Consider the following 54,406-nt stretch of genomic DNA (forward strand, 5'->3'; position numbering starts at 1 on the left):
CCAGCCTCGTCTACGTGCACCGGCGCTATCACGCCGTGTGAGCGCGCGTGAGCCGCAACAGGGCGCGCAGGCTGCGCCCGAGCGCGTAGGGCGCGAGCGCCGCGGCCAAGGCTCCCGCCAGGATCCCCGCCAGCGCGCCGGTGAAGCCATCTGAAAACAGCAGGAACAGCGCCGGCCCGAGCAGCGCCACGGGCGCCATCAGGAACCAGCGCGTGCGGGCCAGGCCCAGCGCGAAGCACAGCAGCAGGTAGGCCCAGCCGACCGGGGTCATGAAGACGACCATGAGCACCGGGGCGAGCATGTCCAGGTTGGGATCGCCGCTCACGGTCGCGCTCCGGCCTCGCCCAGCACGAAGATCCGGTCGCCCTCCAGGGCGACGCGGCGGCCCGCCAGGGGCGCCTGGTCGGCCGCGGCCAGCCGAAGAGCGGGCGGCGTCGCCCAGCCCATCTCGCGCGCCACCACGACGCCGAGCAGCAGGATGGCGTCCGGCTCGGCCATGAGGATGGCCGCCGGCGCCTTGCCGGCGTGGATCAACTCCAGCAGCACCGCGGAGGCGGAGGACGAGCCGATCGTGCCCGGCAGGGCCAGGACCCGCCCCGCGACGCACTCGCCGCGCTCCGGGTGACGGGCGTCGATGATGATCCCGGTCTTCGGGTCGACCCCGCCCCAGAAGCTGATAGGCGCCGAGAGCGCCAGCACCTCGCCTTCAGCGGGGTCTTCGGATGGAATCAGGATCTCGGCGGTCAGCTCCACAGGCGGTCCTCCCGGACGAGACGGCCGGCCACGGCGCTTTCGACGCAGTCGGCGAGGGCGCCGTATTGCACGGCCAGCCCGGTGTTGCCGGGCGCGTAGTGGGCGAACTTGCCGGAATTAGTCATCAGGACGCCGTCGGTGCGCTCCAGGATCGGGGTCACCACCACGCAGGTGTCGGCCACGAAGGTGATTCCCTGCGCTTCGAGCCGGGCCCGGCGGCCGTCGGCGTCGAGGGCGCTGATGACGTGGCGGCCGGTGCAGGCGTAGAACGGAATCCGCGCGGTGCGGCCGGCCAGCAGGCGGTCGAGCTCGACGACCTCGTCCAGCGACAGATGCGGGCTGCCGATGGCGACGGCGTCCACGGCGTCCCCTTCGGCGGTGGAGAGCCGCGCCGCGGCTGCGCGCAGGGCGGGGCCGTCTACGTGGATGACGTGGGCCGCCGCGAGGCCGTCCGGGCCGCCGCAGGCCGTCGCGAGGTCGGGCGCCTCGGGCGTGACGCCCGCGACGTGGAACAGGCCGACGCCGCCGGACGAGGCCGCGGCTGCGCCGAGCGCCTTGAGGCGGTCCTCCGTGGCGAAGCCCTGGAGGCCCGCCACGACGCCGATGGCGGATCCCAGGGCCAGGCCGTACCAGGTTCCGAAGACGGGCCAGAACGCCTCCGAGCCGCGCAGCCCTGGCGAGAGGCCGGACGCGTCCACCACCACGGTCGCGCGGCGGTTCTCGGGCCGGTGGAGGCCGTAGTCGGGCGCGCGCCCGGCGATCGCGCAGGCGATGTCCAGGAAGTCGCCGTAGCGGTTCGTGCGCGCGCCCAGCACGGAGTTGCAGAACGCGACCGCGTTGGATTCGCCCCAGGCGACGTCGGCGCCCGCGGGCGGACGGTGGCCCGCCTGGTAGGGCGCGCAGGTCCAGGTGGGCGCGCAGCCCATGCGCTCGTAGGCGCGCATCATGCGGCGCGCCATCTCGCGCGCGCGCGCGCCCAGGCGCACGCGCGAGCACCCGACCAGGTCGAGCGCGCCCACGTTGAGCGTGGCGGGCACGCTCACGCGCGCGCCGCCGTCCACGAGCGCCTCCGCGAACAGCGTGCCCGAGTCCCCGTGGTAGAGCGCGCCGTCGATGTGCGCGGACGCGATCGGCAGCAGGCGCGGCGCGCCCATCAGGCGCGCGGCCTCCGCGACCACGCGCATGGCGACCGCGGCTCCGCGCCCCTGCTCGCCGGCGGCGAGCGCGCGTTCCTCCTGCGTAAGCGCGAGCATGGTAGACCTTCGTTTTCCGCCCAGCCTGACGCGTTGCGGAGCCGCGCGCGACATGGTCTGATCCGGCCGACTTTAGCAGGACGGGCCGAGCGGGGCGCAAGCCCCGGCCGAGCGGCCCGCGCATACACCTTTGGAGGAACGACCCATGGCCATGACGATGTCGGGCGAATTCACGCTTCCCGCCGACAAGGCGACCGTCTGGGCCAAGCTGAACGACCCCGACGTGCTGCGCGCCTGCATCCCGGGCTGCCAGAGCCTGGAGCGGACCGGCGACAACGGCTTCGCGGCCGTGGCCAAGGTGAAGGTCGGGCCGGTGAGCGCCACCTTCAAGGGCAAGGTCACCCTGTCGGACATCGACCCGCCGAACGGCTACCGCATCACGGGCGAGGGCGAGGGCGGCGTGGCCGGCTTCGCCAAGGGCGGCGCCGCCGTGAAGCTCGAGGACGCGGAGGGGGGCACGAAGCTCACCTACGATGTCGAGGCTCAGATCGGCGGCAAGCTCGCCCAACTCGGCGGGCGGCTGATCAACGGCGTCGCCAAGAAGATGGCCGACGAGTTCTTCGCCAACTTCGCGAAGGCCGTGGAGCCGCAGGCGGCCTGAGGGGCGTTCCGGGGGAGTCGATCCGCCGAACAGGGCAGGTCCGGGCCGCGACGTGTCGCCGGCGCCAAGCAGCGGCCCAGGGCGGGGGCCTCTGTCTATCGCCCGTTCGCCCTTGGATCCCCTTCCCGCGCCTGCGGCGCGCCGGGGATGATGGCGCACTCACGTCGGGGTCGTCGCTCTGCGGGCCCACGCCCCACGGCCAAGCTCACGCTGCGGCGCGGCGCCCTCGTTATTGCAGAGCGGCGCCCGCTCGCGTCGGCGAATTTGCTTCAAAAGCGGCCAAATCGGGCCTCTTTCTCATTCGTCAATCCGCTTGACCGCGTTTTCAGCCCGTACCAAACTCGAATTCTTCCAAGTTGGATGACAGGCCGCCCGGGCTGGCCAGCCCGGGCTCCCATTGTCCGACGAGCAGTCAGTTTTCGCGTTCGCGGGCCTCAAGCGAGTTCGCCGCGCCAGCGGCCAAGAATCGAGTCGCCTGCCCCGGGCAGCCGGGCGCTCGGCGGCGCACCAGTGGAGGAAGGTATGACCACCATTTCGATGACGGTGAACGGCAAGGCCGTGACCGGGAACGTGGAGCCGCGCACGCTCCTCGTGCAGTTCCTGCGCGAGAACCTGCGGCTCACCGGGACGCATGTCGGGTGCGACACCAGCCAGTGCGGCGCCTGCGTGGTGCATGTCGACGGCGCGGCCGTGAAGAGCTGCACCATGCTGGCCGTGAGCTGCGACGGCTCGAACGTCACCACCATCGAGGGCCTGGCGAACGGCGCCGAGCTGCATCCCATGCAGGCCGCCTTCCGCGAGCACCACGGCCTTCAGTGCGGATTCTGCACGCCGGGCATGATCATGAGCGCGGTGGACATGGTGAACCGGCTCGGCCCGGACCTCGACGAGAAGACCATCCGCGAGGAGCTCGAGGGCAACATCTGCCGTTGCACGGGCTATCACAACATCGTCAAGGCGGTGGAGGCCGGCGCCCAGGCCATGGGCGCGACAGGGCAGCGCGTCGCGGCGGAGTGACGGCGGCGGCCGGATCTGAGCGGCGGCTGGGCATGGCGCCAAGTCTCCTGGATCCCCTTCTCGGCGCTTCGCGCCGCCGGGGATAACGGGGAGGGGAGGCGCCCGAGCCGCCTCCCGGCAGCCGGGCCGCGACCTCAAGCCGACCACCCATCACCTTCGACACCAACCCATTTCTTCGCGCCGAAGCCGACCGGACCCGATCCAAGCAACAAAACGGCCGGCGCGTCCCGAGGAGGAACACCATGGCATCCACCGGCATCGGCGCGCCCGTGCGCCGCAAGGAAGACTTCCGGTTCATCACCGGCAAGGGCCAGTACACGGACGACATCAACCGCCCCGGACAGACCTACGCGGCCTTCGTGCGCTCGCCGCACGCGCACGCGGCCATCAAGCGGATCGACGCATCCGAGGCGCTGGCCTCGCCCGGCGTGCTCGCCGTCCTGACCGGCGCGGACCTGGAGGCCGACAAGATCGGCGGGCTGATCTGCGGCTGGATGATCCACAACAAGGACGGCTCGCCCATGAAGGCCGGCGCCCATCCGGCGCTCGCGGTGGGCAAGGTGCGCTACGTGGGCGACCACGTGGCGGTGGTGATCGCCGAGACGCAGGCGCAGGCGCGCGACGCCGCCGAGAAGGTGGCGGTGGACTACGAGCCGCTTCCCGCCGTGGTCGACATGAACGAGGCTCTCACGGGCAAGACCGTGATCCACGACGTGGCGCCGGACAACCGGGTCTACGACTGGCACCTGGGCGACAAGGCCGCCACGGACGCCGCCTTCGCCAAGGCGAAGCACGTCACCCGGCTCGACCTCGTCAACAACCGCCTGGCGCCCAACCCCATGGAGCCGCGCGCGGCCATTGGGGACTACGACGCCGGCAATGACGCCTTCACGCTCTACACGACGAGCCAGAACCCGCACGTGGCGCGCCTCGTGCTCTCGGCCTTCATCGGCATCGCGCCGGAGCACAAGCTGCGCGTGATCGCGCCGGACGTGGGCGGCGGCTTCGGCTCCAAGATCTTCATCTACGCCGAGGAGACGGTCTGCGTGTGGGCGGCCAAGCGGGTTGGCCGGCCGGTGAAGTGGACGTCGGACCGCACGGAGGCCTTCCTGGCCGACGCGCATGGGCGCGACCACCTCACGCACGCCGAGCTGGCGCTCGACGAGCGCGGCAAGATCCTGGGCCTGCGGGTGCACACCAAGGCGAATCTCGGCGCCTATCTGTCGACCTTCTCGTCGTCGGTGCCGACCTACCTCTACGCCCCCCTGCTGTCGGGCCAGTACGACATCCCGGCGATCTACTGCGAGGTGGAGGGCGTCTACACCACGACGGCCCCGGTGGACGCCTATCGCGGGGCGGGACGGCCGGAGGCGACCTTCGTGGTCGAGCGCCTCGTCGAAGTGGCGGCGCGCGAGCTGGGCCAGGACCCGGCGGCCTTCCGGAAGAAGAACTTCATCCGCAAGTTCCCGCACCAGACGCCGGTGATCATGGCCTATGACACGGGCGACTACACGGCCTCCCTCGAGAAGGCTCTCGAGATGGCCGACGTGAAGGGCTTCGCCAAGCGTCGTCGCGAGAGCGCCCGCAACGGCAAGCTGCGCGGGCTTGGCTACTCGGCCTATATCGAGGCCTGCGGCATCGCCCCGTCCCAGGCGGTGGGCTCTCTGGGCGCCGGCGTGGGCCTTTGGGAGTCGGCCGAGGTGCGGGTGAACCCGGTGGGCACCGTCGAGGTGCTGACCGGCTCGCACTCCCATGGCCAGGGCCACGAAACCACCTTCGCGCAGCTCGTGTCCGACCGGCTGGGCATCCCGATCGACCAGGTCGCGATCGTGCACGGCGACACCGACAAGGTGCAGTTCGGCATGGGCACCTACGGCTCGCGCTCGGGCGCGGTGGGCATGTCCGCCATCTCCAAGGCGCTCGACAAGGTGATCGCCAAAGGCAAGAAGGTCGCCGCCTACGCGATGGAGGCCTCGGAGGGCGACATCGAGTTCAAGGACGGCCGGTTCGGCGTGTCCGGCACGGACAAGTCGCTGGGCTTCGGCGAGGTGGCGCTGCAGGCCTATATCGCCCACAAGTTCTCCGGGCAGGAGCTGGAGCCGGGGCTGAAGGAGGGGGCGTTCTACGATCCCACCAACTTCACGTTCCCGTCGGGCGTGCACATTTGCGAGGTGGAGATCGACCCCGACACGGGCGTCACCACCATCGAGAAGTGGACGGCGGTGGACGACTTCGGCCACGTGATCAACCCGATGATCGTGGAAGGCCAGGTGCATGGCGGCATCGCCCAGGGCGTCGGGCAGGCGCTGCTCGAGGGCGTCCGCTACGACGCCTCCGGGCAGCTCGTGACCGCCTCCTACATGGACTACTGCATGCCGCGTGCGAAGGACCTGCCGAGCTTCCAGGTCGGCACCACGGTGACGCCGTGCCCGTCCAACCCGCTCGGCATCAAGGGCTGCGGCGAGGCCGGCGCCATCGCGGCGCCGCCGGCGGTGATCAACGCCATCACGGACGCGCTCGGCCACGAGGATATCGCCATGCCGGCGACGCCCCAGGCCGTGTGGCAGGCCGTGCAGCGGCGCCTGCCGGCGATCGCGGCGGAGTGAATTCCACGGCGGCGGTTTTCCGCCGCCGTCATTCCCGGCCCGCCGAAGACGCGGGAAGGGGATCCACCGGTTGGGCGCCAGGTCGCCCCAGGATCCTCTTTCCGGCGCTTCGCGCCGCCGGGGATGACACGACGAGACATCGGGCCCGGTCTGCCGGGCCAGCCATCCAGGGGAGACCCAACGCATGTACGCCTTCTCGTATCACCAGCCCAAGACGGTCCGGCAGGCCGCCTCGCTTCTCGCCAAGAACGAGGACGGGAAGATCCTGGCCGGCGGCCAGACCCTTCTGCCGACGATGAAGCAGCGCCTCGCGGCGCCGCCGGCGCTCATCGACCTCGGCAAGGTCGAGGGCCTGTCCGGCATCGAGCTCAAGGGCCGCTCGCTCGTGATTGGCGCGACCACCAAGCACGTGCAGGTGGCGACCTCCGAGATCGTGAAGCAGGCCATCCCGGGCCTCGCCGAGATGGCGGGCATGATCGGCGACCCGGCGGTGCGCAACCGCGGCACCATCGGGGGCTCCGTGGCCAACAACGACCCCGCGGCGGACTACCCGGCCGCCTGCCTGGCGTTGGGCGCGACCATCATCACCAACACGCGCAAGATCCCGGCCGAGCAGTTCTTCACCGGCCTGTTCGAGACGGCGCTGGAGCCCGGCGAGGTGATCGTGAAGATCTCATTCCCGATCGTCTCGAAGGCGGCCTACGCCAAGTTCCGCAACCCGGCCTCGCGCTACGCCATGGTGGGCGTGTTCGTGGCCAAGCGCGGCTCGGACATCCGCGTGGCCGTGACGGGCGCCGGCTCCAACGGCGTGTTCCGCGCCACGGCGCTGGAAGAGGCCTTGAAGAAGCGCTTCTCGCCGAAGTCGCTCGAGGGCGTCTCCGTCTCGGCGGACGGCCTCAACGGCGACATCCACGCCTCGCCGGAATACCGCGCCCACCTGATCGGCGTCATGGCCAAGCGCGCGGTGACGGCGGCCATCGGGAAGTGACCCGTTCTCCCTGGCAAGGGGATGAGGTAGCCGGTCGCGTCGTCGCCGTCCTGGCGAGGAGCGCAGCGACGAAGCAATCCAGGACGACGGCGCAGACTCCAGCGACGTCATGGCCGGGCTTGTCCCGGCCATCCACGGGGGCCAGCCGCGTGGATCCCCGGGACTAGCCCGGGGATGACGGAAAGGGTAGCCGTGGCGTATGCCGCCAAAGGCCTGGATTGCTTCGCTTCGCTCGCAATGACGGGGAGAACCGCGATCTGTCATCGCGAGGAGCGGAGCGACGCGGCGATCCAGGGGCGCGTTGGCGCTGGATTGCTTCGCTGCGCTCGCAATGACGGTGGAGGGGCCTGCTCCGGCGCCGCCGGGCTCGTCCCGGCCATCCGCGGGGTCCAGCCGCGTGGATCCCCGGGACTAGCCCGGGGATGACGGACATATTGGTCGTGGCGTGCGCCGCCAGAGGCCTGGATTGCTTCGCTTCGCTCGCAATGACGGTGGAGGGGCCTGCTCCGCTTCCGCCATGCGCTCCGGGCAAGCGGCTTCCCTCTTTGCGACAGTGGCGCTTCGCGCGAGGCGCGCTACCTTTCGGGGGCGCCCCGATGCGCGCCGGAGATCAGGACCCGCATGGCCCCACTGCCCACATCCATCGACGACACCCTCAAGCTGCTTTCGGCCGGCTCCTATGTGGCCGACCGGTCGCTTGCGACAGTGGTGTTTCTGGCCCTGCGGATGGGACGGCCCATCCTGCTGGAGGGCGAGGCGGGCGTCGGCAAGACGGAGATCGCCAAGGTTCTTTCCAAGGTGCTTGGCCGCACGCTGATCCGCCTGCAGTGCTACGAGGGGCTGGACGTCTCCTCGGCCGTCTACGAGTGGAACTACGCCGGCCAGATGATGGCGATCCGCCTCGCGGAGGCCGAGGGCGCGGTGGACCGGGCGCGGCTGGAGGACGACGTGTTCTCCGAGCATTACCTCGTGAAGCGGCCGTTGCTGCAGGCGCTGGCGCCGGACGTGGCCGGCCCGCCGGTGCTGCTGATTGACGAGCTCGACCGGACGGACGAGGCGTTCGAGGCCTTCCTGCTGGAGGTGCTGAGCGACTTTCAGGTGACGATCCCGGAACTCGGCGTGATCAAGGCGGAGCATCCGCCCATCGTGATCGTGACCTCCAACCGCACGCGCGAGATCCACGACGCGCTGAAGCGGCGCTGCCTCTACCACTGGGTGGGCTACCCGAACGCCGAGCGCGAGCTGCAGATCCTGAAGGCCAAGGCCCCCAGGGCGCCGGCGCGGCTGTCGCGCGAGATCGTCGGCTTCGTGCAGGCGATCCGCTCCCAGGACCTGTTCAAGGCGCCGGGCGTGGCCGAGACGCTGGACTGGGCCTCCGCCCTCGTCGAGCTCGACGCGGTGGCGCTCGACCCGGCCATCGTGTCCGACACGCTGGGCGTGCTGCTGAAGTACCAGGACGACATCCAGCGCATGCAGGGCTCGCGGGTGAAGGCCATCCTGGACGAGGTGAAGGCCGGGGCGACCGCCAAGGCGTGAGGCGGGAACCCGTCCCGCGCAGCGGGGGGCAGTTGCGCGTCTTTATGGCGCCAGGAGTGACGATGGACGCACCATCTCCGACGGCGAACGACGGCGGCAAGCTCGCCGAGAACATCGCCTATTTCGCCCGGGCGCTGCGCGAGGCGGGGCTGCCGGTGGGGCCGGGCTCGGTGCTCGACGCCCTGGCGGCGGTGGAGGCCGCGAGGGTCGGCACGCGCGAGGACTTCTACTGGACGCTGCACGCCGTGTTCGTGAAGAAGCACGAGCACTCGGACGTGTTCGCCCAGGCGTTCCGCATCTTCTGGCGGCGCAAGGCGCTGATCGAGAAGATCATCTCCACCATGTCGCCGGCGACGCCGCCCTCCCGGAACGAGAAGGAGCGCAAGCCCGACGCGGGCTCGCTGCGGGCCGCGCAGGCGCTTCTGAAGCAGGACAAGCCGCCGGAGCCGCAGGAGGAGCAGAAGGAGGAGTTCTCGGCGCGGCTGACCGTGTCGGAGCGCGAGATCCTGCAGGGCAAGGACTTCGCCCAGATGACCGCGGAGGAGATCGCCCGGGCGCAGCGCGCCATCGCGGCGCTCACGCTGCCGGACGACCGGGTGCTGACGCGGCGCATGACGCCCTCCGTGCAGGGGCTGCGGATCGACCTGCGGCGCTCGCTGCGCAAGTCGCTGCGGGCGGGCGGGGCGGTGATCGAGCTCGCCCGCATGGAGCGGGCGACGCGGCGGCCGCCGGTGGTGGCGCTGTGCGACATCTCGGGCTCCATGGCCGAGTACACGCGGCTGTTCCTCCATTTCCTCCATACGCTGACCGACGCGCGGCGGCGGGTGCACACGTTCCTGTTCGGGACGCGGCTCACCAACGTGACCCGGGCGCTGAAGAGTCGCGACCCGGACGAGGCGCTGGCGCTGTGCTCGGCGCAGGTGCAGGACTGGTCTGGCGGCACGCGGATCGCCACATGCCTGCACGAGTTCAACCGCGAGTGGTCGCGGCGGGTGCTGGGGCAGGGCGCGGTGGTGCTGCTGTTCACGGATGGGCTGGAGCGTGACGGGGCCGCGGACCTCGCCGTCGAGATGGACCGGCTGCACCGGTCCTGCCGGCGGCTGGTGTGGCTCAACCCGCTGTTGCGCTACGATGGGTTCGAGGCGAAGGCGCAGGGCATCCGCGCCATGCTGCCGCACGTGGACGAGTTCCGGCCGATCCATAATCTCCAGTCCATGGAGACGCTGGTGAAGGCGCTCGCCGCCGAGGGCAGCGTGGAGGCCGACCCGCGGCGCTGGCTGCGGCGCGTGGCTTGAGGAGACGGGACATGCTGGCGACCGACAACGACATCATGAACAGGGCCGAGGCCTGGCGGCGCGAAGGCAAGGGCGTCGCCATCGCCACGGTGGTGGAGACCTGGGGCTCGGCGCCCCGGCCCGTGGGCAGCCACCTCGTGATCGACGACGACGGCAACTTCCTGGGCTCGGTCTCCGGCGGCTGCGTCGAGGGGGCGGTGGTGACGGAGGCGGTCGACGTGATCACGTCCGGGGCGCCGAAGATGCTGGAGTTCGGCGTAGCCGACGAGACCGCCTGGAAGGTCGGCCTCTCCTGCGGCGGGCGCATCCGGGTCTACGTGGAAAGGGTCGACTGAGATGAAGCTGGAGATTCTCGCGGCCCTGAACGCCGAGCGCGAGGCGCGGCGCGCCGCGGTGCTGGTCACCGAGATCGCGACGGGCAAGCAGCGGCTGGTGCGGGAGGCGGACCTGGCGTCGGACCCGCTGGCGGAGACGCTGGCCGAGCGCCTGCGCATGGGCAAGAGCGGCATGGCGGAGACGCCGGCCGGCGACGTGTTCCTGACGGTCCAGGCCCCGCCCGTGCGCATCGTGGTGACGGGCGCGGTGCACATCAGCCAGGCGCTGGCGCCCATGGCCAGGCTGCTGGGCCACGACCTCACCATCGTGGACCCCCGCACAGCCTTCGCGACGCCGGAGCGCTTCCCGGACGCGCCGGTCCACGCCGAGTGGCCGGACGACGTGCTGCCCAAGCTCGGGGTCGACCGCTACACCGCCTTCGTGGCGCTGACACACGACCCCAAGATCGACGACCCGGGCCTCATCCACGCCCTCAGGTCGCGCTGCTTCTACATCGGGGCGCTCGGGTCCCGGAAGACGCATGCGAAGCGGGTGGAGCGGCTCACGGCGGCGGGATTCACGGACAAGGACATCGCGCGCATCCACGCGCCGATCGGGCTGCCCATCGGGGCGATCAGCCCGGCCGAGATCGCCCTCTCCATCATGGGCGAGATCACGGCCGCGCTGCGGCTGAAGCCCGCCTCGGCCGCCCAGGCGGCGGCCTGAGGCGCGCCATGCTGTTCGGCTCCGTCCCGATCGAGGAGGCGCCTGGCGCGGTCTGCGTCCACGCCGTGCGGACGCCGGAGGGCGTGATCAAGAAGGGCGCGCTCATCGAGCAAGCCCAGGTCGCGCAGATGCGCGCCGCGGGGGTGGAGCGGGTCGTGGTGGCGCGGCTCGAGCCCGGCGACGTCGGCGAGGACGAAGCCGCGCGCCGGCTCGCGGACGCGGTGGCCGGGGAGGGCGTTCGGGTCGAGAAGCCTTTCACAGGCCGCTCCAACCTCTTTTCGGAATCCGCGGGCGTGCTGGTGATCGACGCGCCAGCCGTCGACCGGCTGAACGGCGTCGACGAGGCGATCACCTTCGCCACCCTCCCGGCCTACAAGCCAGTGGAGCAGGGCGAGATGATCGGCACCGTGAAGATCATCCCCTTCGCCGTCCCGGAGGGCGCCCTTTCGGCCGCGCTCGCCGAGATCGGCTCCACGCCGCTCCTGCGCGTCGCTCCCTTCAGGCCCCTCAAGGTCGGCGTGGTCTCGACGCTGCTGCCCACCTTGAAGGCCAGCACCGTCCGCAAGACCCTGAAGGCGCTGGAGACGCGCCTGGCGCCCGCGGGCGCGACCGTGGCGGCCGACCTGGAGACGCCGCATGAGACGGCGGCCCTCGCCGACAAACTGGCCACGTTGGCGGCCGGGAATGCGGACCTGCTGATCGTGTTCGGCGCCTCCGCCATCACGGACAGGCGCGACGTCATCCCGGCCGCCATCGAGGCGGCGGGAGGGCGAGTCGAGCATTTCGGCATGCCGGTCGATCCCGGGAACCTCCTCCTTGTCGGAAGCCTTTCCGGCAAGCCGGTGGTCGGGGCTCCTGGCTGCGCCCGCAGCCCGGCCGAGAACGGGTTCGACTGGATGCTGCAGCGGCTGCTGGCCGGGCTCCCGGTGGGACGCAAGGAGGTCACGTCGCTCGGGGTCGGCGGCCTCCTCATGGAGATCGTGCAGCGCGGCCAGCCCCGGGCCGCCGGGCCGGAGGAGAACGGATGACCCCGACGCTGGACCACATCGCCGCCATCGTGCTGGCCGCCGGAAGCTCCACCCGCATGGGCGGGCCTAACAAGCTGCTGCTTGAGCACCAGGGCAAGGCGCTTGTCCGGCACGCGGCCGAGGCGGCCTGCCAGTCTGGCGCGTCCCCGGTCGTGGTCGTGACAGGCCATCAGGCGGACATGGTCGAGGCGGCGCTGGCCGGGCTGGATGTCCAGGTCGTGCGCAATCCCAATTTCGCCCAAGGGCTTTCCACGTCCCTGAAGGCGGGCGTGACAGCATTGCCGGACAGCGCCGACGGGGTGGTGGTGGCCCTGGGCGACATGCCGCTCGTCGATTATCGGCTCATCCGCCGCATGGCCGCGGCGTTCGACGCCGCGCCGGGCTGCCTGGCCGCCGTGCCGTTGCACGAGGGCGAGTGGCACAACCCGGTCGTGATCGCGCGGGCGCTGTTCCCCGCCATCGAGGACCTGACCGGCGACGCGGGCGCCAAAAAGCTTTTGGAGAAGCATCGGGACCAGGTGATTGAAGTGCCGGTGTCCGACGACGCCGTGGCGCTGGACGTGGACACGCCGGAGGCGCTTGCCCGGCTTGGAGAATAGGGGAGGGTAGACGCCCCCTCCGTCATGGCTGGGCTTGTCCCGGCCGTGCACGGCTTCGGCGGTCCTCGCGATCGAGCCTGGGCTGTCATCGCCGGCGCGCCGAAGGCGCGGGAAGGGGATCCAGGGGCGGCACGCGTCGGCCTCGGTTTGCGGCGCTCCAATCCGTTGCACCCAGTCTCCTGGATCCCCTTCCCCCCGCCGCTGCGCGGCTCCTGCCGGGGATGACGGGGAGATCTACGACTGGCGCTGCGATGTGCGGCAGCGGTGCGAGCAGAATTTCACCTGGTCCCAGTCGCGCTGCCACTTCTTGCGCCAGGCGAAGGGCCGGCGGCAGGCCGGGCACAGCTTGGTCGGCAGATCGGCTTTCTTGCGCATTCGCGGCATGGATCGGTGTCTCGGCATTAGACCTGCAGCGGACGCGCGCTTACCCCTGCCGCTATCCGGCAGGCGGGAAAGGGCGCGCAGGATCCACCTCGCATACGCCCGACGGCGCCGCGCGGATTTCCTGTCAGCACTCTTTCGTGTTTGCTGCTAAGCTTTTGTTCTTGCACAAACAATTTACGAACTGGCGCGAATCTTGAACCATCGGCTTGTCCGTTTGTTCTCCGATTGGCCCGGGGAATGGTCCCCGGCCCGCTTCTGGAGAGAAGGAGGCGCCATGGGATCCACGTCGCGACAGTCTGATGCGGACTTCCTCAAGCAGCTGCAGGGCTATGGGCTGACGACGGCCCATATCCTCTACGCCATGCCGGACCATCCCTCCCTGCTGCAAAGCTACATCTGGCAGGACTACGATGTGGCGCCGAAGTTCCCGGTGCTGAACAAGTTCCTGACCTTCTGGCGCACGCAGCTCGAAGGTCCGCTCCATTCCGTCCGGGTGGCCCATGCCAAGCTGATCAAGCCCGCGGAGCTGCGCCTGGCGCGCGGGGAATTCCTGCTGCACTGAGGCGGGCCGGTCCAGGGCGCGCCGGGGCTGGATTGCTTCGCTTCGCTCGCAAGGACTGGGAGAGAGCCGATCCGTCATCGCGAGGAGCGGAGCGACGCGGCGATCCAGGGGCGCGTTGGGGCTGGATTGCTTCGCTTCGCTCGCAATGACGGGGAGAGAGTCGATCCGTCATCGCGAGGAGCGGAGCGACGTGGCGATCCAGGGCGCGCCGGGGCTGGACTGCTTCGCTTCGCTCGCAAGGACTGGGAGAACCGCGATCCGTCATCGCGAGGAGCGGAGCGACGCGGCGATCCAGGGAGGCGCCGGGGCTGGATTGCTTCGCTTTGCTCGCAAGGACTGGGAGAGAGCCGATCCGTCATCGCGAGGAGCGGAGCGACGTGGCGATCCAGGGCGCGCCGGGGCTGGACTGCTTCGCTTCACTCGCAATGACGGGAAGGGCCGCGATCCGTCATCGCGAGGAGCGGAGCGACGCGGCGATCCATGGAGGCGCCGGGGCTGGATTGCTTCGCCTTCGGCTCGCAATGACGGGGAGAACCGCGATCCGTCATCGCGAGGAGCGGAGCGACGTGGCGATCCAGGGCGCGCCGGGGCTGGACTGCTTCGCTTCACTCGCAATGACGGGAAGGGCCGCGATCCGTCATCGCGAGGAGCGGAGCGACGCGGCGATCCATGGAGGCGCCGGGGCTGGATTGCTTCGCCTTCGGCTCGCGATGACGGGGAGAGCCGCGATCCGTCATCGCGAGGAGCGGAGCGACGTGGCGATCCAGGGCGCGCCGGGGCTGGATTGCTTCGCCTTCGGCTCGCAATGACGGGGAGAGCTGCGATCCGTCATCGCGAGGCGCGGCGTGTTGGCCGGGAACCTGGCTTGCGCCGCTGGCATTGGGAACCAGCCGCCGGCCGCGCGCTCTAATTTACGTCTAAATTTGTGAAATAAATTAATTCACGTTCATTCGCTTGTTTTGCTGGAGCGGGGGCGTTACATCAGCCGGCGATCGCCCATGCGCAACGCCGAGGAGCTTCCATGATCAGCCGCCGCACGTTCGTGACCACCGCCGGCGCCGTGCTGGCCATGCCGGCGATCGCTCGTTTCGGAACGGGCCGGGCCCTGGCCGCCGCGCCGATCCGGGTCGGCATCATCCCGATCCTGGGAGCCGCGCCCGCCATCGTGATGAACGGCGAGGGCTGGGGGAAAAAGGCGGGCTTGGAGCTCAGCTTCGTCACCTTCGAGTCCGGCCCCAACATGATCCAGGCGCTCGCCTCCGGCACGCTGGACGTCTACGTCGCCGGCGTCGCGCCCCTCGCGGTAGCCCGCGCCAAGGGCGTGGACGTGAAGGTCGCGACCGCGACCGCCATCGAGGAGATGTGCATGGTGGCGGGGCCCAAGCTCGCCGCTGAGTTCAAGGATGGAGTGTCGGCGGCCCAGGCGCTCGCCAACTATCGCAAGGCCAACGGCAAGCCCGCGCGGCTCGCCACGCAGCCGGCCGGCTCGGTGCCGAACACAACCCTGCAGCACTGGCTGTGGGAGGTCGCCAAGGCCGAGAAGAGCGACGCCGAGATCGTCCCCATGGGCATCGACGCCACCCAGCAGGCGCTGCTGACGGGCGCGGTCGAGGGCGCCACCATCCGCGAGCCGGCCGTGACCATCGTGACCAAGCGCGACCCACGCAACAAGATCGTGGCGCTGGGCGGGGTGATGTTCCCGAACCAGCCCGGCACGGTGGTGGCCTTCTCGGGCAACTTCCTCGCGCGCGACGCCGGGGCGGCTCAGACCATCGTCAATGGGGTGGTGAAGGCGGTCGACCTCATCAAGACCAACCCGGACAAGGCCGCCCCGCACATCGAGGCCATGCTGGGCAAGGGCATCGTGGACACCGCGACCATCAAGGCCGCCCTGATGTCGCCGGCCTCCAAGTTCGTCGCCGATCCCGAGACGATCGTGGACGCCACGCGGCAGATGCAGGCCTACCAGGTGAAGCTCGGCTCCCTCGACAAGGAATATCCGCTCGAGGGGCTGTTTGACCGCAGCTTCTACGCGAAGGCGATCCAGGGCTGACGAAGCGGCTCGGCCCATAACCGGACGGGACTCATGAAGACCCGCACTTCAGCCGGCCTCGGGGCGATCGGCCTCGGGGCCTTTCTGCTGGTCTGGGAAGCGCTAGTGCGCTCCGGCGCGCTGCCGCCGACGCTGCTGCCGGCCCCCAGCCAGCTGCCCGAGGCCTTCCTGCGCGAGGTGCGGTCCGGGTTCTGGCTCGCGTCGGTGCAGTCGAGCCTGGGGCATTACCTGCTCGGCCTCGTGCTGGGCGCGGCGCTCGGCGTCGGCTTCGGGGTGGTCACGGGACTGAGCCGGACGGCGGAAGCGCTGGTCGGCTGGATCGTGCGGCTGCTGCGGCCGATCCCGGGCCTCGCCTGGGTGCCGTTCGCGATCCTGTGGTTCGGGGTGTCCACGGCCGGGGCCGTGTTCATCGTCGGCGTGGGCGTGTTCTGGATCTGCTATTTCGCGACGCTCGCGGCGGTGAGGGCCGTGGATCGCGACCTCATGGAGCTGGCCGACGCGTACGGCTACCGGTCCGCGCCGGCGAAGCTGGTCAAGATCGTGCTGCCGGCGGCGGCGCCGGGCATCCTGGCGGGGTTGCGCACCGCGCTGGGGCAGGCCTGGATGGCGGTGGTGGCGGCCGAGCTGTTCGGCGTCACCGGCCTGGGGCAGCGCATGATGCAGGCCTCCAGCCTGCTCGCGACCGACATCGTGGTCGTCTACATGATCACGATGGCGGCGCTTTACGGCCTGATCGACACCGTGTTCGTCCTCGTGCAAGGCCGGGTGCTCGCATGGAAAGCGTGATCGAGCTCTCCGGAATCGGGCTCACCTTCGAGCGGAACGGGCAGCGCACCGAGGTGCTGCGCGGGCTCGATCTCAGCGTGCGGAACGGGGAATTCCTGGCCATCGTGGGTCCGTCCGGCGTGGGCAAGTCGACCCTGTTGCGTGTGATCGCGGGTCTCGCCAAGCCGAGCTCGGGGACCGTGCGGGTCGCCCCGGCCGCGCCGGGCGCGGTCCTGCCGGTCGCGCTGATGTTCCAGGACGGCAGGCTCCTGCCGTGGCGGCGGGTGCTGGCCAACGTGGCCTTCGGGCTGGAGCGCTCGCGCCTGCCGCGGGCGGAGCGGCTGCAGCGGGCGCGGGACGCGCTGGCGCTTGTGGGGCTCGCGAACTACGCCGACCGGTTCCCGCACGAGCTTTCAGGCGGGCAGCGCCAGCGCGTGTCGCTGGCGCGGGCGCTGGCCGTGGATCCCGAGGTGCTGCTGATGGACGAGCCGTTCAGCGCGCTCGACGCGATGACGCGCGAAAACCTGCAGGACGAACTGCTGAGGGTGCGGGACAGGACGGGCAAGACGGTGCTGTTCGTGACCCATGACATCGACGAGGCGGTGTACCTCGCCGACCGCGTCGTCGCGCTCGGGGGATCTCCCGGCACGGTGCGGGTGTCCCAGGACATCGGCGCCGCTTGGCCGAGGCGGCGTGACGATCCGGCGCTGCGCGATGCTGCGCACAGCGTGAGACAGGATCTCGCCACGGCCTCCGCCGCGCTGTAAGAGAGCGCGGCGGCCGCGACCCTTGCTCTCGCCGCATTTCAGGCGTTGTGAAGCGGCGAGGGGGCCTGGCCCCGGGAGAAGCTGGAGCCGTGCGTATCCGTGAGTCGCGTTCGTCCAGCCGGATCCGGAGCAAGGCCCCGTGAGCGAGGTCTTATGAGTACTTGGGCCGATCGCGCGCGCCGGATCGTGCGCCGCGTCGATTTCCGGGAGCGCGTCATGCGCCATCGTCGGGCGCTTGGCCCGGCGTCGGGGCTGCGCTATGGAGACGCCCGGCCTGACCCTGGCCCATCCTCCCTCGACGGCGCCATGCGGCAAGGCACCACCCGGACATCGGACATTCTCGTGCGTCTCGTCGAAGACGCGACGACGGACCGCGTCCCCGTGCGCGCCATCGTGGACGTGCTCGGCGAGCGCGCCTACGCGCTGCTCGTCGTGGTGCTCGGGCTGCCGAACTGCCTGCCGATGCCGCCGCCGATCCCGCTGCTGTGCGGCCTGCTGCTGCTGTTTGTCGCCGGGCAGATCATCGTCGGTCTGCCGTCGCCCTGGCTGCCGAAGCGGCTGCTGGCGCGCACCATCGCGCTGGAGGATTTGCGCAAGGCGGTGGACCGCGCCGTTCCCTGGCTGCGGCGCCTGGAGCGCGTGGCGCGCCCGCGGCTCTCGATCTTCGAGCAGGCGCTCGCGTTCCGGGGCGTCGGCGCGGCGCTGCTGATCTTCTCCCTGGCGCTGGTCTTCGCCGCGCCCATCATCGGGCAGATCCCACTCGGCGTGGCTGTGGTGCTGGTCGGCCTCGGCCTGGTCGAGCGGGACGGGATCGTGGTGATCGCGGGCCTGTGCTTCGGAGCGGTCGGCACCGTGCTCAGCCTCGGCTTCCTGTTCGCCATCATCGCCAGCGCGGCGGCGATCTTCTGATTCCGCAACGCGGGCTCAGGCCCGCTTGCGCTCGACCGAGCCGTCCTCGCCGACGAGGCCGAGGAGCTCGTCGATCTTCTCGGCGGCGACGGGCCGGCAGAACAGGAAGCCCTGCACCTGGTGGCAGCCGATGGCCTGCAGGAAGCGCTGCTGCTCCGTGGTCTCGACGCCCTCCGCCGTGACGGTGAGGCCCAGCGCGCGGCCGAGGTGGACTACCGAGTGCACCAGGATGGCGCTTTCGCCGGTGGTCTCCATCGACTCGAGGAACGAGCGGTCGATCTTGATCTTGTCGAAGGCGAAGCGGCGCAGGTAGATCAGCGACGAGTAGCCGGTGCCGAAGTCGTCCAGGGCGAAGCGAAGGCCCAGCGCCCGCAGCTCCATCATGGCGTTCTCGGCGCCGTCGGCGTCGTCCACCAGCACGCCTTCCGTGAGCTCCAGCTCGACGCGGGCTGGCTCCATGTCCTCTTCCTGGACGATCCGGGCGACGGTGGAGACGAAGTCCTTCTGGCGGAACTGCACAGGCGAGACGTTCACGGCGACGCTGATCCCCTTCCAGCGCTTGCCGTCGCGGCAGGCGCGCCGGAGGACATATTCGCCCAGCAGCGGGATGAGGCCGCGCTGCTCGGCGACGGGGATGAAGTCCGCGGGTGAGATGGGGCCGTGCACCGGGTGGGTCCAGCGGACGAGAGCCTCGACGCCGAGCACCTTGCGGCCGTCTGCGGAGAACTGCGGCTGGTAGACGACGCCGATCTCGTCGCGCGTGATGGCCTGGCGCAGGTCCTCCTCGACGATCTTGCGCATGCGCAGGGTCTCGTCCATGCCGATCTCGAAGAACGAGTAGCGGTTGCGGCCCTCGCGCTTGGCCCGGTAGAGGGCCACGTCGGCGAGGCGCATCAGGAGGTCGCGCTCGTTGGCGTTGTCGGGCGCCATGGCGATGCCGATGGAGATGCCGATATAGGCCAGGGTGCCGTGGAGCTCGATGGGCTCGCGGATGGCGTCCAGGACGCGGTGGGCCAGGGAGGCGCAGTCGTGGGCGCTGCGCACGCCGGTCTGGATGATGGCGAACTCGTCGCCGCCGAAGCGGGACAGGGTGTCCGCCCCGCGCAGCACGCCCGTCAGGCGACGCGCCACGATGCGGATCAGTGCGTCGCCGGCGCTGTGGCCGTGGCTGTCGTTGATCTCCTTGAAGCGGTCGAGGTCTAGGAACAGCACGGCGATGCCGTCGCCGCCGGGCGCGAGCCTGGCCAGCTCGGCGTCGAGCCGATCGGTGAAGAAGGCGCGGTTGGGCAGGCCGGAGAGGCGGTCATGGTTGGCGAGGTGGGTGGCCTCCGCCTCGCGGGTCACGAGGTCGGTGGTGACGCGCCGCACGTGGGCGAACATGAAGGCGGAGAACAGGCCGATGGCCAGCAGGGCCGCGGCCACGGCGGGCAGCACGCGCTCCAACACCACGTCGCCGGGCCGCTCCGGCGTCCAGGCCAGGGCTGCCTTGATGTAGCCCTGCTCGTCGGTGACCGGGACGCCGCCGGCCTCGAGGCCGGCTTCGCCCTGCACGAGGCGGAGATCCTCGTGACCGGTGGAGCGGGCAATGCGCGTCAGGGCCTCGGGACCCAGCGGCATGGATCCCACTGCGACGAGACCCCCGAAAGCGCCGCCGTTGTCGTCCGTCGCCACCGGCATGGCGGCGATGACGCGCAGCGCGGAGCCGTCGTGCAGCAGGCGCGCTTCGCCGCTGCGGATCAGCTCGACCTCGGGGGCGTCAGGGAGGGCGTTGGGATCCCGGCGCAGAGCCCGCTGGGCGACGCGGTCGCGGACGGCCTGGACGGCGCCGATCAGGTAGGGCCGCAGCCAGGAAAAACGGCGCTGGTCGGCTGACTCGCCGGCGACGCGGCCGGTGACCACCGTGTCCTCCGGCGTCAGCACGAAGGACTGGTCGAAGCCGAAGGCGCTCTCGAGGGTGCCGCCGATGAAGCGCTGGGCGCGCTCCGGCGACATGGGATGGCGCAGGGAGGCGATGGCGTCAGGGGTGGCGAGCGTGAGGGCGAGGTCGCGCAGCACCGCGTCGCGCTGCTGGTCGAGGACGGCGGTCAGGGTGGCGCGCTGCCGATCGCGCGCGATCTCGTTGGCGCGCTGGCTGGCCAGCATCACGCCGCCCACGGCGAGGGCCAGCAACGACACGAGCACCGCGGCGACGGGCCACACAATGCGGGCCGTCACCGACGTCGACGCTCGTCGGGCGAAACTCCAGGCCATGACGCAACTCCGGCCACCTTGGCGGCCGTTATCGCATCAAGATCTTACCAATCCTCTCAGGACCGCGGGGCGGGCCGGTAGGGCGGCTTGGGGATGGCGATGTGGGCCGCCCGCAAGGCGGCCGACCAGCGTTCGCGCAGGTCGTGGAAATAGGGCTCGCCCGCCTCGATGCGGTGGACCAGCTCCGGCGCCAGCGCGTCGCGCCGCATGGTCACGATGTCGATCGGCAGGCCGACGCCGAGGTTCGATCGCATCGTCGAGTCCATGCTGATCAGGCCGAGCTTCAGCGCGTCGTCGAGGCTCGTGTCGAAGGTGATGGCGCGATCGAGGATCGGCTTGCCGTATTTGTGCTCGCCGATCTGGAGATAGGGCGTCTCCACCCCGCACTCGATGAAATTACCGGCCGCGTAGAGCATGAACAGGCGCGGCGCGCCGCCCTTGATCTGGCCGCCGACCAGGATCGAGACATCGAACTTGACGCCCGCCTCGTCCAGGCTCTTGCCGTTCACCACGCGGACCTTGTGCACGGCCCGGCCAACCAACTGAGCGGCCCTGAACATCGTAGGCGCCTGCAGCAGCGTTTCGACCTCGCCCGTCTCGGGGTTCTCGACCCCTTCGTGCAGGAAGCTGATCACGGACTGGGAGATCGAGAGATTGCCGGCCGTGGCGAGGGCGATGCTCCGCTCGCCGGGACACTCGAACAGGTGCAGCTTGCGAAAGGTGGAGATGTTGTCCAGGCCCGCATTGGTGCGGGTGTCGGCGATCATCACGAGGCCGTCTCGAACGAGGATGCCGGCGCAGTAAGTCATGGGCTTGAGGTCCGCTTCAGGCTTCGTGTCCACGGCCGGAACGGCGCCGAGCCTTCACGGGAGGCGGTCGCCGGCCCTGCGATCGCTTATACGCGGATGCAGCCGCGGCGCGGAAGGGCGTCGAAATGCGGAGAGGATGACGGCGTGCTGCTCCGGCTCTCCTGCTGAGGGGCCCTTCCGCCGTGATCGCGAGCGTAGCGAAGCGATCGAGGGGGCGCGCCCACGACCTGGATCGCTTCCTCGCCGCGCTCCTCACAAGGACGGCTTTGGCGACTGCGCGACGGAGCGCGCCGGACATTCAGGACTGGGACTGTTCCTGGGCGTCGATGCGCAGCCGAAAGGCCGGCGACGCCCCGGAGGCCGTGTGAGAACTGCGGATCGGAGCGGCGCCGAGTTCGTCGAGCCCCACGGCGATTCGAATATAGGAAGCTGTCGGGCACAGCTTGTTGAGCGTGTCGAAGCCGACCCAGCCCAGGCCGGGAACATGGGCCTCCGCCCACCGGTGGCCGCCCTGGGCGACCACCTGGGTTTCGGGCGACCAGAGATAGCCGCTCACGACTCGCGCAGGCGCGCCGAGGAACCGGGCGCAAGAGACGAAGAGGTGGCTCAACGCCGCGGAGTCGCCGGTTCCGGCCGCCAGCGCCTCGGCCGCCGAGGTCGCCACCGCGGTCGCGGGCGTCCGCTCGACGCCTTCGTGAATCGCGCCCATGAGCTGGTGAAGGACGTCAAGGCGATCTGTGCCGCAGCCCTGGACGGCCTCTTCGGCGAAAGCCTGGACGTCCTCGTCCGCCACGGTGAGCGGCGTTTCCCGCAGGTAGAGCGCAGGCGGAAAGCGCTCCACGGCGCCGCGCACCAATCCGGCCGCGTCCTGGGTCTGCACGACGCCGTCGACGCTCACCGTGAGCTGCTCGATCGGGCCGGCGGCCGAGAGCACGTGGGTGGCGTTGCCGAAGGCGTCCTCGCCTGGCCGCAGGCGCCCATCGACGTCCGCGTCGAGCCGCCAGTTCACGACGAACTGCGTTTCGTGGTTGCGGGGCGTCAGGCGCAGGGTCTGGATCAGCGACTTGGCCGGCGGGTCGAAACGGTAGGTGGCATGGTGGGAAACGCGGATGCGCATGGGCGTGGTCCGGCGGCTGTCGCCCGGCCTTGCGGCCGGGCCGCCGTTCAGAGGAGATACTGGTCCGCGATGACGGACCCGAGCTTGGTGTTGTCGGCGATGAAGCCCGAGATGAACTCGTGCAGCCCGCTGCGGAACACGTCCTCAATGCGGGTGTTCTCCAGCCTGGTCAGGACGTTGCGGCTGAACCGCTGGGACACGCCCTGCCGTCCGTAGGCGGAGCCGATGTCGTCCAGGAAGCGCACGATGTTCTCGTAGGACGACGCCAGGGAGCGGGGCATCTGCCGGTTCAGGATCAGCAGGTCGGCCACGAGCCACGGCTGGAGACTCTGCCGGTAGACCCAGTGGTAGGCCGTCAGGGCGGAGACCTCACGCAGGACGGTGGACCACTGAAAGTAGTCCAGGCTGCCGCCGATGCGTTCGTTCTCCGGCAGGAGGACGTGGTATTTCACGTCCAGGATGCGGGCCGTGTTGTCGGCGCGCTCGATGTAGACGCCGAGCCGCGAAAACCAGTACGCGTCGTTGCGCAGCATGGTGCGGTAGGCGGATCCGTCGAAGGCGAGCGAGGCGGATTTCACCCACTCCAGGAAGCGGGCGAACTCCTCGCGGGTCATGTTTTTCGGCTCGTAGCGCCCCAACTCCAGATATGCGCCGTTGATGGCCTCCCACATCTCGCCGGTGAGGGCGGTGCGCACGGCGCGGGCGTTGGAGCGCGCCCGCTCGAAGCAGGTGCGGATGGAGGAGGGGTTCTCCGGGCTGAAGGCCAGGAACTCCGTGACGTTGCGCTCCGTGGGCTTGTCATAGAGGGCCGCGAAGCCCTCGGCGGCCCCGGCGGTGAGCAGCACGCTCTCCCACTCGTTGCCCGCGCCGCCATAGGCCGCCGGCAGGGTGGCGAGGCGGGCGGTCGCGTCCAGGATGCGGGCCAGGAACTCGGCCCGCTCCATGTAGCGCGAGATCCAGTAGAGGTTGTCGGCGGTCCGGCTAAGCATCGAGCACCCAGGTATCTTTCGTTCCGCCGCCCTGGCTGGAATTGACCACCAGGGACCCGTCCTTCAGCGCCACGCGGGTCAGGCCGCCGGGGACGATCCGGATCCGGTCGGAGCCGGTGAGCACGAACGGGCGCAGGTCGACGTGCCGGGGCGCCACTCCCGAGGCCACGAAGGTGGGGCAGGTCGAGAGCGCCAAAGTGGGCTGGGCGATGAACCCGTCGGGCGCCGTTTTCAGCTTGCGGCGGAAGTCTTCGATCTGCTGCCTCGTGGCGTGCGGGCCCACAAGCATGCCGTAGCCGCCGGAGCCGTTGACCTCCTTGACCACCAGTTCAGGCAAGTGGTCGAGCACGTAGGACAGGGCGTCCTTCTCGCGGCAGCGCCAGGTGGGGACGTTGTTGAGGATAGGGTCCTTGCCGCTGAAAAAGCGGACGATCTCCGGCATGTAGCTATAGACCGCCTTGTCGTCGGCCACGCCCGTCCCGATGGCGTTGCACAGGGTGACGTTGCCGGCCTGGTAGGCGCTGACGACGCCGGGGACGCCGAGCACCGAATCGGGCCGGAAGGCAAGGGGATCGAGGAAGTCGTCGTCGATGCGCCGGTAGATCACGTCGACGCGCTTCGGTCCTTCCGTGGTGCGCATGTAGACGACGTCGTCGCGCACGAAGAGGTCCGAGCCCTCGACCAGCTCGATGCCGAGCTTGTCCGCCAGGAAGGAGTGCTCGTAGAACGCCGAGTTGTACTGGCCCGGGGTGAGGAGCACGCAGACGGGATCGCTCCCGGCCGTCCTGGGCGCCACGGAGCGCAGGGTGGCGAGCAACGAGTCGGGATAGTTTTCGACGGGGGCGACCCGGTTGTCGGAGAACAGCTCCGGGAACAGCCGCATCATCACCTCCCGGTTCTCCAGCATGTAGGAGACCCCGGACGGGGTGCGGCAGTTGTCCTCCAGCACGTGGAAGTCGTCGGGTCCGGTGCGGACGATGTCGATTCCGGCGATGTGGCAATAGATGCCGTGCGGCACGGCGCGGCCGGCCATTTCCGGCCGGAAGCCGGCGTTCCGGTAGATGAGATCCTCCGGGATGACGCCCGCCTTCAGGCATTCGCGCGGGCCGTAGAGATCGGCCAGGAAGGCGTTCAGCGCGCTGACGCGCTGGACGAGGCCCTCTTCGAGGCGCGTCCACTCTGGCTTCGTGAGCACCCTGGGGATGATGTCGAACGGAATGAGGCGCTCGGTCGACTCCGCGTCCCCGTAGACGGCGAAGGTGATCCCGATGCGGCGAAAGAAGAGCTCCGCCTGGCTGCGCCGAAGCGCCAGATGGTCCGCCGGGGCGGTGTCGAGCCAGCGCTTCAGCGCGGCGTAGGCCTCCCGGATTTCGCCTTCCGCGCCGTTCATCTCATCGAACGCCGACGCCATGTGCATCCCTCTCCAGGCCGCGTCCCATGACGCTGACACAACGTGCGATCAACCGCAAAGGTCATGCCAGCGCTGCTTTAGAAGCACGCGCGGGAATGGGCGATGCTTGTGCCTGCTTCTTGGGCAGAACAGGTCATTTTGGGTGAAATGTGAGCTGACAGCGGGGGCTTATGGCGCCAGTTGGCCTGGCGACTGAATCGTCGCGGCAAGCGCGGCGCGTCCGTTGGCCTTCATGCTTGTGGCCGGGATCCACGCCCTGCACGCCGCCGTGGATGGCCGGGACGAGCCCGGCCATGACGGCGGGGCCGCTTCAGCCCTGCGCGCCTGGATTGCTTCGCTGCGCTCGCCATGACGGAGAGGTCAGATCAGCCGGAGCCCACGCAGGCTCGAGTGGCCGTTGCGGCCGACGATGATGTGGTCGTGCACGACGACGCCAAGGGGCTTGGCGATGTCGGCGATCTCGCGGGTCATGCGGACGTCTGCTTCGGAGGGCGTGGGGTCGCCGCTGGGATGATTGTGGACCAGGATGATGGCGGAGGCGGAAAGCTCCAGGGCGCGCTTCATGACCTCACGCGGGTAGACGGGCGTGTGGTCGACCGTGCCGGTCTGCTGCACCTCGTCGGCCAGGAGGCCGTTGCGCTTGTCGAGGAACAGGATGCGGAACTGCTCTTTCTCGGCGAAGGCCATGGCGGCGCGGCAATAGTCGATCACCGCTGACCACGAGCCCAGCTGTACGCGCTTGCCGACGGCGCCCTTGGCGAGCTCGTGGCCTGCGGCCTCCACGATCTTGAAATCCAGGGCGGTTGACTCGCCCACGCCCTCGACCTCGCGCAGGCGCGCGATGGGGGCGCCCAGCACTTCGGCCACCGAGCCGAAGCGGGCGATCAGATCCTTGGCGAGCGGCTTCACGTCCCGCTGGGGAATCGAGCGGAAGAGGATGAGCTCCAGGAATTCGTAGTCCGCGAGACCCGCGCGGCCTGCGCGCGCGAAGCGGTCCTTCAACCTAGAGCGGTGGCCGCGGCGATGATCCTCCCCGGAAGCGTCCTTGCCGGGGAGATCATCGCTGCTCATGGGGGCCTCAGGCGATCTTGTGGGGCGGCTGATCCCAGCCCTTGGGCGAGAGCGTGAAGATCTCGCAGCCGGTCTCGGTGACGCCGACCGTGTGCTCGAACTGGGCCGAAAGCGAACGGTCGCGGGTGACGGCCGTCCAGCCGTCGCCGAGAACCTTCACGTGGGGCCTGCCGAGATTGATCATGGGCTCAATGGTGAAGAACATGCCGGCCTTCAGCGGCACGCCTTCGCCGCGGCGGCCATAGTGCAGAATGTTCGGCTCGTCGTGGAAGAGGCGGCCGAGGCCGTGCCCACAGAAATCGCGCACCACGGAGCAGCGCTCCGCCTCGGCGAACTCCTGGATGGCGGCGCCAATGTCGCCGGTGGTGGCGCCAGGCTTCACCTGGGCGACGCCGATCATCAGCGCCTCATAGGTGACCTCGACGAGGCGAGCGGCGCGGCGGGGCGTCTCGCCCACGCAGTACATGCGGCTCGAATCGCCGTGCCAGCCGTCGACCACCAGGGTGACGTCGATGTTGACGATGTCGCCCTCGCGCAGCGGCTTCTCGTTGGGGATGCCGTGGCAGACCACGTGGTTGATGGAGGTGCAGATGCCCTTGCGGAAGCCGCGGTAGAACAGCGGGGCCGGATAGGCGCCGTTGTCCATGGCGAACTCGAAAATGAGCTTGTCCAGGCTCTCGGTGGTGACGCCCGGCTGGACAGCGGGGACCAGAAGGTCGAGCGCCTCGGCGGTGAGCCGGCCGGCCTTGCGCATGCCCTCGAAGGCCTCGGGGCCGTGGATCTTGATTTCGCCGGTCTTTCGGCCGGCCGCGACGGACGCGTCGACGAATGTCATGTCGGACTCGGGATGGCGGGCGCGGGCGCCCAGCGGTACGGGATGAGTTGCTCTTCACATGGGCCAAAGCGGGGCGCGGCGCAAGATCCGCCCCCAGCTTTGGTAGCCTGCGGACTTCCTTTCCGGATCGTAAACCGGTAGTCCTCTCCGCCACGATGAAGGACACCCGAACCCTTTCGCCGTCCGAGGCGGGCGCCTATGGCGCCTTCGACCCGGCGGGCGTGCCCAAGCGGCTGATCGACATGACGCGGCGCATGCCGCGCAACTGGGCCGGCCGGCGCGCCGCCTTCGCGCTGCGGCAGATCGCGATCTGGATGCTGCGCGGGCGGCCCGTGGACGTGCAGTCGCTCGGCGCGCGCATGCGGCTCTATCCCTATAACAACGTCTGCGAAAAGCGGCTGCTGTTCACGCCGCAGTTCTTCGATCCGGACGAGCGCGCCTACCTGGCGGAGCGGATCCACGAGGGCTTCACCTTCGTGGACGTGGGCTCCAACGTGGGCGGCTACGCGCTGTTCGTGGCCGGGCTCGCCGGCCCGACCGGGCGCGTGCTGGCCGTGGAGCCGCAGCCGAACGTGTTCGAGCGGCTCGTGTACAACATCCGCCAGAATCCGTTCGGCACCGTGAAGGCGGTGGACTGCGCCGTCGCCGACAAGGCGGGCGAGGTGACGCTGTTCGTGGACCCGAACAACCACGGCGAATCGAGCGTCAAGATCGTCGGCTTCGGCGAGGGCAACGCCATCAAGGTGCCGGCCGTGACGCTACAGCAGCTGCTGGGCGACCAGCGGCTCGACCATGTGGACGCCATCAAGCTGGACGTGGAAGGCGCCGAGGACCTGATCCTGGAGCCCTTCCTGCGCACGGCGCCGGAAAGCCTGTGGCCCCAGACCTTCATCATCGAGAACGGCGTGGGCCGATGGCAGATCGACCTGCCGGCCCTGCTGGCCTCGAAGGGCTACAAGCTGGTGAAGCGGACGCGGGTGAACCTGATCTTCGACCGGGAGTGAGGGAGCAGCCGAATTGCGGCAAGCGCCGCAAGCGGCCGTGAATTGCTTCGCTGCGCTCGCAATGACGGCAGGGCCGTTCAGCCCCGGATCGCCACCGGGCGGTCCAGGACGATCTCCTCCGGCGTGATGCGGCAGGCGTAGGCCAGGGCCTCGACGCCGCGCTCGCGGGCGCGCAGGAAGGCGGCGGCGTAGGTTGGGTCGATGTCGCGGGCGAGGTCGAACCGGTCGGCGGCCATCTGGACCACGAACAGCATCACGGCCCGGCTGCCGGCCTCGGCCATGTCGCCCAGCTCCTCCAGGTGCTTCGCGCCGCGGGCCGTGACGCAGTCCGGGAACTCGGCCAGGCCGGGCTCGCGCATGAGGTGGACGTTCTTCACCTCCACGTAGCAGGGCGGGCGGCCGTCGCCGTTCAGCAGCAGGTCGATGCGGCTGTTGCGGCCGTATTTCACCTCGCGGGTGAGGCGCCCGTAGCCGGCCAGTTCAGGGACGAGCCCGGCGGCGACCGCCTCGGCGGCGATCAGGTTGGGGTGGCTCGTGTTGATGCCGACCAGCTCCGGCCCACGGCCGAATTCCGCCTCCACCAGCTCCCACGAATGGCTCAGCTTGCGGGCGGGGTTGCCCGACCGCGACAGCCACACGCGTGAGCCTGGGGCGGCCAGGCCCAGCATGGCGCCCGGATTGGCGCAGTGGACGGTCATCTCCGTCCCGTCTTCCAGGATCACGTCGGCCAGGAAGCGCTTGTAGCGGCGGACGAGGCGGGCGGGGATGAGCGGGGCAGGGAAGCGCATGCGCGGTGATTACAGGCCCCTCATGTCGTGTTGCAAGGCAGGGTTCCCTTGAGCCTTGGCCCGTGGCGCGATACATGCGCTCAACGCCGGAGCGCCCGCCATGTCCGAGACCGATGCCCCCGTCACAGCCGCCGTCCTGGTGATCGGCGACGAGATCCTGTCCGGGCGGACCAAGGACAAGAACATCGGCTACATCGCCGACTACCTCACCGCCATGGGCATCGACCTGCGCGAGGTGCGCATCGTGCCGGACGAGGAGGACGAGATCGTCGCGGCGGTGAACGCGCTTCGCGCCCGCTACACCTACCTGTTCACCACGGGCGGCATCGGCCCGACCCACGACGACATCACGGCGGATTGCGTCGCCAAGGCCTTCGAGGTCGGCATCTCGCATGACGAGCGCGCCGTCGCGATGCTGCGCACCCGCTACGAGAACCCGGCCGACCTGAACGAGGCGCGGCTGCGGATGGCGCGGATTCCGCACGGGGCGGACCTGATCGAGAACCCCATCTCCAAGGCTCCGGGCTTCCGCATCGGCAACGTCCACGTGATGGCCGGCGTGCCTTCCATCATGCAGGCCATGATGGACAATATCGGCCCCACGCTGAAAGGCGGGAGGACCATGCTGTCCGTCTCCATCGACGCACAGGGGACGCCCGAGGGCGCCTATGCGTCCGGACTCGGGGCCATCCAGAAGGCGCACCCGGGCGTGATCATCGGGTCCTACCCGAACTTCACCGGCAAGACCTTCAACAACCAGATCGTGGTGCGCTCGCGGGACGAGGCGCTCCTCGCCGCCGCAAAGGCGGCCGTCGAGGCGTTGATCGCGGAGCTCGTGGCCGCGCGCCCCGCGCCCGTTCCGTGAGCAGGACGCTCAAGCCCGCCGTCATCCCCGGCCGGAGCCGCGCAGCGGCGAAGGGGAAGGGGATCCAGGGGGCTCGGCAGCAGCCTCCTGGATCCCCTTCCCGCGCCTTCGGCGCGCCGGGGATGACGGCGGAGAATGTCGCTACGGCTCGCTTGGTCGAGCCGCGTTGATCAGCACAAAGGGCCCCCCATGTCGCAGCCGCAGCCGAAAGCCTTTCCGGTCTCCTGGGACCAGTTCCATCGCGACGCCCGGGCGCTGGCGTGGCGCCTCGCGGGCGCCGGGACGTTCGAGGCCATCGTGTGCATCACCCGTGGCGGACTGGTGCCGGCGGCGATCGTGTCGCGCGAGCTCGGCATCCGGGTGATCGAATCGGTGTGCGTGGCGAGCTACCACGACTATACCTCCCAGGGTGAGCTGCGGGTGCTCAAGGGCATCGCGCCGGAAGTCGCGCGCCTCGGCGGCGAGGGCGGCAAGGGCGTGCTGGTGGTCGACGACCTGGTCGACACGGGCAAGACCGCGAAGGTGGTGCGCGAGATGCTGCCCGACGCGCATTTCGCCACCGTGTACGCCAAGCCGCTGGGACGCCCGCTGGTCGACACCTTCGTGACGGAGGTGTCCCAGGATACCTGGATCTACTTCCCGTGGGACATGGGCCTCGCCTACCAGGCGCCCATCGCGGAGAACCACCGCGGCTGACCCGGCGCCTGCGCGGCTCCCCACAGGCTTGTGCGGGAGTTCGTTCAGATCCGACTTTCGTCCAATCCAGAAAGTGCTAGCGTGGCCTCATCCGAAAACGGATCGGCCCCCGCGTGACGTCTTTCAATCCGGCTTCCACCCGCGTGACGCTTTTCCGCGCGTTCCTGGACGCGGCCGACCTGATTGGCCGCGACAAGCTGATCCTGGAGGATCCGGAGCGGAGCCCGCTCTCCTACGCCCGGCTGACCCTGGCCGCCTTCGTGATCGGGCAGCGCCTGGCGTCGGAGACGCGCCGGGGCGAGGCGGTAGGGGTGCTCCTGCCGAACGTGAACGCGGCCGCCATCACGCTGCTGGGCCTCAACGCCTATGGACGCGTGGCCGCGCTGCTCAACTTCACGGCGGGGCTCGCGAACCTGCGTTCCGCTGTGAGCACGGTCGAGATCGAGACGGTTGTGACATCGCGGCGCTTCGTCGAGAGCGGCCGCCTGGAGGAGATCGTCGCCGGCCTGGCCGAGCCGGAGGAGGGCGGCAGGGCCGTTCGGTTTCTCTACCTCGAGGACCTGCGCGAGCAGGTGAATTCCCTCGACAAGTTCAAGGCCGTCCTGCGCTCCTGGGCGCCGCGCGTGGCCCATGCGCGCCATGCGCTCTCGCCGGACGAGGCCGCGGTCGTGCTGTTCACGTCCGGCTCCGAGGGCAAGCCCAAGGCGGTGATGCTCACGAGCGCCAACCTGATCGCGAACGTGCGCCAGGTGGAGGCGCATATCGGCTCGCCGCCGCTCATCCCCTCGCAGGTGATGCTGAACCCGCTCCCGATCTTTCACAGCTACGGGCTGACCGCGGGGCTCCTCCTGCCGCTGCTCACCGGCATGCGCGCGGTTCTCTACCCGAGCCCGCTGCACTACCGGCAGGTGCCCAAGATGGCCAAGGCGACCGGCGCGACCATCCTGGTCGGCACGGATACCTTCCTGCAGGGCTGGGCGAAGGCGGCGGAGCCCGGGGACCTCGACAGCATCGACATCGTGGTCGCGGGGGCCGAGCGCGTCCGGGATGCGACCAGGGAGATGTGGCGCAGGTCGTCCACGATCATCCTGGAAGGCTATGGCGCCACCGAGTGCTCGCCCGTGATCGCCGTGAACCAGACATTCGACAATCGCGACGGCACCGTGGGGCGCTTCCTGCCCGGCATCGAGCACCGCCTCGAGCCGGTCGAGGGCCTGCACGAGGGCGGCCGCCTCGTGGTGCGCGGTCCCAACGTGATGGCGGGCTACATCCTGCCGGACCGGCCTGGCGTGCTGGTCCCGCCCGAAGGCGGCTGGCACGACACTGGCGACATCGTCACCGTGGACGCGGACGGCTTCGTGCGGATCCAGGGCCGGGCCCGGCGCTTCGCCAAGATCGGCGGCGAAATGGTGTCGCTGGCGGCCATTGAGACGCTGGCCTCGGCGCTGTGGCCGGGGGCCACCCATGTCGCCGTCAGCCTGCCTGACCCGCGCAAGGGCGAGCAGATCGTGCTCGTCACTGACCGGCCTGAGGCGGACCGGGGCGAGCTGCTGGCCTATGCGCAGGCGCAGCACTATCCGGAGCTGTGGGTTCCCAGGGCCGTGCTGGTGACCGGTGCGATCCCGGTGCTGGGGTCCGGCAAGATCGACTTCGCCGGCACCCTGGAGATGGCGAAGCGGCTGCGGCCCATGTTGTAAAGGTTTCGGCCGTCTTTGCGAGGAGCGGAGCGACGAAGCGATCCAGGAATGGCGGCCAGTCCCCCTGGATTGCTCCGCTACGCTCGCAATGACGGGTTGAGGTTGTTTGCGAGACTGACCTCCGTCACGCCCGCGCCAGAACATCCTCCACCCAGGCAGGCACGACCTCGCGTCGGCGATTTCGGCCGATGGCGCGGAAGCGCTGGCGCGCTGGTGGCCCCGGTCGGACTCGAACCGACACTGTAGCGATTTTAAGTCGCCTGTCTCTGCCGTTGGACTACGGGGCCAGCCGCGCGGCGCCGCTTGTTTGCCGGGCGGCGCGGCGGAATGCAATGGGCGTCAGTCGGCCTCCGGCTTCCAGCCGTAGAGCCAGTCGTAGCGGTCGATCAGGCGCGTACCGGAGAGACGGCCCAGGACGACGTTGCGGACCAACCCGAAGGGGCCGGACAGGTGATAGTTCGTGGCGTTGGCGCGCGATGCGGCCTGGACGCGCTTCGCCCGGGGGCGGCGCCTGGCCTCGTAGGCGCGCAGGGCGCCGGGGACGTCGCCCGGCGTGCGCGCCAGTTCCCGGGAAAGAACGGCGACGTCCTCGATGGCGAGCGCGCCGCCTTGCGCCAAGAGCGGCAGCACGGGGTGGGCGGCGTCGCCCAGCAGCACGACGCGGCCGCTGGTCCAGGTTTCGCGCGGCCCGCGGTCGAACAGTGACCAGACGAGCCATTGGTCCATGCGCGACAGCAGGCCGCTGAGCTCGGGCGCCCAGTTGCGGAAGCGGCGGCGCTGGGTCTCGGCGTCGCCGGGACGCGACCAGCCGCGCTCGGCCTCGCGGTCCTTCATGATCGCGACCACGTTGACCACCTGGCCGCCGCGGATCGGGTAGTGGACGATGTGGGCGCCCGGGCCGAGCCAGAGACCGGTCTCGGGCTTCTGGAAGAGGGGCGGGACATCGCCGACCGGGATCGTGGCACGCCAGGCGACGTAGCCGGTGAAGTCCGCCTCCGTGTGGTCGCCGATGGCGGCGGCGACACGCGACCAGAGGCCGTCGGCGCCGATCAGCAGGGCGCCGCGCGCGGTCTCGGGGCCGCTGGCCGTCTCGACCGCCACGGTGACGCCATCGCCCTCCGTGTCGACGCTGGAGACGGTGCGGCCGAACTGCAGCCGCACGTTGGGCAGGCCGCGCACGGCGTCCAGGAGGATGGTCTGCAGGTCGGCGCGGTGCACGACATAATATGGAGCGCCGTAACGCTGGCGCATGGCGTCGGCGAGGGGCATCTCGGCCAGCGTGCGGCCGCTTTCGCCATTGCGGATGACGAGGCGCTTAGGCTCGCCGGCGGCGCGGGAGAGGGCAGGGCCGAGGCCGAGATCGATCAGCAGGCGCGACGCGTTCGGCGAGAGCTGGATGCCGGCGCCCACCTCTTCGACCTTCGTTCGCCGTTCCAGGACGGTCACGGGACGCCCGGTCCGGCCCAGCGCGAGCGCCGCCGTCAGGCCGCCGATGCCGGCGCCGGCGATCAGCACGGTCTGGTCGCCGCTGTCAGGTGAGGTCATGGGCGCGGGTCCGTGGGGGACCTTGGGGATGCGGAGCCGGCGGGGGCCGGCGCGCGATCAGGCGGCCTTGGGGGTTTCGTAGGCGCAGCCAGGCGGGACAGTCTCGGAGCCGTGCAGGCTCGGGTCGTACTTGAACAGGGTCGAGCAGTAGCCGCAGATGATCTCGTTGTCGTCGCCCATGTCCAGGAACACGTGCGGATGGTCGAAGGGCGGGTTGGCGCCGATGCACATGAGTTCCTTCGCGCCGATGCGGATCGACGGCGCGCCGATGTCATTCTGGAAATGAGGAACGCCGACGTCGGCCATGGTGCTGCTCCAAACCTGCGCCGCCCAGCCGGGGCGGGTGGAATTGCGGCGCACCATAATGAGTTGGGGCGGCGTTCGCTAGTGGCCTAAGGTCGCCGCCGCGCGCCCGCGCGGGTTGCGACCGCGCTGCGTGTTCGCCTAATGTCCCGGCCCAGCCAAGACCCGGAGCCTCCATGCAGTTCTTCGATTCCGCCGGCGTGCGCATCGCCTACCTGGATTCCCCGCCGGAGGAGGGCGCGGCCGAGCCGATCGTGCTGGTGCACGGCTTCGCCTCCAACCACGCGGTGAACTGGGTCAACACGCTCTGGGTGAAGAGCCTGAACCGGGCCGGGCGGCGGGTGATTGCGCTGGACAACCGCGGGCACGGCCAGAGCGAGAAGCTGTACGACCCAGAGGCCTACAGCTCCGACACGATGGCGGAGGACGTGCGCCGGCTCATGGATCACCTCGGGATCGAGCGCGCCGACGTGATGGGCTACTCCATGGGCGCCAGGATCACGGCGCATCTCGCCCTTGCGCATCCGCACCGGGTGCGCTCGGCCCTGCTGGGCGGGCTCGGCATCCACCTGGTGGAGGGCGTGGGCCTGCCGCTCGGCATCGCGGACGCCATGGAGGCGCCGTCGGTGGACGGGCTCACCGATCCCATGCAGCGCATGTTCCGCGCCTTCGCGGAGCAGACGAAGAGCGACCTCAAGGCGCTGGCCGCCTGCATCCGCGGCTCGCGCCAGACGCTGACGCCGGCGCAGGTTGGGGCGATCCGGCTGCCGGTGCTGGTGTCGGTCGGCACCAAGGACGACGTGGCGGGCGACCCGCACGGGCTCGCGGACCTTATCCCGGGCGCGGAGGCTTTCGACATTCCCGGGCGCGACCACAACCTCGCTGTCGGGGACCGGCATCACAAGGAGAAGGTGATCGCCTTCCTGGAGCGCCGGCCCTGATGGGCGAGCGGCGGATCCTCACCGGCGCGGACGACAACGCCCTGGTGGCGACCGCGTTCGTGGGCGGGCGGACGCCCGTGCTGCTGCTGCACGGCGGCGGGCAGACGCGCCACGCCTTCGAGGACGCGGCCGAACGGATCGGCGAGGCCGGATTCGCGGCCTTCGCGGTGGACCAGCGGGGCCACGGCGAGAGCGCGTGGCCGGCCAACGGCGGCTACGCCTTCGCGGACTACGCCCGCGACGTGGCGCGACTGTCCGACCAGCTCGAGGCGGAGTTCGGCCGCCGCCCCGTGGCCGTGGGCGCCTCCCTGGGGGGAATCGCGTCGCTCTACGCGCTGGGCGTGGAGCCGCACGTGCTGGAAGGCCTCGTGCTGGTCGACGTGACGCCGCGCATGGATCCGGGCGGCGTGAAGGCCGTGATCGGGTTCATGGCGGAACGGGCGGAGGAGGGCTTCGCCACGATCGAGGAGGCGGCGGACGCCATCGCGGCCTACCTGCCGCACCGGCAACGGCCCTCGTCGCTGGCCGGGCTGCGGAAGAACCTGCGGCAGGGCGAGGACGGACGCTGGCGCTGGCATTGGGACCCCCGCTTCATCACCGGCCCGCGCTCGGTCAACGCGGACGAGCAGGCGACGGAGCGCGCGCTTCTCGCGGCGTCGTCGCGCCTCGCCATCCCCACGCTACTGGTGCGCGGGCGCTCGAGCGAGCTCGTCACGGAAGAGCACGCGCGCGAATTCATGGCCCTGGCGCCGCAGGCCGAATACGTCGATATCGCTGGCGCGCGGCACATGGTGGCGGGCGATCGCAACGACGTGTTCACCGACGCGATCATCGCGTTCTTGCGCCGAAGGTTCGGCGGCGGCGCGGCTGCGGCCTAGGAAGCACAGACACTTACGCGCGTTCGCTGAGACGGCGAGTGGGGCCGCTCACATTCTGATTCAAGGCCACGTCGCAGCATGGCTGCTGCGCGGCGCTTGGCGAGACGCACGCGCGTCCCTAGGTGTGTGCTATGGTCGGTGCAAGCCGCGGCGCACGGGCGCGCCCGCGGCTCCCTTTTTGGCGGAGGCCGCATGTCCGCGCATGGATTTTCTCAGGGCGTAGTCCGCAGCCCGCGCATCGACCGGGTCGATCCCGTGTGGAGCCGCATCCGCGAGGAGGCGGACGAGATCGTGCGGCGCGAGCCGACGCTGGCGAGCTTCGTCGTCAGCACGGTCGTGAACCACGACACGCTCGAATCGGCGGTCGTCCACCGCATCGCCGCCCGGCTGCATCATTCGGCCGTGTCCAGCGAGCTGATCGCGCAGACCTACATGGACGTGATCCACCACGACCCGTCGATCGCGGAGGCGTTTCGGGCCGACATCATGGCGGTGGCGGACCGCGATCCCGCCTGCCAGCGCTTCATCGAGCCGGTGCTCTACTTCAAGGGCTTCCACGCCATCCAGACGCACCGCCTGGCGCACGCCCTGTGGGAGGCGGGCCGCAAGGACCTGGCGCTTTATCTCCAGAGCCGCGCCTCGGAGGTGTTCCAGACGGACGTGCACCCGGCCGCGCGCATGGGGCGCGGCATCTTCCTGGACCACGCGACCGGGCTCGTGGTCGGCATGACGGCGCTGATCGAGGACAACGTCTCGATGCTGCAGGACGTCACGCTCGGCGGCACCGGGAAGGAGCGGGGCGACCGGCATCCCAAGGTGCGCCAGGGCGTCCTGATCGGCGCTGGCGCCAAGATCCTGGGCAACATCGAGATCGGCCAGTGCGCCCGCGTGGCGGCGGGCTCCGTGGTGCTGAAGCCGGTGCCGCGCAACACCACCGTGGCCGGCATTCCGGCCCAGGTGGTCGGCAGCGCCGGCTGCGCCGAGCCCGCGCGCAGCATGGACCAGCTGCTCGCCGACAAGATGTCGGCGGACAAGCCGGAGGCCTGACGCACCCTGCACCGCCCTGGCGGGGTTGCGGATGCGGACGGAGCATGGCAAGTCCGTGCCCTCGCCAGGCGGCCTCGCGCCGCTTCGTTCGCGCCGCCGCTGGCGGCGCATTGAACTTTTTGGATGTCGCAGCGTCTTGTTCCGGGTCGGCCCGGAGTCGCGCCGGCGCCGTCACTCAGAGGTTGGATCCATGGACAAAACCGAGCTGGCCAAGCTGCAGGACTATTTCCGCCGGCTATTCAACAACAACAGCATCAAGGTGGTCGCCCGTCCGCGGAAGACCGACTCGGCCGAGGTCATGATCGGCGACGAGTTCGTGGGCATCATCTCCCTGGACGATGAGGACGGCGACCGTTCCTACGCGTTCAACATGTCCATCCTGGACGTGGACCTGGAAGGCTGAGGCTTCCGGGCCGGGCTCCTCTTCAGCCCAGCATCTTGTCGACGAGGTGGCGCAGGCGTTCGTCGATCGCCTCCCACTGGTCCAGCAGGCGCGCATCCATCCGCAACTGCACATCGAGGCCATCCCGGCGGAACTGGGCGATGCACATGTGCGGCAGGCTATCCGGGGAAGGCCGGGCCAATTCGCATCGCGCCGCAAAGCGGCGGCCGTCCGGCGGCGCGATGAACAGCACCTCGCCTTCGTAAGGCGATCGCGCGCGGAAACTGCGCCGAATCAGGCCCGCGGGCCCGTCTTCGACTCCGCTTTCCAGGTAACGCCCGTAAAGCTGGGCGGGCAGGGCGCTGGGGTCGAGGCCGTCGTCGGCGGCCAGGATCGTCACCAGCAGCACGTCCTTCAGCGCGAAAGCGTCCGCGCCTGCATCGGACGGAGACGGGGGCTTGGACGCCTCCAGGCCTGGCCATGAGAGCGCCAGGTCCAAACGTCCGGCCTGCCCGTCCCGGCGCTGCGCCGGATTGCGCACCAGCGTCGAGTTCACGCTCAGGGTGGCGGGGCCGATGCCGACGCTGAGCAACCGGGGCGGCTCCGGCTTGGCTGACGAGATGAGGAACGCGGCTGAACCCGCCAGCAAGCCGCCTGCCAGCACCAGGGCTGCGGCCCGAAGGCTGTGCCCGGGGGCGACCTGGGGCGCCGCAACAGCCTGCGGGGCTGCGGCCTTGCGTCCGAAGGCGACGGTTTCAGCGATCGAACTCGAGGCTGGCATGGAACGCGCGATCTCCCGCTCATCCTTAACCAAACCTGAAGGAAGATCTTTAACCGACCCTTAAGGCTCGGATACTAGCGCGGCCGGCCCACGTTGGGCCCTGGAGGTCGCGCGTGTCGAATCTGCTGTCCCCTGAATCCGTGGAAGCCTTCCAGGCCCTGGCGCTCGGGCTCGCCTTCGCCGGCATGGTCGCGACCGGGTTCGAGGCTCTCACAGAGCGCCGGGCCAGCTTCACCATGCTGGAGACGGGCGGCGCCCGGGCGATCGCCTCGGTGCCCTTCGTGGTGGCGACGGCGCCTTTCATCATCCTGCGCAACACGGTGCGCGGCCGCCGCACCCAGCGCCGCCGGGTGACCTTCGTGGCGCTGGCCACGATCATCGCCTGCCTGTGGGGCCTCGCCTGCGGACGGGTGATCATGGACCTCACCATGATCCTGGGATCTTGACGCGCCCCTCGCCGCGGCTTCTGTTCGGCTGACTTCAGCCTTCCGGAGCCTGCCGATGCCGCTTTATTCGCTCGACGGTCGCGAGCCGACGCTTCCCGCACCCGGCGCCTACTGGATCGCCCCCGACGCCCACGTCATAGGGGCCGTCGCTCTCGCCGAAGACGTGAGCATCTGGTTCGGCTCCGTGCTCCGCGGCGACAACGAACTGATCCGGATCGGCGCCCGCAGCAACATCCAGGAGACCTCGATGCTCCACACCGACATGGGATTCCCCATGACGCTCGGGGAGGACGTCACGGTTGGTCACCACGCCATCCTGCACGGTTGCATCATCGGGGATGGCTCCCTGATCGGCATGGGCGCGACGGTTCTGAACGGGGCCCGCATCGGCAAGGGATGTCTGGTGGGCGCGAACGCGCTCGTGACCGAGGGCAAAGAGTTCGAGGACTATTCCCTCATCGTCGGCTCGCCGGCGCGCGCCATCCGCACCCTCGACGAGAAGGCCGTGGCGCGCCTGCGGGCCACGGCGCAGCACTATGTCGACAACTGGAAGCGCTACGCGCGCGGGCTCAAGCGGATCGACGGCTGAGCAGAAGCAAAAATGGAAAAGGCGGCCCGAGGGCCGCCTTTTTGGTTTCTTGGGAGCGTCGCGTTCAGTGCCCGGCGACGATCAGGCTGGACGGAGCGGGCTCGCCGAGTTTCACCCACAGGTTCGGGTGCTCCTGCGACTGGCGCTTGATGAACCCGTAGCCGGTGGCTTCCCAGCCCATGATGCGGGAGGTCTTGCTGTCCAGCACGAAGTCGCCCCTGTCGGTGACGACGGTCAGAATCGCATGGCCGGCGCCGGTTTCGTCTCGCACGACCGTCATCAGCAGCGCCTGGCGGGGCAGGCCGTCATGCATCAGCATGCGGCGCTTGAGGAGCGCGATGTCCTCGCAATCGCCCTTGCCCTCGTCCGGGTAGGTCCACTTCTCGGACACGCCGTAGAGCGCGATGTCCTCGACCTGCTCGATATCGTTGTTGACCTGCTGGTTGACGCGGACCAACTCGGCCCAGGTCGCCGCGTTGAGGGTGATCTTCTTCGCCGGAAGGGTCTGGCCCTCACAGTCGTCGGCGTGAGTCGGGCAGAAGTCGATCCAGCCGATCGGCGGCTTGGCCTCTTCGAGAACCGGGGCGGCCGTTACGGCGGCCGGAATGACGCGCGCCTGGTTCGATGCCTCAGCGGTCACGCTCGCGACCAACCCGAGCCCGAGAAGCCCGCTAAGAACGCCCCCAAAAAGCCGCATCTGCCCCAGTCCCGCCTTCAACAAGGTTAATGAAGGGTAAAAGGCGGCGTCCGGCAGCGCAACCTTTTGGTTACGGCATCGTTAACGCGATCGGGGTTTTTCCCCCGTGTCACGAAATCGCAGGCAAAAATACGTAGAAACAAGAAGAGCCGGCTCTCGGGACAAGAGCCGGCTCGAAGAGCCCGGCGGTGGGATGTGGGGATTCGCCGGGAGCGGGCCTTGGCCCGGCGCGTGGGGCCGCGCCGTCACGTGCTCGTGACTGCTGAAACCTGTCTCATCTCAGGTTGCGGCGAGCCGAATGCGATCGGTCCAATTTTAGGAGATGCGCTCGACGCCCCAGCGCAGGTCAGAGTTGGACGTTCTCGTCGAAGGCGCAATCGTTCAGGGATCGCGAGAACTCGATGGCGATTCCGCCCTCGAAGTGTCGGACGACCTTGCCGTGGGTAGCCCCGATGGTGACAGGGGAGCCCAGCGCCGGCCTGACGGTGGTGGAGATCGCCGCACCGGACAGCGACACGTCGATGATGCGGACGCCGAATTCCTGTCCGTCCCCCAGGCGCATGATGGCGCCGGTGAGTCGAGGGGTGATGCGTTCGTGCCGCCGATCCTCCGGCAGCCCGAGTTCGTGCCGGTTGGCCAGCCAGGTCAGCTGCGAGGCGAGCTTGTCCTGCTTGCGCTTCGTGGCGGAGAGCGACACGGCGAAGCCCCGCTCGAAATCACGGACGACAACGCCTTCCACGCGCCCGAGGTGCTCCAGGTAGATCACCACCCGTTCGCCGACCCGGCCGCGCACGGGCGCGTAGAGGGCCAGGCCGCCGGGCGACATGTCCACCGTCTGGCAGGGATATTCCTGGCGGTTCTCGAGCATGAAACGGCCAAGCAGGGCGACCTTCACGCGCTGGTGGCGGCGGCGCTCGAGCGCGCGTGGCTTGACCTGGATCGCTTGCATGGCGCTCGCCAAAATCGATGGGTTGCGAAAATCCCCATCATTGTCGCGCGGCGAGGTTAATGGCCCTTTAGCGCCTCGGGCTGGTCTTCCGAGCGCCCGCCCCGGAACACGAACAAGTGGCCGCGACGCTCCGGCCGGCCGAATGGCAGCCGCTCCCGCGGGGGCGGCACGATTTCCCCGAGTTCGATCCGGTCGCTCGAACGGATCACGCGGCGAGAGCGCACCTCGCATCGCGTCACCGGGTCCAGGCCCAGGCGGGGAGGGGCGGAGAGTGGAGACAGCGATCCCAGCATGCGCGCGTGGGTCTTGCCGCGGTGGCGCAACGGCAGGAGCAAGAGTTCGAGGTCGAGCAATGCTCCATCACGGGTTTCCCCCATGGCCGAGGCGACCAGCGGGGCGACCTCGTTGGCGACGATGTCCACCATGGCGTCGCCGTCCTCGGTCCACAGGCCGGTGAAGCTCGCCCCCTTGAGCTCCTTGCCGACCAGGGCGGAAACGCGCGTGCCGGCCAGCCTGAAGGGACAGCGCCGGTCGTCATCGACCTCGATGATGAAAGTGTCCGCCAGGATGCCCCTGATGGCGGACGGATCGATTTCGGCGCGCTCCGGGGCGCTCCGCGCCTTCCGGAGGGAGTCCCAGTACGCAAACAAGGCGCGCGTCACCGCGTGTTTCATCTCGTGTCCCCTGACCCCGGAGAGGGTCCGTATTTTCGTCCCGCTTCGGCACGGAACAGGACCGCGATCCTGCGGCCTGCGCCGGGCCGGAGCCCCTGGGCCATCGGGGTGCAGCGGATGTGCCACGCCCGGTTTTAAGGTTAATAAAGGGTTGACGTTGCCGGCCGAGCGCGCGGCGGGCATGGTCCGCCTGCATCCTTTGCAGTTGGCCTGTTGCTCCTGTGTCGACTGCATCAACTGAATGGGAGGCGGGCAGCGACAGGAGCCGCCGCAAGGCGGATCATGATCCGGCGCGGGAAGCCGCGCCACCACGCCACGGGGAGAGCTTCGCGCTCTCCCCATTTTTTTTGCGCGCAGGTCGGCTTGAACCGGACGGTCGGGCGGACGATTTTGGCGGAGGCGCCTGTGCGCCGGTCAACAGAGAGAGCCGTGTGAGATCGCTTCGCCACGACGCCGCCGTCCGGGAGCCCTTCTTCAACGTCCCGCTGGTCGTGGTCGCGTCCATCGCAGTGCTGGCGGGCCTGCACGCAATTCGGGTTTGGGGGGACGACCTGCCGGTGCTGCGCGGGCTGGGCCTTGGCCCGGAGGACATCATCTACCAGCTGGCGTTTATCCCGGCCCGCTTCGCGCTGCTGCTCGGCGCGGATCCCGTTCCGGCGCTGGCGCACCGGCTCTCGGCGGACCCGGGCAATGTCGACCTGATCCAGCGGCTGGGCATCGCACGCGAGATCGTGGCCGACGGCTCGAGCAAGCCCTGGACGCTGGTCACCTACGCGCTGCTCCATGGCAGCTGGGCGCACCTGATCCTGAATTCGGTGTGGCTGCTCGCCTTCGGCACGGCCGTGGCGCGCCGTTTCGGCACGGCCCGATTCGTCCTGTTCCTGGTGGTCACCGCCATTGGCGGGGCCCTCGGGCACTTGGCGACCCACACGGCCGACGTCGCGCCCATGGTGGGCGCCTCGGCCTCCATTTCGGGCTGCATGGCGGCAGCGATGCGCTTCGTGTTCCAGCCGGGAGCGCCGCTCGGCGCGTTCCGGCTGCCGGAGGAGATGAGCTACCGGCTGCCGGCCCTGCCTTTGTCGCGGGTGCTCAGCGACAGCAGGGCGGTGACCTTCCTTGTGGTCTGGTTCGTGCTCAACCTGGCCACCGGTCTGGGGGCGGACGGGCTCGGCTTCACCGACGCCGCCATCGCCTGGGAGGCGCATGTCGGCGGCTTCCTGGTCGGCCTGCTGGCCTTCCGGTTCTTCGACCCGCCCTACCGGGACAGCTTCGCCGACGACCTCTGAGCGGCGTTGCGCCCCCAAGGCTTTGAGAGCATGCTTGCTCGACGGACGGAGTTGGCCAGGCGACCTACGAACCTCCACCCGTCCGTTCGCCGCGGCCGAACCCGGCCGCACAGGGATGGACGCGAAAGGAGGGACGCAATGACCGTCTCCCGCATTCTCACGACCAAGGGCCGCGACGTCGTCACGATCCAGCCGCACCGGACCCTGTCCGAGGCCTCACGGCTTCTCGGCGAGCGCAGGATCGGCGCCGTGGTGGTGACCGGCGCGGACGGGGATGTGCTTGGGATCCTTTCGGAGCGCGACATCGTCCGCGCCCTCGGCAAGAGGGGCGCGGAGGCGCTCAACGACGCCGTATCGGCGCACATGACCGCCGAGGTGATCACCTGCGCACCCGACATGGTGATCGTCGACATCATGGAAGAGATGACGGCGCGCCGGTTCCGCCACATGCCGGTGGTTGAGAACGGGCGACTGGCCGGAATCATCTCCATCGGCGATGTGGTGAAGTTCCGCCTCAACGAGATGCAGTACGAAACCGAGGCGCTGCGCGAGTACATCAGCGCCGGGTGACGCGCGCCTGCTCCGGGCCGGAACGGCGACGCGCCAGAGGCGAGGTCGCCCGGCGCGGTGTCAGTAACCGCCCGGCAGTGATTCGATCGTCATCTCCAGGTCGGCCAGGCACTGGTTCATGGCGTCTTCGCCCAGTGTGATGGCTTCCTCGGCGCGATGGAAGTCGAACAGGCCGACACGGCCCAGGCGAGGCTTGACGTGGATGTCCGGCGGGTCGCCAGCCAGGCGCGAGCGGGCGATGCGGTCCTGGGTGATGTTGAAGGCGTCCACCATCACGGTGGCGAGGCCCGGGGCGCCAGCCGAGCGGCGCACGATGCGCTTCAGGCGGCTCGCGGCGCCCATCACCGGCGAGAAGAGCCCTTCGGCGATTGTTTCGGCCATCTCCTCTTCCGCCTGCGGCTCCGCGCCGCCGCCATGGTCTGGAATGAGCGCGCCGCGCCCGACGAGGTCCGCATTGAGGTTGACGGCGATCACCAACTCGGCGGAGAGGGCGCGTGTCGTGGTGACCGGAACGGGGTTCACCAGCGCGCCGTCGAACAGCCAGCGGCCGCCGAGGCGCACCGGGTCGAAGATGCCGGGCAGGGCGTAGGAGGCCTGGAGCGCCTCGACGAGGCGGCCGCGCGTGAGCCAGATCTCGTGGCCGGTGCGCAGCTCCGTCGCGACGGCGGCGAAGCGGGGCGAGACATCCTCGATGAGGAGATCGCCGATATCGCGCTCGAGAAGCCGCTTGAGGCGGTCGCCGCTGATCAGGCCCGAGCCGATGTGAAAATCCATCAGCCACAGCACGCGGCTCTTCGTCAGGGAGCGGGCGAACTTCTCCAACTCGTCCAGCTTGCCGGCGGCGTAGCAGCCGCCCACCACGGCGCCGATCGAGGTGCCCACGACCACTTCCGGGGCGTAGCCTGCGCGCTCCAGGGCGCGAATCGCGCCGATATGGGCCCAACCGCGCGCCGCGCCGCCGCCGAGCGCGAGGCCGATGCGCGGGCGCTTCCGCTTGAGGGTGGGCACGGGAACCATGGCGGTTTCGGCCGGAAGCGGATCAGTCGCCGCGGCCGAGGCTGCGCCTTCCGCACGCGCCGGCGTCCTGATGCCGAGTAGTTCTTGGAGCATGGCCCGATCCTCGTCCGCTCCCCCCGGCCTTGAGCTTGGATGGCGGACGTTACCGTTGACTGAAGACCCGACTCGTAACGGCCGAGCCCCCGTCAGGGTTCAGCGGGATCGTGGCCCTTCCGTGAACGATAGCGTGACCGGACCATCCGTCTTTCGGTCGACCCGCCGATAGAAGCAGGAGCGGCGGCCCGTGTGGCAGCAGCCGCCATCTCCCGCCACGGTGACCTTCAGGATGAGGCAATCCTGGTCGCAGTCCACCAGGATCTCATGGACGGTCTGGATCTGGCCGGAGGTGTCGCCCTTGCGCCAGAGCTCGTTGCGTGAGCGGGACCAGTACCAGGCCTCGCCGGAGGCGAGCGACTTTTCCAGCGCCTGCTGGTTCATGTGCGCGACCATGAGGATCTGGCCGTCGTTGGCGTCCACCGCGATCGCGGTGATGAGGCCCGCCCCGTCGAACTTCGGCATGAAGAGCGCGCCTTCCTCCACGGCCTGCTTGTCGCCGCGCGGGCTCAGGGTGACGCAGTGCTCGCACATGGGAGGCTCCGAAACGCAAAACGGCCGGCGTGGCCGGCCGTGTCATGACTCATGGGGCGGCGCTTTGGAAGGCGCCAAGTGCGGGGCGGCCCTCAGCGCAGTCCACGGACCATGGTGAGGAAGCGGGCCTGTTCGGCGGGATCGTCGCGAAACACGCCGGTGAACTGGGTCGTGACCGTCCTTGCGCCCTGCTTCTGGACGCCGCGCATCGACATGCACATGTGCTCGGCTTCGATAATCACGGCGACCCCGCGGGGCTTGAGCGCCTCGTCGATGGCGCCGACGATCTCGGCCGTCATGGTCTCCTGCGTCTGCAGGCGGCGGGCGAAGACATCCACGACGCGGGCGAGCTTGGACAAGCCGACGACGCCCTCCGAGGGGTAGTAGCCGATGTGAGCCGCGCCTACGAAGGGCACCATGTGGTGCTCGCAGTGCGAGTGGAAGGGAATGTCGCGCACGACGACCATGTCGTCGTAGCCGCCAACCTCCTCGAACACCTTGGACATGATGTCCTGGGCGTCCTCGCGATATCCGCGGAAGAGCTCCTCGTAGGCCTTCACCACGCGCTTGGGGGTGTCGAGAAGCCCTTCGCGGGCCGGGTCGTCGCCCGCCCAGCGGATCAGGGTGCGCACGGCCGCTTCAGCCTCTTCGCGCGTGGGGCGCGGCGCCGACTCCGACGGCTTGAGGGCGGTGCGAGGAGAGAATGACTTGACCACGGCGTCCATTCGAGGAGCCTCCAACCTGGTGCAATGCACCCTATACGCCTCGAGCTTCGGCGTGGACCACCAAACACGACGCGGGCTTTGCGATTTCGCCCGAAAGCCGGCGACCCTCGCGCGCCGCAACCGCGGGCCCTATATTGGGAGCCGAAGGACGGTGCGCCATGCTGAACGACATCTACAACGCAAAGATTCTCGACCTTGCCGCGAACATCCCGCGGCTGGGACGCCTGCCTCACCCGCAGGCCAGCGCGACCGCCCATTCCAAGCTCTGCGGCTCGACGGTCACCGTCGACCTGGCGATGGACGGCGATGTCGTCACCGACTTCGCGCACGAGGTCAAGGCCTGCGCGCTGGGCCAGGCCTCTTCCTCGATCATGGCGCGGCACGTGGTGGGCTCGACGGCGTCCGAATTGCGGGCGCTTCGCGAGACCGTGCGCAAGATGCTGAAGGAGAACGGCCCGCCGCCCTCCGGCAAATGGGAGGACGCCGCGGTGCTCGAGCCCGTGCGCGACTTCAAGGCGCGGCACGCCTCCACGCTGCTGACCTTCGACGCGGTGGTGGACGCCATCGGGCAGATCGAGGCCGCGAGGGCGAAGCAGACGGCGGCGGCGGAATAGGCCGGCTCCGTCAGCGAGGCCATGCCAGGGCTAGTAGCGGCGTCGCCACGTGGATGGCCGGGACGAGCCCGGCCATGACGGCTCGGTGAATTGCAGTGCGTTCAGCGCTTCCAGCCGTTGCCGCCAAGCTGGAACGAGTAGCTGGCGCTGGCCCCGATGGAGAACTGGTCGCGGGAGCCCAGGTTGCGGGTGATGGGGCTCTCGGCGGCGGACCCGGTGAGGCGGTCGTAGCCGCCGCGCACCGTGGTGGCCCACTGGTCGTTCCATTGGTAGGTGGCGGAGGCGGCCAGGCCGACGGACTTCACGCCCGCCTCGGCCTTGTAGGGCGCGACCTTCGTGTTGAAGATCGCATCCTGCTCGGTGACGCCGAAATAGGTGTTCATGTACTCGGAGCCGGCGACCGCGATCCGCGGGCCCACTGCGAGAGTGAAGTTGCCGACGCGCTGGACGTAGTCGAGAGCCAGGTTGCCGACGAGGCCGTTGTAACCGTTGATGCCGTAGCGCAGCTCGCCGCGGACGCGCAGCGTGTCCGCCAGAGGCCAGAATTCGCCGAAGAGGCCCGGCTCCAGCGCCCACTTGGCGTCGTGAATGCCGTAGAGCGTCCCGCGGTCGTTGTCGCGATAGCGCCCCTGCTGGTAGCGGCCCACGACGCCGACGTTCCAGCGGCTGTCGCCGAACAGGGCGAAGCTGATGCCGTCGTCCGGGGCCTGCCACTGCTCGGGCTCGTCCGTGCGGCGCAGGCTGAGAGAGGGATAAGCGATGAAGCCGTAGTCCTTCGCCCCCGGGAAGTTGGGGGTGACGATGACGTTGCCGCGGACTGTGAGCAGCCAGCCAGAGGGCGCGGAGCCAACCGGGACAACCTCGTCGCTTGCGACAGCGTCCGCCGCCAGGGCGGCTGCGGGGGACAGCAGCACGATCGATGCGGCCACGCGAAGCGCGCGTGCGGCGGCGAATCGAACGCGGTAAACCATGATACGCAAAGCTCCGTGGATGGCCGCCGTTCAGCGGCTACGAACGGACGACCGAGGGATAGCCCACCCGGCAGCCGGCATGCAAGCAAACATGAAGGATCAGCAAACGCCCACCCAGGGTCGGCCGACATGGTTAACAAAACCTTACCGGCCTGGCGCCGCGGCCGCCCATGGGCTCATTCGGGCCTATCAGCTCACGCTTTCGGGGCTGATCGGCCGGCAATGCCGCCATTGGCCGAGCTGCTCCAGCTATACCGATGAGGCGATCGGCCGCTATGGGCTGTGGACAGGCGGATGGATCGGGCTCGCCCGCATCTGCCGTTGCAACCCGCTGGGAACGTCCGGAATCGACCTCGTGCCGACCACGTTGCCGCCCGAGTCCGCGTGGTATAGACCGTGGCGCTACGGGCGCTGGCGCGGCGTGAACGCCCCCGGCCCGATCCAATGCGAGGCCGTCGAACCGGGCGACGGCGCGGCCCCGCCCCGAACCTGAACCGTCCGCCCCTTTCGCTTACCTGCACGTGTTTGCAGGAGTGAGCAGGAGAGATCGCATGATCCACGTGACCTTCCCCGACGGCGCCGTGCGCGAGTTCGCCCCGGGAACCACCGGCCTCGACATCGCCAAGGGCATCTCGCCCTCGCTCGCCAAGCGCACCGTCGCCATGGCGCTGGACGGCGTGCTGGCCGACCTGAACGACCCCATCACCCGCGACGCCAAGCTCGAGTTCGTGTCCCGCGACGACCCGCGGGCGCTGGAGCTCATCCGCCACGACGCCGCGCACGTGCTGGCTGAGGCCGTGCAGACCCTGTGGCCGGGGACCCAGGTCACCATCGGGCCGGTGATCGAGAACGGGTTCTACTACGACTTCGCCCGGAACGAGCCGTTCACGCCGGAGGACTTCCCGGCGATCGAAGCCGAGATGCGCAAGATCATCGCGCGCGACAGGCCCTTCACGAAGGAGCTCTGGAGCCGCGACGAGGCCAAGCGCGTGTTCTCCGAGAAGGGCGAGAACTTCAAGGTGGAACTAGTGGACGCGATCCCGCCGGGTGAGGATCTCAAGATCTACCGCCAGGGCGACTGGTTCGACCTGTGCCGCGGCCCGCACATGACCTCCACGGGCAAGATCGGGGACGCCTTCAAGCTCATGAAGGTGGCCGGCGCGTATTGGCGCGGCGATTCGAACAACCCCATGCTGACCCGCATCTACGCCACCGCCTTCGCCAAGAAGGAGGACCTCGACGGCTACCTGAAGCAGCTCGAGGAGGCGGAGAAGCGCGACCACCGACGCCTGGGCCGCGAGATGGACCTCTTCCACTTCCAGGAGGAGGGGCCCGGCACCGTGTTCTGGCATCCGAAGGGCTGGACACTGTTCCAAACCATGATCGCCTATATGCGCCGGCGGCTGCGGGCGGACTACGACGAGGTGAACGCCCCGCAGGTGCTCGACAAGAGCCTGTGGGAGACCTCCGGCCACTGGGGCTGGTACCAGGAGAACATGTTCGCCGTGAAGTCGGCGCACGCCTTCACGCACCCGAACGATCCCGAGGCGGACCAGCGCATCTTCGCGCTGAAGCCGATGAACTGCCCGGGGCACGTGCAGATCTTCAAGCACGGGCTGAAGAGCTACCGCGACCTGCCGATCCGGCTGGCCGAGTTCGGCGCGGTGCACCGCTACGAGGCGTCGGGCGCGCTGCACGGGCTGATGCGCGTGCGCGCCTTCACGCAGGACGACGCCCACATCTTCTGCACCGAGGACCAGCTCGAGGCCGAGTGCCTGAAGATCAACGACCTGATGCTGTCTGTGTATCGCGACTTCGGCTTCGAGGAAGTGGTGGTGAAGCTCGCCACCCGGCCGGAAAAGCGCGTCGGCACGGACGCCATGTGGGACCACGCCGAGGGCATCCTCAAGAAGGTGCTGGCCAAGATGGCGGCCGAATCCGGGGGGCGCATCAAGACGGGCGTGAACGAGGGCGAGGGCACCTTCTACGGGCCCAAGTTCGAGTACACCCTGCGCGACGCGATCGGCCGCGAATGGCAGTGCGGCACCACCCAGGTTGACTTCAACCTGCCGGAGCGGTTTGGCGCGTTCTATATCGGCGCGGACGGCGAGAAGAAGCAGCCGGTGATGGTGCACCGCGCCATCTGCGGCTCCATGGAGCGCTTCCTCGGCATCCTGATCGAGAGCTACGCCGGGCACTTCCCGCTGTGGCTCGCGCCCGAGCAGATCGTCGTCTGCCCGATCACCAGCGACGTGGATGACTACGCGCTCGACGTGGTGGCGGCCGCCCGCCAGGCGGGCCTGCGCGCGCGCGCAGACCTGCGCAACGAGAAGATCAGCTACAAGGTGCGCGAGCACTCGCTGGCCAAGGTTCCGGTCATCCTCGCCGTCGGCAAGAAGGAGGCGGCCGAGCGCACCGTCACGGTGCGCCGCCTCGGCTCGCAGGCGCAGGAGGTGCTGAGCCTCGACTCCGCGGTGGCGACCTTCGTTGAGGAGGCGACGCCACCGGACCTGAAGCGGGCGGAGGCTTTGCGGCTTGCGGCGGAGTAGCTTGCAGAATATCCGCGTGAGCGCGGCAAAGCCGTTCGGCTAAAGCCAGTTTCCGTCATCCCCGGGCTTGGCCCGGGGATCCACGCCATGCCCGATCATCGTGGATGGCCGGGACAAGCCCGGCCATGACTGCCTGGTTCCGCTCCTGCGAGTGAAGCGAAGCAATCCTGATAGGGGGGGCGGGCGGAAGACCGGAGCGACCCGCGCGCCGCCCCTGGATTGCTTCGTCGCTACGCTCCTCGCAAGGACGCCGGGAGCGCGTCGCCGCCTGAGCGAGTTGAGATCGCCCGCTTACTTCTTCAGCGTGGCGATATAGGCGACGATATCCGCTACCTCGCCCCGGCTGAGTTGCATGTCCGGCATCTTCGGATGCGGATTCAGCAGGAACTTGTCCAGCGGCACGCTCGTGCCGTTGCGCGCCGCGATGGTGGCGAACGGCGGGGCGTCGGCTTTCGCGCTGGTTTGGCCCGGCGCCACGACATGGCATTCGGCGCACCAGCGCTTGGCGATGCGCTCGCCGTTGGCGGCGTCGGCCGCCAACGCGGGGCTGGCGGCCAGCGCCGTTGCGAGCAGAAGGGGGAAGGTCGCGCGAAGTGAGGGCATGCCGGTCACCTGAATCGAGTCTGCTCTAGGCTGACGCAAATTCAGGCGTCCGTCGACGATCTCGATCAACCCCGGCGTGCGCGGCCAGCGGGCTACTTGGTGATGATGTCGATGTCGCGGTCCAGGCCCGACTTCACCGAGAATTCCTGCGTGTAGACCTTCCCGGCGTTGCGGGCGATGGCGACGTATTCGCCCTCGGCGAGCGTCATCGACGGGAAAGCGCCGATCGCCTCCCGGATGGTGTCGCCGCCGGGCGTCAGCACGCTGAACGTCGTGTTCGCCAGGGCCTCGCTGCCCGGCGCCGTCACCAGCTTGAGCGTCACGGTCGCGGCCTTGTGGCGAAGGGTCGCGGCGGTGACCTTGCCGGCCTCGACCTTCAGGTCGGCGCTCATGATGGCGTTGCTGTCGCCGTAGGTGGACACCACGCGGTAGGCGCCCTCGGGCAGACGGATGAGTGTTCCGGCATGGGCGCTCTCGACCACGAGGCGGCCTTCCGGGTCGTTGCCCAGCGGCACGTAGACGTTGAACTTCAGCTTGTCCGGCGGGATGGGGCTGTCGCCGATCACGCCGCCCAGCACCAGGCCGCCCGCATTCAGGGTGATGCTGGCGCTGGTCGGGGCGCCGCCCATGACAACCCGCTGGGTCGCGCTGGCGAGGCCGTAGGCCGCGTGCACGATGTAGACGCCGGGGTCGAGCGGGATGCTGGGCGAGGCGGACTTGGATTCCTGGACGAGCGTCGCGGCGCCGCCGTCCTGCGGTTCGGCGTAGATGCGCCAGGTGATCCCAGACCGGATGGGGCCGCCCCCGCCGCCGAGCATGGCGCTGAGGAACAGCACGCCCCCCTCGCGCTGGACGGCGCTGGACGGGCCGCGAGGCTGCGGAGCCGGAGCGGGCTGGGGAGGTTCGGTCGTTGGCGTCTGCAACGGCAGCGTCGTCGCCGGGGACGCCGGCGGGAGCGTCGGGGCGGGAGCATCCTGCGCCAGCGTTGGCGACGTGCTCAGGACCGCCAAGGCCGCGGCGAGGATGAACGTCGATCGAACCATGAATCTCCGACCCCGATGGGGCGCAGCGCTACCGCTCGCGTTGTGCCTTGCCGCGGATGCGAAGACAAGCCGGCGAGGCGGCTTGCGAGAGCGCCTCAGCGGGTCACGGTCTCCGAGCCGTTCTCGTGGGTGACGAGGTCCGTCGCGGCGGTCAGGAGATTGTCCGTGGAAAGAGGCCGGAATGTGAACTCGACCTGGTGTTCGCCCGCCGGGACCTCGACCCCGCGGAACAGCAGGTTGGCCTTCACGACGGTCTTTTCCTCCCCGTCCACCGTCACGTCCCAGCCGGGATAGTAAAGGTCGTGCAACACCAGGACGCCGGGGCGGTCGGTGGTCACCGACAGCTTCACGCTGTTGCGCTTGTAGGACAGGATCTGGACCTTCGACGTGGGCTGAGCCTGATCCGTCGCGCTCGCATCCGCAGTGTAGTCGCGGTCCAGCAGCTCGACGTCGGCCTTGTCGATCAGGGCCTCGGTGCCGCGGTCGAACTCGGGCAGCTCTTCGTCGGAGAGGACCTCCTCCGTCTCCACCGGCTTGAGGCGGGTCGCCACATAGGCGCGCGGCGCCGCCGGCGCGAGCCGGTAGATCCACATCGTGTCGGATGAGTAGAGCAGGGTGGCGCCGTTCAGGCGCGGGAAGTGGCGGGGCAACTTGTCGGCAGGGCGATCGAGCACGAGGTACTCGAGGCCCAGCAGGCGCGCCAGGTTGCACTTGTAGCCGCGGAAGGTGCCCGGGAACTGGCGCAGGCGCAGCTCGACGGCGTTCTCGCCGGGGCCCACGGCCTTCTCGTACTCGGCGATGCGCAGGGCGTTGTAGCCGACCGTGTCCTCGATGCCGAGCACCATGGAGGCGTTCTGCCAGGCGCCCGTCAGGCCGAGGATCTCGACGCGCGGGCGTTCGCCTTTGGCGTGGCGCTCGTCGAGCTCGCGCTTGAGCACGTTGAGGCCGGCGTAGTCGGCGGGCTTGAGCTTGTCGTAGACGGCGTAGCGGCTGGCGGGCTCGGCGTTCAGCGCAGAGGCGGCGTTGCGCCAGACGAGCTCGCCGCCCGTGGCGGCGACCAGGATGGCCGCAGCGGTGACGCGCGCAGCCCGGTTGGTCTGCTGGATCGCCAGGGCGAGGCCGATGGAGGCGATCGCGGCGAACAGCGCGACCTGGACGCTCGCCTCGGTGAGGTGGCCGACCCGGCTGGAGAACACGAGGCCGGAGGCGACGAGCCCGGCCGGTATCACGACCGCAGCCGCGGTCCGCACGCGGGCCGCCCAGGGGCGCACGCGAGCGGCCAGGGCCGCGCCGCTATCCACCACATAACGGTGGATGCAATAGCCGGCGCAGAAGGCGAGCGAGACGTTGATCAGGAAGGTGGCGTCCGCCGGCCGGCGATAGAGGGCGATTCCGGGGACGTGGTCGAAAAGCCGTACGAAGATGGGCGTGTAGCGGCCCAGCGCGTAAATGACGGCGAACACGCCGACCAGGGCGAAGAAGCGCAGCTCACGCGTGAACAGGCGACCCTTGGCGACCCCCTGCCAGAGGATCAGCACGACCGGGATGGTGCCGGCGAAGATGTAGTTCACGGCGCGGTCGGTGTAGGTGCCCTCCGGGATCGTGTCCCACATCGGGCCCCAGTAATCGTAGGTGTGGTTGAGCGTGCCGAAGATGTTCGGCGCCAGCATCGTCACCAGGCTCGACGGCGGCATCGAGTTCATGGCGGCGACGCCGTAGCTGATGGCGGGCCGGTTCGAATCCGCCAGCAGCTGCATGGTGAGCAGCGCGGGGATGGCCAGCATGGCGACGATAATCAGCGCCGCGAGCCCGAGCAGGGGAAGTCGGCTCAGCGCGAAACGCAGCGGCTTCTCGGCCGAGATCGCCTGGCCGACGACCGCGGCGGCGATCACCATGCAGCACAGGAACGCGACCTGGTCGCGGCCAAGCGCCATGAGCCCGGCGAACAGGCCGAAGGCGAGCGCGGCCTTCCAGCTCTTCCGCTCGAGCGCGATCTCCAGCGCCAGAAGGGCCGGGAGGAAGAAGGAGTAGGAGAAGATCATGCCCGTGTGCTGCAGGCGGGCGGCGGCGGAGCCGCCGAGCACGATCATCATCGCCGCAGCGACTGCGCCGACCGGGTGCCATCCGCGCTTACGGAACAGGCCGAGCACGGCGAAAGCCGGCAGGAGCAGGTGGGCGAAGACCACGCCATCGAAGAGTTGCATCGACGCTTCGGGCGCGAGCCAGGCGAAGAGCGCCATGGTGGGGGTGAACAGCAGGGACTGCGGGTCCGCCACCGAAGGGTGTCCGCTGAAGTGGTAGGGGTTCCACAGCGGCCACTCGCCCTGGGCGAGCGCGGCGCCCAGGTAGCGGAACATCGGGTAGAAGTGGTTCTTGGAATCCCAAGGCACGACGGAGTCGGTCAGGGTCCACATCAGGGCCGCGGCGGCCCAGAAGACGACGATGGCGGCCACGGCCCACAGGGTGGCCCGACGGGTCCACAGCGGATGCTGCTGCTCGGTGCTTTGGGAGATCATTCGACGGGTACTCGTGCGCACGAACCTGGCGAGTGCGCGGCCTTGACGACGTCGCGAGCTGGCCCTAGCTCTCGACCGCGTCCAACAGGCCAGCTTTTCCGGCCCTGCGCGCCCCCACCTTTTTTGTTGGCTGGACAGTGTCACAGGGCGCATGAACGCGACATGAATGTGACGCCCAGGCTCCACGGGGCCCGAAACCGAACGGACGCCATGACCGACACGCTGACGCTGCTGCAGACCCGCCGTTCCGTCCCGCCGCATCTGATGACGGGCCAGGGCCCTACCGCTCAGGAGCTTGAGACGCTGCTCACGGTCGCCACCCGGGTCCCAGACCATGGCAAGCTGGCGCCATGGCGTTTCGTGCTGATCGAAGGAGAGGCGCGCGCCCGGCTCGGGGAGCGGATCGCCGCCGTGTTCAAGGCCGCCAATCCGGACGCCGACGACGAGCGCATGGGGATCGAGCGGGGCCGGTTCACCCGCGCCCCCCTGGTGATCGCGGTGGTCAGCCGGGCCGCCCCGCACGTAAAGATTCCGGAGTGGGAGCAGATCCTGTCCGCCGGCGCGGTGTGCATGAACCTGACCGTCGCGGCCAATGCGATGGGCTTCAAGACGGCGTGGCTGACCGAATGGATGGCCTATGACGCCCGGGCCCGCGAGGCGATCGGGCTGGCGACCGATGAGACCATCGCGGGCTTCATCCACATCGGACGGGGCGAGCCGCAACCTGACCGGGCCCGGCCTGCCCTGGCCGACGTCGTGACGCGCTGGGGCGAATAGCCGGCTCGAGCCAAATCGCGAAATTTCAAAGCCTAAAGGCGACTTCCGCATGTTCTACGACACCCAAACATACGCCCACGGCCTGCCGCATGATCCCTTCAAGGCCATCGTGGCGCCCCGGCCGATCGGCTGGATCTCCGCCGTCAGCGCCAGCGGGGCGGTGAACCTGTCTCCGTACTCGTTCTTC

At 69.4% G+C, this 54,406-nt stretch carries 58 protein-coding genes and 1 tRNA gene (2 of these 59 running past the window's edge); 33 read left to right on the forward strand and 26 right to left on the reverse strand.

What is annotated here, in order from left to right; translation table 11 throughout:
- Positions 1-41, forward strand: partial view of a flavin reductase gene (locus SLNSH_RS14075; protein ID WP_106337648.1) — the end only. 526 nt of this gene lie to the left of the window's left edge; the window shows 41 of its 567 coding nt (coding positions 527-567); its start codon lies beyond the left edge, outside the window; the stop codon is at positions 39-41.
- Here SLNSH_RS14075 and SLNSH_RS14080 read toward each other — a convergent pair.
- The 3 genes from SLNSH_RS14080 to SLNSH_RS14090 are packed head-to-tail and all read right to left on the reverse strand — an operon-like array spanning position 29 to position 2,006.
- Positions 29-325, reverse strand: a complete 297-nt coding sequence (locus tag SLNSH_RS14080; RefSeq protein ID WP_106337649.1) for a hypothetical protein — start codon at positions 323-325, stop codon at positions 29-31. The two genes, SLNSH_RS14075 and SLNSH_RS14080, sit on opposite strands and share 13 nt — an antisense overlap.
- Positions 322-753 (reverse strand): aconitase X swivel domain-containing protein, encoded by a 432-nt coding sequence (locus tag SLNSH_RS14085; protein ID WP_106337650.1) that lies wholly within the window; start codon positions 751-753, stop codon positions 322-324. Before SLNSH_RS14085 ends, SLNSH_RS14080 begins: the two co-directional genes overlap by 4 nt.
- Positions 744-2,006 carry an aconitase X gene (locus tag SLNSH_RS14090; protein ID WP_106337651.1) on the reverse strand — a complete coding sequence of 421 codons (1,263 nt, stop codon included), beginning with the start codon at positions 2,004-2,006 and terminating at the stop codon, positions 744-746. Before SLNSH_RS14090 ends, SLNSH_RS14085 begins: the two co-directional genes overlap by 10 nt.
- Before the next feature lie 145 nt (positions 2,007-2,151).
- Between SLNSH_RS14090 and SLNSH_RS14095 the strand changes: the two genes are divergently transcribed.
- From SLNSH_RS14095 to SLNSH_RS25385, 10 genes are all read left to right on the forward strand, one after another.
- Positions 2,152-2,607 carry an SRPBCC family protein gene (locus tag SLNSH_RS14095; RefSeq protein WP_106337652.1) on the forward strand — a complete coding sequence of 152 codons (456 nt, stop codon included), beginning with the start codon at positions 2,152-2,154 and terminating at the stop codon, positions 2,605-2,607.
- A 522-nt stretch (positions 2,608-3,129) separates the two neighbouring features.
- A complete protein-coding gene (locus SLNSH_RS14100; RefSeq protein ID WP_106337653.1) occupies positions 3,130-3,624 on the forward strand; it encodes a (2Fe-2S)-binding protein in 495 nt (164 codons plus the stop codon).
- 242 nt (positions 3,625-3,866) lie between these two features.
- Complete coding sequence (locus SLNSH_RS14105) at positions 3,867-6,230, forward strand: xanthine dehydrogenase family protein molybdopterin-binding subunit (protein WP_106337654.1); 2,364 nt, start codon at positions 3,867-3,869, stop codon at positions 6,228-6,230.
- 184 nt (positions 6,231-6,414) lie between these two features.
- Entirely contained in the window at positions 6,415-7,218 is an 804-nt protein-coding gene (locus tag SLNSH_RS14110; RefSeq protein WP_106337655.1) for an FAD binding domain-containing protein, read from the forward strand.
- Positions 7,219-7,839: 621 nt separating this feature from the next.
- Positions 7,840-8,754, forward strand: coding sequence for an AAA family ATPase (locus SLNSH_RS14115; protein WP_106337656.1), 915 nt, complete (start codon positions 7,840-7,842; stop codon positions 8,752-8,754).
- 62 nt (positions 8,755-8,816) lie between these two features.
- Positions 8,817-10,049 carry a vWA domain-containing protein gene (locus tag SLNSH_RS14120; RefSeq protein ID WP_106337657.1) on the forward strand — a complete coding sequence of 411 codons (1,233 nt, stop codon included), beginning with the start codon at positions 8,817-8,819 and terminating at the stop codon, positions 10,047-10,049.
- An 11-nt stretch (positions 10,050-10,060) separates the two neighbouring features.
- A complete protein-coding gene (locus SLNSH_RS14125; protein WP_106337658.1) occupies positions 10,061-10,384 on the forward strand; it encodes an XdhC family protein in 324 nt (107 codons plus the stop codon).
- 1 nt (position 10,385) lies between these two features.
- Entirely contained in the window at positions 10,386-11,090 is a 705-nt protein-coding gene (locus tag SLNSH_RS14130) for an XdhC family protein (RefSeq protein WP_106337659.1), read from the forward strand.
- 8 nt (positions 11,091-11,098) lie between these two features.
- Positions 11,099-12,118: a molybdopterin-binding protein gene (locus SLNSH_RS25380; protein WP_245422347.1), complete on the forward strand. Its 1,020-nt coding sequence runs from the start codon at positions 11,099-11,101 to the stop codon at positions 12,116-12,118.
- Positions 12,115-12,717: a nucleotidyltransferase family protein gene (locus SLNSH_RS25385; RefSeq protein WP_245422349.1), complete on the forward strand. Its 603-nt coding sequence runs from the start codon at positions 12,115-12,117 to the stop codon at positions 12,715-12,717. Before SLNSH_RS25380 ends, SLNSH_RS25385 begins: the two co-directional genes overlap by 4 nt.
- 234 nt (positions 12,718-12,951) lie before the next feature.
- On the opposite strand, the gene SLNSH_RS14140 is transcribed toward SLNSH_RS25385, so the two are convergent.
- Entirely contained in the window at positions 12,952-13,101 is a 150-nt protein-coding gene (locus SLNSH_RS14140; protein ID WP_106337660.1) for a DUF2256 domain-containing protein, read from the reverse strand.
- Between the two features lie 274 nt (positions 13,102-13,375).
- On the opposite strand from SLNSH_RS14140, the gene SLNSH_RS14145 reads away from it, so the two are divergent.
- The 5 genes from SLNSH_RS14145 (at position 13,376) to SLNSH_RS14170 (ending at position 18,157) form a co-directional block, all read left to right on the forward strand.
- Positions 13,376-13,663, forward strand: coding sequence for an usg protein (locus SLNSH_RS14145; RefSeq protein WP_106337661.1), 288 nt, complete (start codon positions 13,376-13,378; stop codon positions 13,661-13,663).
- A gap of 1,021 nt (positions 13,664-14,684) precedes the next feature.
- The gene (locus tag SLNSH_RS14155) at positions 14,685-15,716 is read left to right on the forward strand and encodes an ABC transporter substrate-binding protein (protein WP_106337663.1); all 1,032 of its coding nucleotides are present in this window, start codon (positions 14,685-14,687) and stop codon (positions 15,714-15,716) included.
- A 33-nt stretch (positions 15,717-15,749) separates the two neighbouring features.
- On the forward strand, positions 15,750-16,502 hold the full coding sequence (locus SLNSH_RS14160; RefSeq protein ID WP_106337664.1) for an ABC transporter permease: 753 nt from the start codon (positions 15,750-15,752) through the stop codon (positions 16,500-16,502).
- Positions 16,490-17,248 carry an ABC transporter ATP-binding protein gene (locus tag SLNSH_RS14165; protein ID WP_106337665.1) on the forward strand — a complete coding sequence of 253 codons (759 nt, stop codon included), beginning with the start codon at positions 16,490-16,492 and terminating at the stop codon, positions 17,246-17,248. Before SLNSH_RS14160 ends, SLNSH_RS14165 begins: the two co-directional genes overlap by 13 nt.
- Positions 17,249-17,554: 306 nt before the next feature.
- Complete coding sequence (locus SLNSH_RS14170) at positions 17,555-18,157, forward strand: exopolysaccharide biosynthesis protein (protein WP_245422353.1); 603 nt, start codon at positions 17,555-17,557, stop codon at positions 18,155-18,157.
- Positions 18,158-18,172: 15 nt separating this feature from the next.
- Here SLNSH_RS14170 and SLNSH_RS14175 read toward each other — a convergent pair whose 3' ends face one another.
- From SLNSH_RS14175 to map, 7 genes are all read right to left on the reverse strand, one after another.
- Complete coding sequence (locus SLNSH_RS14175) at positions 18,173-20,407, reverse strand: putative bifunctional diguanylate cyclase/phosphodiesterase (protein ID WP_146140267.1); 2,235 nt, start codon at positions 20,405-20,407, stop codon at positions 18,173-18,175.
- 56 nt (positions 20,408-20,463) lie between these two features.
- Positions 20,464-21,216, reverse strand: a complete 753-nt coding sequence (locus SLNSH_RS14180; protein ID WP_106337723.1) for a proteasome-type protease — start codon at positions 21,214-21,216, stop codon at positions 20,464-20,466.
- Positions 21,217-21,514: 298 nt separating this feature from the next.
- Positions 21,515-22,333 (reverse strand): transglutaminase family protein, encoded by an 819-nt coding sequence (locus SLNSH_RS14185; RefSeq protein WP_106337668.1) that lies wholly within the window; start codon positions 22,331-22,333, stop codon positions 21,515-21,517.
- 47 nt (positions 22,334-22,380) lie between these two features.
- Positions 22,381-23,322, reverse strand: coding sequence for an alpha-E domain-containing protein (locus SLNSH_RS14190; protein WP_106337669.1), 942 nt, complete (start codon positions 23,320-23,322; stop codon positions 22,381-22,383).
- Positions 23,315-24,733 (reverse strand): circularly permuted type 2 ATP-grasp protein, encoded by a 1,419-nt coding sequence (locus SLNSH_RS14195; RefSeq protein ID WP_106337724.1) that lies wholly within the window; start codon positions 24,731-24,733, stop codon positions 23,315-23,317. The genes SLNSH_RS14190 and SLNSH_RS14195 overlap by 8 nt, the downstream gene beginning before the upstream one ends.
- A gap of 360 nt (positions 24,734-25,093) precedes the next feature.
- Positions 25,094-25,804: a RadC family protein gene (gene radC / locus SLNSH_RS14200; protein ID WP_106337670.1), complete on the reverse strand. Its 711-nt coding sequence runs from the start codon at positions 25,802-25,804 to the stop codon at positions 25,094-25,096.
- Between the two features lie 7 nt (positions 25,805-25,811).
- Complete coding sequence (gene map / locus SLNSH_RS14205; protein WP_106337671.1) at positions 25,812-26,639, reverse strand: type I methionyl aminopeptidase; 828 nt, start codon at positions 26,637-26,639, stop codon at positions 25,812-25,814.
- 155 nt (positions 26,640-26,794) lie between these two features.
- Here map and SLNSH_RS14210 point away from each other — a divergent pair, with 155 nt between their 5' ends.
- Entirely contained in the window at positions 26,795-27,643 is an 849-nt protein-coding gene (locus tag SLNSH_RS14210; RefSeq protein ID WP_106337672.1) for an FkbM family methyltransferase, read from the forward strand.
- A gap of 77 nt (positions 27,644-27,720) precedes the next feature.
- Here SLNSH_RS14210 and sfsA read toward each other — a convergent pair whose 3' ends face one another.
- On the reverse strand, positions 27,721-28,431 hold the full coding sequence (gene sfsA, locus SLNSH_RS14215) for a DNA/RNA nuclease SfsA (protein ID WP_106337673.1): 711 nt from the start codon (positions 28,429-28,431) through the stop codon (positions 27,721-27,723).
- A gap of 100 nt (positions 28,432-28,531) precedes the next feature.
- Here sfsA and SLNSH_RS14220 point away from each other — a divergent pair, with 100 nt between their 5' ends.
- The 3 genes from SLNSH_RS14220 to SLNSH_RS14230 all read left to right on the forward strand — a co-directional run bounded on the left by SLNSH_RS14220 (position 28,532) and on the right by SLNSH_RS14230 (position 31,689).
- On the forward strand, positions 28,532-29,296 hold the full coding sequence (locus SLNSH_RS14220) for a competence/damage-inducible protein A (RefSeq protein WP_106337674.1): 765 nt from the start codon (positions 28,532-28,534) through the stop codon (positions 29,294-29,296).
- Between the two features lie 189 nt (positions 29,297-29,485).
- Entirely contained in the window at positions 29,486-29,992 is a 507-nt protein-coding gene (gene gpt / locus SLNSH_RS14225; RefSeq protein WP_106337675.1) for a xanthine phosphoribosyltransferase, read from the forward strand.
- Between the two features lie 113 nt (positions 29,993-30,105).
- A complete protein-coding gene (locus tag SLNSH_RS14230; RefSeq protein ID WP_106337676.1) occupies positions 30,106-31,689 on the forward strand; it encodes an AMP-binding protein in 1,584 nt (527 codons plus the stop codon).
- Between the two features lie 211 nt (positions 31,690-31,900).
- On the opposite strand, the gene SLNSH_RS14235 is transcribed toward SLNSH_RS14230, so the two are convergent.
- The 3 genes from SLNSH_RS14235 to SLNSH_RS14245 all read right to left on the reverse strand — a co-directional run bounded on the left by SLNSH_RS14235 (position 31,901) and on the right by SLNSH_RS14245 (position 33,540).
- Positions 31,901-31,976 (reverse strand) — tRNA-Leu (locus SLNSH_RS14235).
- Positions 31,977-32,028: 52 nt separating this feature from the next.
- Complete coding sequence (locus tag SLNSH_RS14240; protein ID WP_106337677.1) at positions 32,029-33,234, reverse strand: FAD-dependent monooxygenase; 1,206 nt, start codon at positions 33,232-33,234, stop codon at positions 32,029-32,031.
- A gap of 57 nt (positions 33,235-33,291) precedes the next feature.
- Positions 33,292-33,540, reverse strand: coding sequence for a zinc-finger domain-containing protein (locus tag SLNSH_RS14245; protein WP_106337678.1), 249 nt, complete (start codon positions 33,538-33,540; stop codon positions 33,292-33,294).
- A gap of 173 nt (positions 33,541-33,713) precedes the next feature.
- Here SLNSH_RS14245 and SLNSH_RS14250 point away from each other — a divergent pair, with 173 nt between their 5' ends.
- The 4 genes from SLNSH_RS14250 to SLNSH_RS14265 all read left to right on the forward strand — a co-directional run bounded on the left by SLNSH_RS14250 (position 33,714) and on the right by SLNSH_RS14265 (position 36,806).
- Positions 33,714-34,478, forward strand: coding sequence for an alpha/beta fold hydrolase (locus SLNSH_RS14250; RefSeq protein WP_106337679.1), 765 nt, complete (start codon positions 33,714-33,716; stop codon positions 34,476-34,478).
- Positions 34,478-35,356, forward strand: coding sequence for an alpha/beta fold hydrolase (locus tag SLNSH_RS14255; RefSeq protein WP_106337680.1), 879 nt, complete (start codon positions 34,478-34,480; stop codon positions 35,354-35,356). The genes SLNSH_RS14250 and SLNSH_RS14255 overlap by 1 nt, the downstream gene beginning before the upstream one ends.
- Positions 35,357-35,548: 192 nt before the next feature.
- Positions 35,549-36,403, forward strand: coding sequence for a serine O-acetyltransferase (gene cysE / locus SLNSH_RS14260; RefSeq protein ID WP_106337681.1), 855 nt, complete (start codon positions 35,549-35,551; stop codon positions 36,401-36,403).
- A 190-nt stretch (positions 36,404-36,593) separates the two neighbouring features.
- The gene (locus tag SLNSH_RS14265) at positions 36,594-36,806 is read left to right on the forward strand and encodes a DUF3126 family protein (protein ID WP_106337682.1); all 213 of its coding nucleotides are present in this window, start codon (positions 36,594-36,596) and stop codon (positions 36,804-36,806) included.
- Positions 36,807-36,828: 22 nt separating this feature from the next.
- Here the strand turns inward: SLNSH_RS14265 and SLNSH_RS14270 are convergent, their stop codons facing one another.
- Entirely contained in the window at positions 36,829-37,566 is a 738-nt protein-coding gene (locus SLNSH_RS14270; RefSeq protein WP_106337683.1) for a hypothetical protein, read from the reverse strand.
- Positions 37,567-37,679: 113 nt separating this feature from the next.
- Here SLNSH_RS14270 and SLNSH_RS14275 point away from each other — a divergent pair, with 113 nt between their 5' ends.
- A complete protein-coding gene (locus tag SLNSH_RS14275; RefSeq protein ID WP_245422350.1) occupies positions 37,680-38,012 on the forward strand; it encodes a DUF6949 family protein in 333 nt (110 codons plus the stop codon).
- Between the two features lie 55 nt (positions 38,013-38,067).
- Entirely contained in the window at positions 38,068-38,601 is a 534-nt protein-coding gene (locus tag SLNSH_RS14280) for a gamma carbonic anhydrase family protein (protein WP_106337684.1), read from the forward strand.
- A 64-nt stretch (positions 38,602-38,665) separates the two neighbouring features.
- Here the strand turns inward: SLNSH_RS14280 and SLNSH_RS14285 are convergent, their stop codons facing one another.
- From SLNSH_RS14285 to SLNSH_RS14295, 3 genes are all read right to left on the reverse strand, one after another.
- Positions 38,666-39,241, reverse strand: a complete 576-nt coding sequence (locus SLNSH_RS14285; protein ID WP_158266761.1) for a transglutaminase-like cysteine peptidase — start codon at positions 39,239-39,241, stop codon at positions 38,666-38,668.
- Positions 39,242-39,644: 403 nt separating this feature from the next.
- Positions 39,645-40,247, reverse strand: a complete 603-nt coding sequence (locus SLNSH_RS14290; RefSeq protein WP_106337686.1) for a PilZ domain-containing protein — start codon at positions 40,245-40,247, stop codon at positions 39,645-39,647.
- A gap of 56 nt (positions 40,248-40,303) precedes the next feature.
- Positions 40,304-40,921, reverse strand: coding sequence for a PAS domain-containing protein (locus tag SLNSH_RS14295; RefSeq protein ID WP_106337687.1), 618 nt, complete (start codon positions 40,919-40,921; stop codon positions 40,304-40,306).
- A 431-nt stretch (positions 40,922-41,352) separates the two neighbouring features.
- Between SLNSH_RS14295 and SLNSH_RS14300 the strand changes: the two genes are divergently transcribed.
- Together SLNSH_RS14300 and SLNSH_RS14305 are read left to right on the forward strand one after the other, a co-directional pair.
- Complete coding sequence (locus tag SLNSH_RS14300) at positions 41,353-42,207, forward strand: rhomboid family intramembrane serine protease (protein WP_106337688.1); 855 nt, start codon at positions 41,353-41,355, stop codon at positions 42,205-42,207.
- Positions 42,208-42,345: 138 nt separating this feature from the next.
- Positions 42,346-42,777: a CBS domain-containing protein gene (locus tag SLNSH_RS14305; protein ID WP_106337689.1), complete on the forward strand. Its 432-nt coding sequence runs from the start codon at positions 42,346-42,348 to the stop codon at positions 42,775-42,777.
- Positions 42,778-42,837: 60 nt separating this feature from the next.
- Here the strand turns inward: SLNSH_RS14305 and SLNSH_RS14310 are convergent, their stop codons facing one another.
- The 3 genes from SLNSH_RS14310 to folE form a co-directional block, all read right to left on the reverse strand.
- Positions 42,838-43,887 (reverse strand): patatin-like phospholipase family protein, encoded by a 1,050-nt coding sequence (locus SLNSH_RS14310; protein WP_106337690.1) that lies wholly within the window; start codon positions 43,885-43,887, stop codon positions 42,838-42,840.
- Between the two features lie 99 nt (positions 43,888-43,986).
- On the reverse strand, positions 43,987-44,421 hold the full coding sequence (gene hisI, locus SLNSH_RS14315) for a phosphoribosyl-AMP cyclohydrolase (RefSeq protein WP_106337691.1): 435 nt from the start codon (positions 44,419-44,421) through the stop codon (positions 43,987-43,989).
- 92 nt (positions 44,422-44,513) lie between these two features.
- Complete coding sequence (folE, locus tag SLNSH_RS14320; protein ID WP_106337692.1) at positions 44,514-45,146, reverse strand: GTP cyclohydrolase I FolE; 633 nt, start codon at positions 45,144-45,146, stop codon at positions 44,514-44,516.
- 158 nt (positions 45,147-45,304) lie between these two features.
- Between folE and SLNSH_RS14325 the strand changes: the two genes are divergently transcribed.
- Positions 45,305-45,760, forward strand: coding sequence for an iron-sulfur cluster assembly scaffold protein (locus SLNSH_RS14325; RefSeq protein WP_106337693.1), 456 nt, complete (start codon positions 45,305-45,307; stop codon positions 45,758-45,760).
- Positions 45,761-45,861: 101 nt separating this feature from the next.
- Here SLNSH_RS14325 and SLNSH_RS14330 read toward each other — a convergent pair whose 3' ends face one another.
- A complete protein-coding gene (locus tag SLNSH_RS14330; RefSeq protein WP_106337694.1) occupies positions 45,862-46,731 on the reverse strand; it encodes a MipA/OmpV family protein in 870 nt (289 codons plus the stop codon).
- 91 nt (positions 46,732-46,822) lie between these two features.
- On the opposite strand from SLNSH_RS14330, the gene yidD reads away from it, so the two are divergent.
- Complete coding sequence (gene yidD / locus SLNSH_RS14335) at positions 46,823-47,224, forward strand: membrane protein insertion efficiency factor YidD (protein ID WP_106337695.1); 402 nt, start codon at positions 46,823-46,825, stop codon at positions 47,222-47,224.
- A gap of 58 nt (positions 47,225-47,282) precedes the next feature.
- Positions 47,283-49,280 (forward strand): threonine--tRNA ligase, encoded by a 1,998-nt coding sequence (gene thrS, locus SLNSH_RS14340; protein ID WP_106337696.1) that lies wholly within the window; start codon positions 47,283-47,285, stop codon positions 49,278-49,280.
- Positions 49,281-49,571: 291 nt separating this feature from the next.
- Here thrS and SLNSH_RS14345 read toward each other — a convergent pair whose 3' ends face one another.
- The 3 genes from SLNSH_RS14345 to SLNSH_RS14355 form a co-directional block, all read right to left on the reverse strand.
- A complete protein-coding gene (locus SLNSH_RS14345; protein ID WP_342587860.1) occupies positions 49,572-49,952 on the reverse strand; it encodes a c-type cytochrome in 381 nt (126 codons plus the stop codon).
- Between the two features lie 23 nt (positions 49,953-49,975).
- Positions 49,976-50,926, reverse strand: a complete 951-nt coding sequence (locus SLNSH_RS14350) for a hypothetical protein (RefSeq protein ID WP_106337698.1) — start codon at positions 50,924-50,926, stop codon at positions 49,976-49,978.
- 95 nt (positions 50,927-51,021) lie between these two features.
- Positions 51,022-53,442 (reverse strand): YfhO family protein, encoded by a 2,421-nt coding sequence (locus SLNSH_RS14355; RefSeq protein ID WP_106337699.1) that lies wholly within the window; start codon positions 53,440-53,442, stop codon positions 51,022-51,024.
- Between the two features lie 210 nt (positions 53,443-53,652).
- On the opposite strand from SLNSH_RS14355, the gene SLNSH_RS14360 reads away from it, so the two are divergent.
- Entirely contained in the window at positions 53,653-54,219 is a 567-nt protein-coding gene (locus SLNSH_RS14360; protein WP_106337726.1) for a nitroreductase family protein, read from the forward strand.
- Between the two features lie 49 nt (positions 54,220-54,268).
- On the forward strand, positions 54,269-54,406 hold the 5' end (the start) of the coding sequence (locus SLNSH_RS14365; RefSeq protein ID WP_106337700.1) for a flavin reductase family protein. It continues 462 nt past the right edge of the window; 138 of the gene's 600 nt are visible here — the first part of the coding sequence; it begins with the start codon at positions 54,269-54,271; its stop codon lies beyond the right edge, outside the window.

The organism is Alsobacter soli (assembly GCF_003004785.1).
Classification (GTDB): Bacteria; Pseudomonadota; Alphaproteobacteria; order Rhizobiales; family Beijerinckiaceae; genus Alsobacter; species Alsobacter soli.

Coding starts and splice junctions, on each gene's coding strand:
- SLNSH_RS14090 (WP_106337651.1), bottom strand. CDS start 2,006: ATGCTCGCGCTTACGCAGGAGGAACGCGCGCTCGCCGCCGGCGAGCAG.
- SLNSH_RS14095 (WP_106337652.1), top strand. CDS start 2,152: ATGGCCATGACGATGTCGGGCGAATTCACGCTTCCCGCCGACAAGGCG.
- SLNSH_RS14100 (WP_106337653.1), top strand. CDS start 3,130: ATGACCACCATTTCGATGACGGTGAACGGCAAGGCCGTGACCGGGAAC.
- SLNSH_RS14105 (WP_106337654.1), top strand. CDS start 3,867: ATGGCATCCACCGGCATCGGCGCGCCCGTGCGCCGCAAGGAAGACTTC.
- SLNSH_RS14110 (WP_106337655.1), top strand. CDS start 6,415: ATGTACGCCTTCTCGTATCACCAGCCCAAGACGGTCCGGCAGGCCGCC.
- SLNSH_RS14115 (WP_106337656.1), top strand. CDS start 7,840: ATGGCCCCACTGCCCACATCCATCGACGACACCCTCAAGCTGCTTTCG.
- SLNSH_RS14120 (WP_106337657.1), top strand. CDS start 8,817: ATGGACGCACCATCTCCGACGGCGAACGACGGCGGCAAGCTCGCCGAG.
- SLNSH_RS14125 (WP_106337658.1), top strand. CDS start 10,061: ATGCTGGCGACCGACAACGACATCATGAACAGGGCCGAGGCCTGGCGG.
- SLNSH_RS14130 (WP_106337659.1), top strand. CDS start 10,386: ATGAAGCTGGAGATTCTCGCGGCCCTGAACGCCGAGCGCGAGGCGCGG.
- SLNSH_RS25380 (WP_245422347.1), top strand. CDS start 11,099: ATGCTGTTCGGCTCCGTCCCGATCGAGGAGGCGCCTGGCGCGGTCTGC.
- SLNSH_RS25385 (WP_245422349.1), top strand. CDS start 12,115: ATGACCCCGACGCTGGACCACATCGCCGCCATCGTGCTGGCCGCCGGA.
- SLNSH_RS14140 (WP_106337660.1), bottom strand. CDS start 13,101: ATGCCGCGAATGCGCAAGAAAGCCGATCTGCCGACCAAGCTGTGCCCG.
- SLNSH_RS14145 (WP_106337661.1), top strand. CDS start 13,376: ATGGGATCCACGTCGCGACAGTCTGATGCGGACTTCCTCAAGCAGCTG.
- SLNSH_RS14155 (WP_106337663.1), top strand. CDS start 14,685: ATGATCAGCCGCCGCACGTTCGTGACCACCGCCGGCGCCGTGCTGGCC.
- SLNSH_RS14160 (WP_106337664.1), top strand. CDS start 15,750: ATGAAGACCCGCACTTCAGCCGGCCTCGGGGCGATCGGCCTCGGGGCC.
- SLNSH_RS14165 (WP_106337665.1), top strand. CDS start 16,490: ATGGAAAGCGTGATCGAGCTCTCCGGAATCGGGCTCACCTTCGAGCGG.
- SLNSH_RS14170 (WP_245422353.1), top strand. CDS start 17,555: ATGCGGCAAGGCACCACCCGGACATCGGACATTCTCGTGCGTCTCGTC.
- SLNSH_RS14175 (WP_146140267.1), bottom strand. CDS start 20,407: ATGGCCTGGAGTTTCGCCCGACGAGCGTCGACGTCGGTGACGGCCCGC.
- SLNSH_RS14180 (WP_106337723.1), bottom strand. CDS start 21,216: ATGACTTACTGCGCCGGCATCCTCGTTCGAGACGGCCTCGTGATGATC.
- SLNSH_RS14185 (WP_106337668.1), bottom strand. CDS start 22,333: ATGCGCATCCGCGTTTCCCACCATGCCACCTACCGTTTCGACCCGCCG.
- SLNSH_RS14190 (WP_106337669.1), bottom strand. CDS start 23,322: ATGCTTAGCCGGACCGCCGACAACCTCTACTGGATCTCGCGCTACATG.
- SLNSH_RS14195 (WP_106337724.1), bottom strand. CDS start 24,733: ATGGCGTCGGCGTTCGATGAGATGAACGGCGCGGAAGGCGAAATCCGG.
- radC (WP_106337670.1), bottom strand. CDS start 25,804: ATGAGCAGCGATGATCTCCCCGGCAAGGACGCTTCCGGGGAGGATCAT.
- map (WP_106337671.1), bottom strand. CDS start 26,639: ATGACATTCGTCGACGCGTCCGTCGCGGCCGGCCGAAAGACCGGCGAA.
- SLNSH_RS14210 (WP_106337672.1), top strand. CDS start 26,795: ATGAAGGACACCCGAACCCTTTCGCCGTCCGAGGCGGGCGCCTATGGC.
- sfsA (WP_106337673.1), bottom strand. CDS start 28,431: ATGCGCTTCCCTGCCCCGCTCATCCCCGCCCGCCTCGTCCGCCGCTAC.
- SLNSH_RS14220 (WP_106337674.1), top strand. CDS start 28,532: ATGTCCGAGACCGATGCCCCCGTCACAGCCGCCGTCCTGGTGATCGGC.
- gpt (WP_106337675.1), top strand. CDS start 29,486: ATGTCGCAGCCGCAGCCGAAAGCCTTTCCGGTCTCCTGGGACCAGTTC.
- SLNSH_RS14240 (WP_106337677.1), bottom strand. CDS start 33,234: ATGACCTCACCTGACAGCGGCGACCAGACCGTGCTGATCGCCGGCGCC.
- SLNSH_RS14245 (WP_106337678.1), bottom strand. CDS start 33,540: ATGGCCGACGTCGGCGTTCCTCATTTCCAGAATGACATCGGCGCGCCG.
- SLNSH_RS14250 (WP_106337679.1), top strand. CDS start 33,714: ATGCAGTTCTTCGATTCCGCCGGCGTGCGCATCGCCTACCTGGATTCC.
- SLNSH_RS14255 (WP_106337680.1), top strand. CDS start 34,478: ATGGGCGAGCGGCGGATCCTCACCGGCGCGGACGACAACGCCCTGGTG.
- cysE (WP_106337681.1), top strand. CDS start 35,549: ATGTCCGCGCATGGATTTTCTCAGGGCGTAGTCCGCAGCCCGCGCATC.
- SLNSH_RS14265 (WP_106337682.1), top strand. CDS start 36,594: ATGGACAAAACCGAGCTGGCCAAGCTGCAGGACTATTTCCGCCGGCTA.
- SLNSH_RS14270 (WP_106337683.1), bottom strand. CDS start 37,566: ATGCCAGCCTCGAGTTCGATCGCTGAAACCGTCGCCTTCGGACGCAAG.
- SLNSH_RS14280 (WP_106337684.1), top strand. CDS start 38,068: ATGCCGCTTTATTCGCTCGACGGTCGCGAGCCGACGCTTCCCGCACCC.
- SLNSH_RS14290 (WP_106337686.1), bottom strand. CDS start 40,247: ATGCAAGCGATCCAGGTCAAGCCACGCGCGCTCGAGCGCCGCCGCCAC.
- SLNSH_RS14295 (WP_106337687.1), bottom strand. CDS start 40,921: ATGAAACACGCGGTGACGCGCGCCTTGTTTGCGTACTGGGACTCCCTC.
- SLNSH_RS14305 (WP_106337689.1), top strand. CDS start 42,346: ATGACCGTCTCCCGCATTCTCACGACCAAGGGCCGCGACGTCGTCACG.
- SLNSH_RS14310 (WP_106337690.1), bottom strand. CDS start 43,887: ATGCTCCAAGAACTACTCGGCATCAGGACGCCGGCGCGTGCGGAAGGC.
- hisI (WP_106337691.1), bottom strand. CDS start 44,421: ATGTGCGAGCACTGCGTCACCCTGAGCCCGCGCGGCGACAAGCAGGCC.
- folE (WP_106337692.1), bottom strand. CDS start 45,146: ATGGACGCCGTGGTCAAGTCATTCTCTCCTCGCACCGCCCTCAAGCCG.
- SLNSH_RS14325 (WP_106337693.1), top strand. CDS start 45,305: ATGCTGAACGACATCTACAACGCAAAGATTCTCGACCTTGCCGCGAAC.
- SLNSH_RS14330 (WP_106337694.1), bottom strand. CDS start 46,731: ATGGTTTACCGCGTTCGATTCGCCGCCGCACGCGCGCTTCGCGTGGCC.
- yidD (WP_106337695.1), top strand. CDS start 46,823: ATGAAGGATCAGCAAACGCCCACCCAGGGTCGGCCGACATGGTTAACA.
- thrS (WP_106337696.1), top strand. CDS start 47,283: ATGATCCACGTGACCTTCCCCGACGGCGCCGTGCGCGAGTTCGCCCCG.
- SLNSH_RS14350 (WP_106337698.1), bottom strand. CDS start 50,926: ATGGTTCGATCGACGTTCATCCTCGCCGCGGCCTTGGCGGTCCTGAGC.
- SLNSH_RS14355 (WP_106337699.1), bottom strand. CDS start 53,442: ATGATCTCCCAAAGCACCGAGCAGCAGCATCCGCTGTGGACCCGTCGG.
- SLNSH_RS14360 (WP_106337726.1), top strand. CDS start 53,653: ATGACCGACACGCTGACGCTGCTGCAGACCCGCCGTTCCGTCCCGCCG.